Annotated in this window: 47 protein-coding genes and 2 pseudogenes; 31 read left to right on the forward strand and 18 right to left on the reverse strand. The window is 42.1% G+C overall.

The window, feature by feature from the left end; all coding sequences use genetic code 11:
• From L4D78_RS24760 to L4D78_RS24775, 4 genes are read left to right on the forward strand one after another with little or no spacing between them, the layout of a single operon-like run.
• Entirely contained in the window at positions 1-1,044 is a 1,044-nt protein-coding gene (locus tag L4D78_RS24760; RefSeq protein ID WP_428469398.1) for a radical SAM protein, read from the forward strand.
• A gap of 12 nt (positions 1,045-1,056) precedes the next feature.
• On the forward strand, positions 1,057-2,325 hold the full coding sequence (locus tag L4D78_RS24765; RefSeq protein WP_428469399.1) for an HlyD family secretion protein: 1,269 nt from the start codon (positions 1,057-1,059) through the stop codon (positions 2,323-2,325).
• Positions 2,326-2,328: 3 nt separating this feature from the next.
• Complete coding sequence (locus L4D78_RS24770; protein WP_428469400.1) at positions 2,329-4,461, forward strand: peptidase domain-containing ABC transporter; 2,133 nt, start codon at positions 2,329-2,331, stop codon at positions 4,459-4,461.
• A gap of 1 nt (position 4,462) precedes the next feature.
• On the forward strand, positions 4,463-5,119 hold the full coding sequence (locus L4D78_RS24775; protein WP_428469401.1) for a DapH/DapD/GlmU-related protein: 657 nt from the start codon (positions 4,463-4,465) through the stop codon (positions 5,117-5,119).
• 108 nt (positions 5,120-5,227) lie between these two features.
• On the opposite strand, the pseudogene L4D78_RS24780 reads toward L4D78_RS24775, so the two are convergent.
• The 8 genes and pseudogenes from L4D78_RS24780 to ovoA form a co-directional block, all read right to left on the reverse strand.
• Positions 5,228-5,374: pseudogene (locus L4D78_RS24780) on the reverse strand (transposase domain-containing protein); the annotation flags it as partial.
• A 32-nt stretch (positions 5,375-5,406) separates the two neighbouring features.
• Positions 5,407-5,712, reverse strand: a complete 306-nt coding sequence (tnpB, locus tag L4D78_RS24785; protein ID WP_428469402.1) for an IS66 family insertion sequence element accessory protein TnpB — start codon at positions 5,710-5,712, stop codon at positions 5,407-5,409.
• Between the two features lie 8 nt (positions 5,713-5,720).
• Positions 5,721-6,044: pseudogene (gene tnpA / locus L4D78_RS24790) on the reverse strand (IS66 family insertion sequence element accessory protein TnpA).
• 162 nt (positions 6,045-6,206) lie between these two features.
• Positions 6,207-7,244 (reverse strand): hypothetical protein, encoded by a 1,038-nt coding sequence (locus L4D78_RS24795; RefSeq protein WP_428469403.1) that lies wholly within the window; start codon positions 7,242-7,244, stop codon positions 6,207-6,209.
• 42 nt (positions 7,245-7,286) lie between these two features.
• The gene (locus L4D78_RS24800) at positions 7,287-7,742 is read right to left on the reverse strand and encodes an META domain-containing protein (RefSeq protein ID WP_428469404.1); all 456 of its coding nucleotides are present in this window, start codon (positions 7,740-7,742) and stop codon (positions 7,287-7,289) included.
• A 91-nt stretch (positions 7,743-7,833) separates the two neighbouring features.
• A complete protein-coding gene (locus L4D78_RS24805) occupies positions 7,834-8,163 on the reverse strand; it encodes a hypothetical protein (protein ID WP_428469405.1) in 330 nt (109 codons plus the stop codon).
• 11 nt (positions 8,164-8,174) lie between these two features.
• Positions 8,175-8,489, reverse strand: coding sequence for a cysteine-rich CWC family protein (locus L4D78_RS24810; protein ID WP_428469406.1), 315 nt, complete (start codon positions 8,487-8,489; stop codon positions 8,175-8,177).
• Positions 8,490-8,567: 78 nt separating this feature from the next.
• Entirely contained in the window at positions 8,568-10,682 is a 2,115-nt protein-coding gene (gene ovoA, locus L4D78_RS24815; RefSeq protein WP_428469407.1) for a 5-histidylcysteine sulfoxide synthase, read from the reverse strand.
• A 203-nt stretch (positions 10,683-10,885) separates the two neighbouring features.
• Between ovoA and L4D78_RS24820 the strand changes: the two genes are divergently transcribed.
• The gene (locus L4D78_RS24820) at positions 10,886-11,440 is read left to right on the forward strand and encodes a hypothetical protein (protein WP_428469408.1); all 555 of its coding nucleotides are present in this window, start codon (positions 10,886-10,888) and stop codon (positions 11,438-11,440) included.
• Positions 11,441-11,538: 98 nt separating this feature from the next.
• On the opposite strand, the gene L4D78_RS24825 is transcribed toward L4D78_RS24820, so the two are convergent.
• Positions 11,539-11,847, reverse strand: a complete 309-nt coding sequence (locus L4D78_RS24825; RefSeq protein ID WP_428469409.1) for a hypothetical protein — start codon at positions 11,845-11,847, stop codon at positions 11,539-11,541.
• Between the two features lie 565 nt (positions 11,848-12,412).
• On the opposite strand from L4D78_RS24825, the gene L4D78_RS24830 reads away from it, so the two are divergent.
• Positions 12,413-12,907 carry a GNAT family N-acetyltransferase gene (locus L4D78_RS24830; RefSeq protein WP_428469410.1) on the forward strand — a complete coding sequence of 165 codons (495 nt, stop codon included), beginning with the start codon at positions 12,413-12,415 and terminating at the stop codon, positions 12,905-12,907.
• Positions 12,908-12,960: 53 nt separating this feature from the next.
• Here L4D78_RS24830 and L4D78_RS24835 read toward each other — a convergent pair whose 3' ends face one another.
• From L4D78_RS24835 to L4D78_RS24845, 3 genes are all read right to left on the reverse strand, one after another.
• Positions 12,961-13,506 carry a GNAT family N-acetyltransferase gene (locus L4D78_RS24835; RefSeq protein ID WP_428469411.1) on the reverse strand — a complete coding sequence of 182 codons (546 nt, stop codon included), beginning with the start codon at positions 13,504-13,506 and terminating at the stop codon, positions 12,961-12,963.
• Between the two features lie 206 nt (positions 13,507-13,712).
• Positions 13,713-14,153: an SRPBCC family protein gene (locus L4D78_RS24840; RefSeq protein ID WP_428469412.1), complete on the reverse strand. Its 441-nt coding sequence runs from the start codon at positions 14,151-14,153 to the stop codon at positions 13,713-13,715.
• 901 nt (positions 14,154-15,054) lie between these two features.
• Entirely contained in the window at positions 15,055-15,654 is a 600-nt protein-coding gene (locus L4D78_RS24845) for a hypothetical protein (protein ID WP_428469413.1), read from the reverse strand.
• A 149-nt stretch (positions 15,655-15,803) separates the two neighbouring features.
• On the opposite strand from L4D78_RS24845, the gene L4D78_RS24850 reads away from it, so the two are divergent.
• The 4 genes from L4D78_RS24850 to L4D78_RS24865 all read left to right on the forward strand — a co-directional run bounded on the left by L4D78_RS24850 (position 15,804) and on the right by L4D78_RS24865 (position 20,504).
• Positions 15,804-16,166, forward strand: coding sequence for a hypothetical protein (locus L4D78_RS24850; RefSeq protein WP_428469414.1), 363 nt, complete (start codon positions 15,804-15,806; stop codon positions 16,164-16,166).
• Between the two features lie 59 nt (positions 16,167-16,225).
• Positions 16,226-16,849, forward strand: coding sequence for an NAD(P)H-dependent oxidoreductase (locus tag L4D78_RS24855; RefSeq protein WP_428469415.1), 624 nt, complete (start codon positions 16,226-16,228; stop codon positions 16,847-16,849).
• Positions 16,846-18,768, forward strand: coding sequence for a monovalent cation:proton antiporter-2 (CPA2) family protein (locus L4D78_RS24860; RefSeq protein WP_428469416.1), 1,923 nt, complete (start codon positions 16,846-16,848; stop codon positions 18,766-18,768). The genes L4D78_RS24855 and L4D78_RS24860 overlap by 4 nt, the downstream gene beginning before the upstream one ends.
• Positions 18,769-19,295: 527 nt before the next feature.
• Positions 19,296-20,504 carry a NupC/NupG family nucleoside CNT transporter gene (locus tag L4D78_RS24865; RefSeq protein ID WP_428469417.1) on the forward strand — a complete coding sequence of 403 codons (1,209 nt, stop codon included), beginning with the start codon at positions 19,296-19,298 and terminating at the stop codon, positions 20,502-20,504.
• A 142-nt stretch (positions 20,505-20,646) separates the two neighbouring features.
• Here L4D78_RS24865 and L4D78_RS24870 read toward each other — a convergent pair whose 3' ends face one another.
• On the reverse strand, positions 20,647-21,306 hold the full coding sequence (locus L4D78_RS24870; protein ID WP_428469418.1) for a hypothetical protein: 660 nt from the start codon (positions 21,304-21,306) through the stop codon (positions 20,647-20,649).
• A gap of 482 nt (positions 21,307-21,788) precedes the next feature.
• Between L4D78_RS24870 and L4D78_RS24875 the strand changes: the two genes are divergently transcribed.
• The 8 genes from L4D78_RS24875 (at position 21,789) to L4D78_RS24910 (ending at position 30,915) form a co-directional block, all read left to right on the forward strand.
• Positions 21,789-23,108 (forward strand): APC family permease, encoded by a 1,320-nt coding sequence (locus tag L4D78_RS24875; RefSeq protein WP_428469419.1) that lies wholly within the window; start codon positions 21,789-21,791, stop codon positions 23,106-23,108.
• A 16-nt stretch (positions 23,109-23,124) separates the two neighbouring features.
• The gene (locus L4D78_RS24880; RefSeq protein WP_428469420.1) at positions 23,125-24,294 is read left to right on the forward strand and encodes a M20 metallopeptidase family protein; all 1,170 of its coding nucleotides are present in this window, start codon (positions 23,125-23,127) and stop codon (positions 24,292-24,294) included.
• A gap of 174 nt (positions 24,295-24,468) precedes the next feature.
• A complete protein-coding gene (locus L4D78_RS24885) occupies positions 24,469-25,098 on the forward strand; it encodes a thioredoxin domain-containing protein (protein ID WP_428469421.1) in 630 nt (209 codons plus the stop codon).
• Between the two features lie 182 nt (positions 25,099-25,280).
• Entirely contained in the window at positions 25,281-27,113 is a 1,833-nt protein-coding gene (locus tag L4D78_RS24890) for an ABC transporter permease (RefSeq protein ID WP_428469422.1), read from the forward strand.
• Positions 27,113-28,249 carry an ABC transporter ATP-binding protein gene (locus L4D78_RS24895; RefSeq protein WP_428469423.1) on the forward strand — a complete coding sequence of 379 codons (1,137 nt, stop codon included), beginning with the start codon at positions 27,113-27,115 and terminating at the stop codon, positions 28,247-28,249. Before L4D78_RS24890 ends, L4D78_RS24895 begins: the two co-directional genes overlap by 1 nt.
• A gap of 23 nt (positions 28,250-28,272) precedes the next feature.
• Positions 28,273-29,397, forward strand: a complete 1,125-nt coding sequence (locus L4D78_RS24900) for an ABC transporter substrate-binding protein (RefSeq protein ID WP_428469424.1) — start codon at positions 28,273-28,275, stop codon at positions 29,395-29,397.
• Positions 29,398-29,473: 76 nt separating this feature from the next.
• A complete protein-coding gene (locus L4D78_RS24905) occupies positions 29,474-30,280 on the forward strand; it encodes an inositol monophosphatase family protein (protein ID WP_428469425.1) in 807 nt (268 codons plus the stop codon).
• 26 nt (positions 30,281-30,306) lie between these two features.
• Positions 30,307-30,915: a dual specificity protein phosphatase family protein gene (locus tag L4D78_RS24910; protein WP_428469426.1), complete on the forward strand. Its 609-nt coding sequence runs from the start codon at positions 30,307-30,309 to the stop codon at positions 30,913-30,915.
• Between the two features lie 113 nt (positions 30,916-31,028).
• Here L4D78_RS24910 and L4D78_RS24915 read toward each other — a convergent pair whose 3' ends face one another.
• Positions 31,029-32,033, reverse strand: a complete 1,005-nt coding sequence (locus L4D78_RS24915; RefSeq protein WP_428469427.1) for a LacI family DNA-binding transcriptional regulator — start codon at positions 32,031-32,033, stop codon at positions 31,029-31,031.
• 179 nt (positions 32,034-32,212) lie between these two features.
• On the opposite strand from L4D78_RS24915, the gene L4D78_RS24920 reads away from it, so the two are divergent.
• A complete protein-coding gene (locus L4D78_RS24920; RefSeq protein ID WP_428469428.1) occupies positions 32,213-32,695 on the forward strand; it encodes a hypothetical protein in 483 nt (160 codons plus the stop codon).
• A 72-nt stretch (positions 32,696-32,767) separates the two neighbouring features.
• Here the strand turns inward: L4D78_RS24920 and L4D78_RS24925 are convergent, their stop codons facing one another.
• A complete protein-coding gene (locus L4D78_RS24925; protein ID WP_428469429.1) occupies positions 32,768-33,670 on the reverse strand; it encodes an NAD(P)-dependent oxidoreductase in 903 nt (300 codons plus the stop codon).
• Between the two features lie 232 nt (positions 33,671-33,902).
• Between L4D78_RS24925 and L4D78_RS24930 the strand changes: the two genes are divergently transcribed.
• The 5 genes from L4D78_RS24930 to L4D78_RS24950 all read left to right on the forward strand — a co-directional run bounded on the left by L4D78_RS24930 (position 33,903) and on the right by L4D78_RS24950 (position 39,744).
• Positions 33,903-34,460 carry a hypothetical protein gene (locus L4D78_RS24930; RefSeq protein ID WP_428469430.1) on the forward strand — a complete coding sequence of 186 codons (558 nt, stop codon included), beginning with the start codon at positions 33,903-33,905 and terminating at the stop codon, positions 34,458-34,460.
• Between the two features lie 213 nt (positions 34,461-34,673).
• Entirely contained in the window at positions 34,674-36,497 is a 1,824-nt protein-coding gene (gene secD, locus L4D78_RS24935) for a protein translocase subunit SecD (protein ID WP_428469431.1), read from the forward strand.
• A 2-nt stretch (positions 36,498-36,499) separates the two neighbouring features.
• Positions 36,500-37,396 carry a protein translocase subunit SecF gene (secF, locus tag L4D78_RS24940; RefSeq protein ID WP_428469432.1) on the forward strand — a complete coding sequence of 299 codons (897 nt, stop codon included), beginning with the start codon at positions 36,500-36,502 and terminating at the stop codon, positions 37,394-37,396.
• Positions 37,397-37,704: 308 nt separating this feature from the next.
• Positions 37,705-38,433: a hypothetical protein gene (locus L4D78_RS24945; RefSeq protein WP_428469433.1), complete on the forward strand. Its 729-nt coding sequence runs from the start codon at positions 37,705-37,707 to the stop codon at positions 38,431-38,433.
• 120 nt (positions 38,434-38,553) lie between these two features.
• Positions 38,554-39,744, forward strand: a complete 1,191-nt coding sequence (locus tag L4D78_RS24950) for a cystathionine beta-lyase (protein ID WP_428469434.1) — start codon at positions 38,554-38,556, stop codon at positions 39,742-39,744.
• Positions 39,745-39,796: 52 nt separating this feature from the next.
• Here L4D78_RS24950 and L4D78_RS24955 read toward each other — a convergent pair whose 3' ends face one another.
• Positions 39,797-40,453 (reverse strand): HD domain-containing protein, encoded by a 657-nt coding sequence (locus tag L4D78_RS24955; RefSeq protein WP_428469435.1) that lies wholly within the window; start codon positions 40,451-40,453, stop codon positions 39,797-39,799.
• A gap of 65 nt (positions 40,454-40,518) precedes the next feature.
• Here L4D78_RS24955 and L4D78_RS24960 point away from each other — a divergent pair, with 65 nt between their 5' ends.
• Positions 40,519-40,848, forward strand: coding sequence for a hypothetical protein (locus L4D78_RS24960; RefSeq protein ID WP_428469436.1), 330 nt, complete (start codon positions 40,519-40,521; stop codon positions 40,846-40,848).
• 144 nt (positions 40,849-40,992) lie between these two features.
• On the opposite strand, the gene L4D78_RS24965 is transcribed toward L4D78_RS24960, so the two are convergent.
• Complete coding sequence (locus L4D78_RS24965) at positions 40,993-41,274, reverse strand: hypothetical protein (RefSeq protein ID WP_428469437.1); 282 nt, start codon at positions 41,272-41,274, stop codon at positions 40,993-40,995.
• A 419-nt stretch (positions 41,275-41,693) separates the two neighbouring features.
• On the opposite strand from L4D78_RS24965, the gene L4D78_RS24970 reads away from it, so the two are divergent.
• The 5 genes from L4D78_RS24970 (at position 41,694) to L4D78_RS24990 (ending at position 46,298) form a co-directional block, all read left to right on the forward strand.
• Positions 41,694-42,287 (forward strand): DNA-3-methyladenine glycosylase I, encoded by a 594-nt coding sequence (locus L4D78_RS24970; protein WP_428469438.1) that lies wholly within the window; start codon positions 41,694-41,696, stop codon positions 42,285-42,287.
• 209 nt (positions 42,288-42,496) lie between these two features.
• Positions 42,497-43,420 (forward strand): cation diffusion facilitator family transporter, encoded by a 924-nt coding sequence (locus tag L4D78_RS24975; RefSeq protein WP_428469439.1) that lies wholly within the window; start codon positions 42,497-42,499, stop codon positions 43,418-43,420.
• A 240-nt stretch (positions 43,421-43,660) separates the two neighbouring features.
• Complete coding sequence (locus L4D78_RS24980; RefSeq protein WP_428469440.1) at positions 43,661-44,047, forward strand: hypothetical protein; 387 nt, start codon at positions 43,661-43,663, stop codon at positions 44,045-44,047.
• Between the two features lie 264 nt (positions 44,048-44,311).
• Positions 44,312-45,649 carry an N-succinylarginine dihydrolase gene (gene astB / locus L4D78_RS24985; protein ID WP_428469441.1) on the forward strand — a complete coding sequence of 446 codons (1,338 nt, stop codon included), beginning with the start codon at positions 44,312-44,314 and terminating at the stop codon, positions 45,647-45,649.
• A 127-nt stretch (positions 45,650-45,776) separates the two neighbouring features.
• A complete protein-coding gene (locus tag L4D78_RS24990) occupies positions 45,777-46,298 on the forward strand; it encodes a DUF2058 domain-containing protein (RefSeq protein ID WP_428469442.1) in 522 nt (173 codons plus the stop codon).
• Positions 46,299-46,340: 42 nt separating this feature from the next.
• On the opposite strand, the gene L4D78_RS24995 is transcribed toward L4D78_RS24990, so the two are convergent.
• Positions 46,341-47,312 (reverse strand): LysR family transcriptional regulator, encoded by a 972-nt coding sequence (locus L4D78_RS24995; protein ID WP_428469443.1) that lies wholly within the window; start codon positions 47,310-47,312, stop codon positions 46,341-46,343.
• 269 nt (positions 47,313-47,581) lie between these two features.
• Here L4D78_RS24995 and fabG point away from each other — a divergent pair, with 269 nt between their 5' ends.
• Positions 47,582-48,316 (forward strand): 3-oxoacyl-ACP reductase FabG, encoded by a 735-nt coding sequence (gene fabG, locus L4D78_RS25000; RefSeq protein WP_428469444.1) that lies wholly within the window; start codon positions 47,582-47,584, stop codon positions 48,314-48,316.
• Positions 48,317-48,692: the final 376 nt, after the last annotated feature.

Raw genomic sequence — 48,692 nt, forward strand, 5'->3', positions numbered from 1 at the left:
GTGCTTATTTATATGTTATTATTTAAAATCGAGATGTTAATGAAAAAAGGTACGTCATTTCTTGTTGTTAAAGGTAAAAGCGCCTATATTTCAATTAATTGGGCTTTGATGAATAATTGTAACTATAAATGTAGTTATTGTCATTCGGATTTGAATAGCGGTTCGATTAAACCACCATCGTATGAAGTAGTAATTAAGTTCGTTGAAAAGATTATTGCTCATTCAAACAAGCTTGGATTAACACCCTATTTTGAGTTTGGAGGTGGTGAAATTACGATTCTTAGGTACTTTAGTGAACTCATCAAGTTTATTCATAAACAGAATGGTTTGGTTATTATTGTCTCAAATGGTTCAAAACCCTTACAGTGGTGGAGAGATAATACTGAATACTTAAATGGAGTTAGTCTTAGCTATCACATCAACGATATCAAAAATGAAGCTCATTTTGTTAATGTGGCAAAGATACTCGAATCTTCAAAAAATACCCGTTTACATATCAATGTAATGATGAATACACAGCGGTTTAATGATTGTTATTTATTTTCTGAACACTTAAAAGAGCAAGTTAAATGTTCGATTGCATTACAACCTCTCTATGAGGGGTTTGGTCATGGTGCTATCACAAAGAATTACAATTATACAGCCGAGCAAGAGTCGTTAATGCAAACTTTCCGAGGTAGATCAGATGACAAGGAGCTCCCTGAACCAAGAGATTTATTAGATATTGAATACCTCGATGGCTCAACAAAGACTCTATCAACTTTTGATTTGCTTATTAATGATAAAGTAAATTTCATTGGCTGGGATTGCTATGCTGGTGTAGAGAGTATGGTTATTACTTTTGCTGGTGAGATATACCGAGCGTGGTGTATGCAAGATGGCGCAATCGGCTCGATATACGATGACGAGATCACTTTACCTACAAATCCAACTCGCTGTCGCACAAAAATTTGTCAGTGTGGCGCAGATATATCTTCGACAAAGATAAATAGAAACGGAGTTCAACAACCAAACAGTCGTATTGTAATCAAAGAAGTGGATTAAGAGATAATTTGTATGGTAGCAAGGGCTAAACATTTATATCGACCAGAGTATTTTGAAGCGCAAAGAATAACCTGCGAGGGGCGTATTTTACTCAATACTTCATTTAATCAAAATATTTATCTTTGCCTTTCGATATTGATATTGATTGCGTTGGTCGCCTTTATCACGATAGGTGAATATACAAGAAGAGAAACATTGGTTGGCCTTATTAGCCCTTTAGGGGGAATGGTTAAGGTGCAAGCCAACGACTCTGGTTATGTGGAAAAATTATTCGTAAAAGAGGGAGACAAAGTTGAAAGCCTCACTCCACTTTATGAAATCAAAACTGAACGTTTTGACGAGTCGGGCATAGGTGTTAAGAAAAGAATTTTGGCTTCAATTGAGAATCAGTACCAATTAATCGTTGAAAGAAGACAACAAGAGACGGAAAAGACCGATTTCGAACGTCAAGCTTTAGTTGAAGATATTGTTCGCTTAGATTCTGAAATTAACATTTTAAAAAATGTTCTTAATTTATCAAAAGATGAGTTAGTGCTTACTAAAAAATTAGTTAATAAACAGGAAGCACTTTTAAAAAATAATTTCTTATCAGAACTCGACTATCAAAAACAACAATTAGATTTGATTTCTAAACAGTCTCAAGCAGAAACTCATAATTTGAACCTGCAAAGGCTACAACGAGAGAAGCAAAGTCTAATTACTAATTTAACAAACCTTGATATAAATCTAAATATTACTCTTAAAGATCTTGATAGACAGTTAGAAGCGATGACTCAGAGTAAAGTTGAATTTTTGTACCAGAGTGATAGCCAAGTGCGCTCCCCAATTAAAGGTATTGTTGCTTCAATACTTACGGAGGAGGGGCATTCTGTTATCAACGGTCAGCCGCTACTTATCATAGTTCCAGAAAGTGAACAAGCTTTTGTCGAATTATACGCACCTAGTCGTAGTATCGGTTTTATGAAGGTTGGACAAAACGTTAGATTGAGATTTGATGCATTCCCTTATGAAAAGTTTGGTGTCCAATCAGGCACGATTATTAGTGTCTCAAGATCTTCTGTTGCACCTGAAATGATTGCTAATCGGCGTTTAATTAAAAATACCGAAGTTGAGGGCTTATACCAAGTCAAAGTAGAGCTATCAAAGCCTACGATTACCGTTTATGGACGAGAAGAAAGTCTAGTTTCAGGTATGACCGTTGTTGGTGATATAGAACTTGATACACGTAAGATCTACGAATGGATATTCGAGCCATTATATACTATCAAAGGGAAGGTTTAGCTTGTGGAAATAAACAGTCAATTAGATTGGGGATGGGGTAAAAAACTAACGTTGGTGCGTCAAACAGAGAACGCAGAGTGCGGGGTTGCCTGTCTAACAATGATTGCTGATTGGCATGGGTATCAAATCAGTTTAAGGCACTTACGGGCGAAGTTTGGTATCACCCAGCATGGTATGTCATTTGCTCGACTTATCGAATGCGCTGAATTGATAAACCTCTCTGGTCGGGCAGTTCGGCTTGACCTTAATGAATTAGAACAATTAAGTACGCCTTGTATTCTCCATTGGAACTTAAACCATTTTGTTGTTCTGAAATCAGTGAAAGGAAACAAGGTTGTCATCCACGATCCAGCAAATGGTGTGGTTCATCCTACGTTGTCTGATGTGAACAAGCATTTTACAGGCATTGCTCTAGAATTATCACCAACACACGACTTTAAAAAGCGAGATGAAAAAGAAAAGACCAAGCTCTCGGAACTGATTGGCAAGACCGTAGGATTAAAATATTCGTTAATTAAAATATTTCTGTTTGCCTTGGTCTTGGAAGCCCTTGCTCTTTTATCACCAATGCTTAACCAGATTGTGATTGATGAAGTATTAGTCGGATATGATGAGAATTTACTTATACTGATAATATTTTCAATTCTTCTTATCACAGCGACACAAACGTTAATTGGCCTTGCAAAAGAGTGGGCGACCATTACGTTATCCGTTAATTTTAATATGCAATGGACAGCTAATGTTTTTCATCATTTGTTTCGCTTACCGATTGAGTGGTTCGAAAAACGTGATATTGGCAATATCAGCGCAAAATTTGCGGCAATCAATGTGATTCAAAACACACTGACTACCAGCGTAATACAAGCCCTGCTAGATCTTGTATTAGTAATTGGTACATTGATAGTAATGCTTTTATATAGCCCAACACTTTCAATCATAGCAATAATAGCCGCACTCATATACGTGGTATTACGTTTTTCTTGGTTTGGTGCGTTTAAACGAGCAGAAGAAAATACTTGGGAAACAAATACTAAGGAAGAAAGTTATTTCTTAGAAACCGTGAGAGGGGTTTTAAGTTTGCGAGTTAATGGAACGCTACCTTGGCGGGAGTCTTCTTGGCGTAATCTTAATATTAACAGAAGAAATGCCCAACTTTACGAACTTAAACTGGGAATGATTTATAACACGATAAACATCACCATTATCAGCTTAGTTTCTGCTTCAGTGCTTTGGTTTGGTGCAAATTTGGTGTTAAGTGGACAATTTACTATAGGGATGCTCGTTGCTTTTTTATCTTATCAAGGCCGCTTTTCAGGCAGTATAAGCTCACTGATTGACAAGTATTTCGAATATAAAATGCTGTCTGTTTATAACGAACGGTTAGCTGATATCGTACTTACTCAAAAAGAAACGAATAATGATTATGGATTTAAAGCTATCCAGTCAGGTACGGCAAATGAACATGAGGAGTTGATCGATTTTTCAGGTGTCTCTTTTTCTTACGGTACGAATGAACCCCTTTTACTGAACGATGCATCGTTCTGTATTAAACGAGGAGAAATAGTTGCCCTTGTAGGTCCCTCTGGATGCGGGAAGTCAACAATATCTAAACTATTACTTGGTATCTATAAACCAACTGCTGGATATATTGAATTTTTCGGCAGTTCTAATTTATCAATGAAAGAAGTTAGACAGCGTATCGGTGCTGTTCTTCAAGAAGATCAGTTGTTTAGTGGCTCAATTATTGAAAATATTGCTTTTTTCGGATCCGAGTTGGATGAGGAATGGTTGGTAGAGTGTGCTCAAAAGGCGGGGGTGCATGATGATATCGAGCGTTTAAATATGGGATACCATACTCTTGTTGGTGAAATGGGATCAAGTTTATCAGGGGGCCAGAAGCAGCGAATATTAATTGCACGGGCATTATATAAGAAGCCCGAACTGTTGATATTAGATGAGGCAACGAGCAGTTTAGATATACATACAGAATCGTTAGTTTGCCAGACATTTAGACAGATAGGACTTCCAATATTGATGATTGCTCATCGCCCTGAAACGATAGCGTCTGCGGATCGAGTGCTACTTTTGCAAGATGGACTGGTTAACGAAGTACCAAATTCATTCAAAGAGGGGTGAAATGATGTATCAATCAAAAAGAATACTCTGTCCTATGTCTGATGTCATGTTAACTGATGAGCAAATTATGGATCGATATGGACAATATTTTGGAATAGATCCTTGGGTTAGTTTTTCTGGTTGTCCTGTTGTTACCTTAACCAGAATTTCAGGAACTACGCCAAAATCACCATTAGCCACTGATAGTCAATGTATCAAAATTGGAGTTGGTTGCTATATTGAATCAACGGTACTTCCTGCCTTTCCGTCAGGTCCAACAAAGTTGACTTGTGTTGCCATTAAAGGTGCGAATTACGGGCAAATAATGATTGGAAATAACACCGTCTTACAAGGGACTTCGATTTGTTCATATCAATCAGTTTCTATAGGGGACCGAGTCATGTTTGGTCCAAACGTAGTGATCATGGACTGTAGTGGTCATGCGATTGAGAGGCGAGGTGAGCAAGACGAATTAGATCGTTTGAAAGTCGCTCCTGTTCATATCGGTGATGATGCATGGATTGGTTATGGCGTGATTGTGTTACCCGGGGTTTCAATAGGAAAAGGATCTGTAATCGGCGCAGGTAGTGTTGTCTGTAAGGATATCCCTGATGATTGTGTTGCAGTAGGTAATCCTTGTGCGGTCAAGTATGAAATAARAAATAATAAAGAAAGATAATATGAAATTCAGAGGTACTATCAGTATAGCTGTGGTTCTTACACTAGCAGGCTGTCAAAGCATTCCAACGATTTTTCCTCCGTAAGCGGTTATTAAACCAGTGGAGCCTTATTCAGCTTCACCGATTTCAACATTCCACGGCATCAGATCCGACATATCATCGGATGGGTTACGTCTCGGCAACTCTGTAAACAGATGTTGGAAGTAATAATCATTAGCGCGGCACGTTATGACCAAGCTATACAACTTAGCAGTTAACTCATTGTAAGTAGTGAATTTCAATGGGTTTATGGCCGAGAATAGTGATGCCTAATAACAGATGTTCTAATTCCATTTGGCTCAGGGTAACACCTAATTTTTCTCTCGATATGGCCACTGAAATTTGTCTTTTTCCAACCTTTTGCCCAAAGGGCAAAGCCAGTTTTATCCCAGTAGAGCACTTTCATCTTGTCGCACTGCTTGTTGGTAAACAGGAATAATTCACCTGAGTCCAGAGGCAAATCAGTTTCGGACTCGATCAGAGCCGCAAGACCGTTGATGGATTTTCGGAAGTCAACGAACTCGCGGTTCAAGTAGATAATAGGACGACTCATTAAGCCTTTCATGACTGAAGAGCACAGATAAGCTCGGCCAGGTAATCCGTAGGTGTGCCTCGTGGAATGGTTAGCTCAATATCATTGATGCTGAGCGTCATAGTTGCTTGCACTGGTTTAGTGAACTGGTAATGGGTTGTCTGCTCAATCATTTCGGCACGGACAAATCAGTTTTGACCGCTTTCAATGGAAAGTTGCAATGAACGTTGTTTGGCAAAGAAAGTTGAAGAGCTGAGGCTATTCTGTTTGCAAGACTCTCTTTGTGTCAGAGAGCTACTTTCGTATTGCTGAAATATAGCTAACCATTCTTGGTCGTTACGTCGTTTAGCCATGATTTTATAACCTAAGTGGATGGAGTTAGGAGCATAAATTTCTCGACAGCTTATTTGAGTGTGAAGTTTATGGGGCGGATACGATGATAGCAGCTAGCTACCAAGATGGATAATGCCTTTAAGTCTTCGCTGTGGGGCTTTTATAATAATCACATAATAGAATTAAGATTTATTATGGCTGAGTTGCCATAATTTCTCTGCGTGAGACCCAATAAGCCAGAAACTGAGTGCAAGAATAGCGAAGAAGACTGTTTTATGCATTGAATCCCAAAAATATTCAAAATATCGAGTATAGAGATTGATTAATAAAAAAGTGATACCAAAGCTGCGAGCAAGTTTGTCTTCTTGACTAATACCATAGTAAATAAGCCCTAGGCATATAACACAAGACAAAATACCCCAATGGAGCAATGTAACTTGTGGGACTTTAGACCAAGCAGCTGCGTCACCGTAATTACCTATAATCGATACCAGCCATAAGGCAAATAAGACATAGAGATAGCCAATGAAACGTGTAGGCTCTATAAATGGCTGATAACGTGCGTGTTGTGTAAATAGGCGTGAAATAATCAAGACAAATACACCGATAAAGACAAGGCGTAAAGGCTGATTTAATCCGAGGAAGTGGCCGCTGGGTGTTTCCCAAAGATGGCTTTGCTCCAGTCCCCACCAGGCAAAGCTGAATAGCGAAAATAGCCAAACCAAGGTACTTGGCAGTTTGAGGCCGAGTACAACATAGATCATCGTCAATAACAGAAGGAATGGTGCGGTTTCGGTCTGGAGAAACAATGACGTTTCTTGTAAAAATCCGAGAGATACAGCGGTAAACAATACACCAAAGAAATAAATGGCTTCATTACTAATTTGTTTTGCTGGGGCGACTTTTCGGCGTCGTTGTCCAGCCCAGAATGCGGCAGCTGCAATAAGCGCACTGAGAGCAGAAAGCAAGCTTGCAGGCGTATCAATCAGTTTGGCAAGTAATGCCATAAGGTAATCATCAGCAAGGAGTACGCCAATAGAAATGATGAAGCAGGTAATGGCAATCCAAAAGGAATAGACCGCGATAAGTTTCCAATCGAAACCAATCACGGTATAGCTATCACGTAAGGTTTTTGCCATTTCAGGAGGGATAGTTTGATCATCTTCCCAGTGCTGAATGGCTTGGCTGATTGTTTTTTCTTGGCGTTTACTGATGCGCATCATTTACCAGTGTATAGAAGATGTGAAATAGGTCGAAAATGATTATTGCTGTACTTCTTCATTATCTTCTGTGATTTCTTCAGGCATAAACGTCAGAATATGCTGTTCAGAGGTAAGAGTCAGAATGTTGTTTTCAAGTGCGGCGTTATTCCATGCTTGCAGGGACTGGGTCATAATTGCTTCCACAGTGGCTTGGTCATCTTGAATACAGATCATTTTGGTGGAACCCATGCCATTAAGGCGGAGTTTATTGCCGTCTGTGACCTCTAACTGGCCAAAAAAGCGGTTACAACCACTAAACCCAGACACTTTTAAATCGGCATCTATAGCCATTCCGGGAACGGTTCTAGGCTCTGCGATTAGAATGTTTTTTCCATCGACTTTAGTGAGTACCCAGCTTTGCTGGAGGTTTTTTTCAGAAAAACCTTGAGTAACGTCAGCTTCACAGCCCATTAAGATGAGAGGAATTGCTGATAATGCGATTAGCCACTTTTTCATAGACATCACCTAAATGATTAAAGACATAAATTTCTTTAAGATTGGTATAATAGTAGCACTTTTCGGTAGATATCAGAATCTTATCGAATAGTTATAAGAAGCTTCGTCCAAAGCGATTGACTTCGCCTTCTTGCAATCGTAATCCTGATACTTGCTTGTTTTGATAGGCTTGAAGAGCTCGTTGGGCATCGCAATAACTGTTATTTTCAGCGAAAGCCTCCCGAGTGAAATCAATGGTACGTTCAGCGTTTCGGCGAACCTCTTGACTCGACTGACTATCACTGAACAAAATTTGTTGTTTGCCGATGAGTTTTTCCATTTCTTTCAGACAAATCATTTCGTTATCAGGTAGAAAATTTGTTGCGTTAGCGTTCATCACCACAAAGGCGATAAGGGGAAATAATAAACGTAGATTTAGCATGGATTCTTATTTTATGAGCCATTTAATAAAGGTAATGTGGATAAACATTTACGGCACAGGCAATCACCCGCAGGAATACCCGTTGTATCTCTTTTCGTTAATTCAAAACACCAACACGTTGATTTACCAGCACTGATTTCACAAAAAGCGGGTTCGCCACATTGGTTGCAGATATGGGTGGATTGTTTACCTTGAATTTCGTCAATGGTATCTGATTGTTTTACTTCATCCATATGGCGCCACTCTGTAATTTCGCTCATGGTACGGAAACACCCACTGCACAATCCTTCATTATTCTTACACTTTCCAACACAAGGTGTTTTCACAATACTTCCTACTACGGGTACGGTACGACAATTTAGCCGTACCGTAACATATCGCGATTAGTGAGTCTTATGGTTTAATTATCGCTTACGCCAAATCGTCATTTCCGATATGGAATGCTGATACTTACGCTTGGTTTCTCGGATAATAAAAGGAATTTCCTTTACTGCGATAAGCTCAAAATTTTGGATAAGTGTTTCCGTTAACCCATCAAGCGTCGTAAAGTTTTCCCCATTTACTTTTATACCACCAAGCCAGTTTTCCTTTGTTGTGTAATCTTCAAGCCATGTATAAGGTGAGGTGATGACCAGATACCCTCCATCATTTAATCGGTGATGAATGGTTGTTAGAAAGTGTTTTGGATCACTGAGTCTATCAATAAGGTTTGAGGCATATATCAAATCATACCCAGTATATAAGGGCTTAAGGTTGCAGGCATCACCTTGACTGAAGTGGATCTTGTGGGTGAGATGCGCATAATTCAATTCAGACAATCTTACATTTTTAAATTCAACGAGATCACCCTCCGTTTTAATGGTGAAGCGTTTTTCACCTTGCTCGGATAATGAACAGGCTTGTTGAATGAAGCGTGCTGAAAAATCAATACCATCAACATGGTCAAAAATTTTGGCTAATTCAAATGATGCCCGTCCAACGGAACAACCGATATCAAGGGCTTTATAATATTGGTTTAATTGAATTTCTTGTAAGCATTGACTGACTCCATTAGTGCAAAAATTTGGCACTGAAAAGTATTCTTGCCCATAATGGAATTCAAGGTATTGCGAAATTAATTCATCGGTTTCATAAATATTGAGTGACCGCGTTGTATCTGGGTCTTGTGTTGATTCTACATAGCGAAATCCAGCATGTTGATAGAAGTGTCGGCGAAATGCGTAACGTGATGACTGAATAGCTTCGTTGCCGGTTGAAATCCATGATCCACCTTTTATCAAATTGTGCTTACCGTCAAACGTTGGAGTAGAGAAGTCATCATAGAGTTTATGTACGTTGAAACCTGGAAAACCGTCGATATAGCTTTCTGTCCACTGCCATACATTGCCAATAATGTCGCAAAAGCCTTCGTATTCAAAACGATCGATAGGGCATGAGGATGCATAATAACCGAGTTCTATATTACCCGGTGGCTCATGCCAGCTTGGTGAATCGCCTGGAATATTTTGTCGCAAAATATACCACTCTGCTTCGGTTAATAATCGAATAGTGCGTTGTTCGAGCTCTGCTTTCCAATTGCAAAATGCTTTGGCTTCAAGTTGGTTAACTTCTACTGGCCAATTTAATGGCAACGGAATCTCTGTTGTCAGGTTTCTTTGGTACCATTGTTCATTTTTGTAATGCCAAAATCGCGGCATAGTAGATTGGGTATAGGCTAACCAAGCTTTTCCTTCATCAGTCCAAAAGCGTAAATGGCGGTAGCCATCAGCACGAACAAACTCTAGGAATTCTTGATTAGAGGCAAGGTATTTTGAGGCTTTAAAATCAGATACCTCGAGCGTTTGTATTCCATATTCGTTATCCCAGCCATAAGTGGGATCATTGTCTTTTTTGCCGAGTGTAATTTTGCCGCCTGAAACAGAGAGTAAACGATTAGGGGGGGCAATGCCGGTATCTTGACATGGATGCCAACCTGAGGGGCATGAAAGCATGTTGAGTGGCAGTTGGCGAATAATCACTGATGATGTTTCAAGGTGAATACGTTCGTGCTCTATTCCCATTAAAATTACCCAAGCGGGATCATCGTGAGTGATGGGTAAGGAAATTGGTATCGAATCAATCGTTGCGCTTACAATGTGTTTTATTTGGTCACGGTAATCCTTAACGGCTTCCACACTTGGCCAATCATAATGGACATCATTTAGATCATCCCAAGACATCTCATCAACGCCAATCGCAAACATCGACTCGAAGGACTCATTTACACGACTATCAATATATTTGCCCAGCAATAATTTGTTGATATAGAAGGTTGCGGTGTGTCCAAAGTAGAAAATGAGTGGGTGGCGAAGTGGCTCAGGCTTACTGAAGTAGGCGTCATCATTCGTTATCACCGAAAATAGAGATTCATACAGTTCCCAAGTTTGATTAAACGCCCGATGTAGTTCATGGCGTTTTGTATCGACATTTTCCCCAGTCAAGCTAAGTGTTTTAGTTGCATATGACTTGTTGTTATCCATCTTATTGTATTTCCTTTTAAAATGGTTTTTTAAGCTTAGTAAGAAAAGTTTTGTCTGTTCAAGAAGGTTATGTTGCATTATATGGACGAGTACTTTTACGGATTAGCCAACCAGTTGGATGTTTTTTGCCATAATTAATAAGGGATATGATGCTTATTAATTTTTGACCATCAAAAAGTGTGCAGTTCGATTGGAAGCAGGATATGGCGAAGCGTAGAACACGGTGGTTTATACCAACATGGACATTGGTCGCGTTAGGACTATTACTTAATGTACTGTCTGCTGTTATGACCAATTTTTACATTGATGATGCAACACGCCAGGCCAATGAGTTGATTCAGCAGCAGCAGGGTAATGAAAAACTGATCACCTTAATTTGGCAGCAAACTGAAACGGTGGAGCGTAAAAGGGAGCATGTGCTTGAGTTAGTCGCAATGAGTGAGATGCAAGGTGTACCATTACCCGAAACTATTCAAAATCAAGTTATTCACGCGCTTTCTTATTGGCTACCAAATCAAACCGTTATGGTAACGGTTTCTGATATTCCAGAGTTAATGGAACAATTGAGTGTGGTTCAATTCGAGCTACGTGAAAATATCAATCAGTTATATTTAGATAATGTTGAATTAATTGAGATTTATTCTGATAAGATGAAATCAATTTCTCAACTTCGTAACTTAGCTTTATTTCTACAAATACTAGGATTAGCCTTGGTATTATCGAGGGATCTGAATCGTCGCGATTATAAATATAAATGAAACAGAGTGTATAGAGACGGGATGTGACAGGCATAAAATAACTCAGCCCCTTTTTTAAGTGGGGCTGAGTTTATTAATCTATATCAGTGATAAATATACTATTTATTTGTAGAGTGGAAAGCAAAGCGTGATGATTGTTTCCCGCCCTCAGTTGTTGCTTTATACTTAATTGATCGAGAATTTTCGAGTGTTAATGGAATAAATACTCGACCATTTTCGTCAGTTTTATAACTTTGACGTTGTTGTGGTACGTTAGCAACAGATACCGACGCATTTGCAGCAGGTTGACCATTTTCAGTAACCGTTATCCAAGCGCCGTTATGTGTGTCGGCAACGCGGATATCTGCGAAAGCTGAAGAAGACATTACAATCACAGCGGTAGCAGTTAGTACTTTTAAGCTAGACATAATCTTCACCTCATTTGAGTGGCTTTTGCCATTTTTGTTATATGTGTATAGTGTTCACATTCAAAATATAAGACCTAACATCGAAAATTATCTTTCAAAAAAAATACATATTTTTATATGTTCAAATAAATCATTGATTTAAGTCTTTTACTTAATTTGTGTAGAGTAGTAAACGTGAATCAAATGGAAAAAGATCACAAATAAGTAGATGCTTTGATCGAACATATATCATCTTTAGTATAGCTATAAGATCAAAATTCATGGCATTAATATTAAATGCTATTGTGCTAAGTATAAGAAACTAAAATAAAATACTTTATCTTTCTCATATCTTATTGATATTTATGTTACTGCCGCTTTGTGTTCCCCTGTTTGCACGTTTTATGAATATTTCGCGCTCTTTATTTTGACTTATAAAATAGTAATGTATTGGAGTGGTTTTATAAATTATCCGGTAATGTAAGCGTCAAGCCCTGATTGTCTATGTTGGTTTTGATTGCCGAACAACAGAAAAAGTGTTATCAGTTAATGCTTAACATATTGATTATAAAGGGATGGAGAGTGTATGGATATTACTATTAGACATGTTGAAAAATCGGATTTTGCAGCGCTTCGGGATATTTTAGCGAGTACTGAGAACTACAGTAGTACATTACAGTTACCTTATCCGTCTTTAGGAATGTGGGAAAAGAGATTAGAAGCTAAACCAGATAATGTGTATCGACTTGTCGCTGAGTTTAATAGTGAAGTTATCGGGGAGATTGGATTAAGTATACAAACTAACCCTAGGCGTAAGCATGTAGCAGATATCGGTATGGTCGTGAGAGATGATTGCCAAGGAAAAGGTGTGGGCTCTCAGTTGCTTTGCGCGGTAATTGATCTTGCTGAACAATGGTTAGCCGTTTCTCGTATTGAGCTATCGGTATACGCCGATAATAGCAAAGCCATAGCGCTATATGAAAAGCATGGCTTTAAAATAGAAGGCCACGCTAAAAATTATGCGTTTAGAAAAGGTGAGTATGTTGATGCCTATCATATGGCACGCTTAGTGAACCCGTAATTTAGCGTTGTGAACAATTAATTGGTAGCCTCATGTAGACACAAAAGAGGTTACTAAGCCTCTTCCATAGCAGGGCGTTTGAGTTCGTAATACTCCATATTTTCAGAAATCATATTGACACGAATAGCATCTGTTTTTGTCATTTTATGAATCATGCCTATTTTGGTCATTACTTTACCTGGGTTGCTTTCCCGACTTAAGTGCTGGCCATAGATAACATCAAGATTCAAGCGCTTGAAGCCATATTCAGTGATCCGTATAGCCGCTTCAGTGCAATAGCCTTTCCCCCAATATGGAACGCCAATCCAGTACCCAAGCTGGGATTTATCATCGATAATGTTATGTAAGCCAATGCAACCTATTAATTGATGGTTAGATTTTAACGTAATGGCATAAATCGCTGAGTGACCACTATTCCAACCTGCCAACAACTTGCCTATCCATTGGCCAGCCATTCCATCACCATAAGGGTGGGGAATGTTAATGGTGCCATCTGCAATATGCTTATCACCAGCCAAAGCTTTTACCTTTGGAGCGTCAGAAAGTTGGAAAGGACGAAGAATTAACCGAGGTGTCGTTAGCAACGGTTGATGTCTCATTTAGTTACCTCTACGAAATGTATTTGTCTTATTTTTATACAGTTAGTAGACGTAAATTACTAGATGAACATGACGGTTTTTGTAGAAAAAGATGAACAGTGTCAACTGCTTATTGCAAATAGGATATATCGCTAAGGCGGGGGTGTTAAAGGCGACAAACTGCTATTGGGGGCTTAAGAAGCAAACGCTAGGGAGTAACGACTACTTTAGCGATTCCACGATTGTTCGCTATAGTGTGCAATGCTGGTAAGTGCTCTTTTAACTTTTTTCTCAAAGAAGTACTTCATCAGCCATCCTGTACCTATGATTCTGGGTGAGAACTTAATTTGGTATAAAACCTGACTTTGGGTTGCATTTAGGTTTTGAAACTTTATCCACCCGCCGTACTCGCGAGCGGGTGAGCCTTGAAGCAATGTATACTGTAGATGCTCATTCTCCTTGTAATCAATGATTTGCTCTTGGAAGTGGAATGGACCTGTCGATATTTGTCTTACAGCACCAATGCCATTGATATCAGGCTTACCCGTTTTGACTAAACGGTAATTAGAACCGAAAAAGCGACCAAGATTATTGTGATCGGAGAGTAGTTGAAAAAGGACTTTTTTTGGCGCTTTTACTGTTTGTTTCAGCGTTATCGTATACATCATTATACCTACCTACGACAGGCTATTTACGATAGTTCTTATAGCAAACGGATGACATGGCCACACGCGCTGTGTATCGATAGTACCACTTGTTAGTCGTATGTCAAGATTGTGTTGACTTTTGGTTTTTTCTGAGGGTGCAAAAAAGAGTGGGTTGTGTTTTTTTTATACAACGTTGTGTTGCTCTAGCTAGGTTGATTATTTTAATAATCATTACTTAGCATCCATAATGTGAACTTGAACAAGGAGTTGCACGAAATGGTGACTAACATCACGTTTTTTCTTTAAGAATAGTGTTGCAAAAGGAATGATTGCCTCTTATATTGGAGTTTGTTGGTAACTACTGGGGTGAATGTATTAGTTAAAGATAGCCTTTAAATATATTTAGTAAGGTCACTTCAACTTCCCCGTTAGTTTATGCCACAGTTCTTTAACTCCTGAGCTTTTAACACAAAACCGATATGGTTATTTTTAATTGCTATTTTATCAGTGAGTAGTGAAGTTTTACTTTTACCAAACTGTCATAAGGATGTAACAGACGATTAGGTATAGTAAAGCTGTATTGAAGAGTAAGAACGGTATTAATTAAGAGAAATATCAACCTTACTCGTTTTGGAAAAATGAGAGGTGTATTATGGCTAATAGAAACCGCAGACAATGGTTCTACTACCAGTCACAAACGACTACAGTAAAAACCAAATCTAAGTAATCTTATAATAGCGTCATCACGCTAAGCTTATGATTTGTTGCAATTTAATTGCTAAGTAAAAACGCCAGAGGCACGTAGTGATCCAGTGTTTCTGGCTAAATACTTTTATTTCCCCATCCAAACCCTTCCTTTGCTTAATTTCTTTTTTAAATCACATTGCGCAAACGTTTCCGTCCTTTATTGTTATTACACTCATTAGCGATATATATTCCCACCAACATTAAGTTGTTCTGGAAATTTGTTAATTGATGCACCACCTAAATAAATGTGACCTCCAACCATTAGGTATTCTGGTAGTTCTGTAATGGCTGTATTCGCAAGGTAAAGGTTACCAGCGACATAAAGATAGGGAGGCAGTTCGGTCAATTGAGTCCCCATTAAACTTAAATCTCCATTTACTTGTAATCCATTATTTAAATACTGGATATTGGAGTGGGCTAAATTAATGTACCCCTCAACAACAAGCTGTGAAGGTAGCTGGGTGATCTTGCTGTAAGCAAGATTGAGGTTACCTTTTACTGTGAGCCGTTGTGGTAAGCGGGTTAAGTGGCTCTGCGATAGGTTCAGGTTACCATTCACTAGCAGTGGGTCGGGTAAAGGGATATTTCTTGCGTTTCTGAGATCAACATTGCCGTATGAGTCTTTATAGTTCAGTAGCTTACGCTCAGAAAGCGTGGTTGTTGCATGTGCGGCGAATGCACCGCTAAGTAAACTGACGGCAAACGCGTAGAGGAAAGCCTGAATGATAGGGCGAGGTTTACAGGGCTCTTTCGGGACAAAGAATGCGGTTGTCATCTGTTTGGCCTTTTGAGATCAGCGAGGTATATAACACCGTATTCTGATCTATTGTCTCTAAAATGTAACTCTGTTTTTTGGCGTGATCACAGTATTACTTTCTACACTTTTAGCATGATATACACTGATATCGTTGTAGGAGTACGGTTATGTTATCTGTGTCGAAGCCAATGAAGCTAGCGTTTGTGCTAGCGGGTTTAGGTGTCGTTCTGGCGGCTTCAAATGTCATCGCTGATTCAACCGATGCTCGTTGCGACATATACCCTAGAGGTGGCAGTGAGCCTACACATAAGTCATTGTGTGTGTTTTCCCAACGACAAGGTTACGTCACCATCGATCTTGGTGACGGTGTTTACTACGATTTCAAACTGCTGGGCGATAAGCCTGATCATTACTATGATAGTCATGGAGACACTGTTTACCGTAAAGCAGGATTGGGGGAAGCGGGGCTAATTTTTCAGTTACAAGCAGAATCCGTCTATATTTATTGGGATACTTCAGGATTGGAGTAGCTTGCTGCTTTATAAGCATCATAAATCTTTCGAGTAAGCTGTATTGTGTAAGGATGACCATGACAGACAATAAGAAGAACGTTTTAATCCTATTTGCTCACCCCTCGCCATCACGCTCTGAAGTCAATCAACCGTTATTTAAGTCTAGCCTTGGCATTGAGGGGGTGACGGTTGTTGATTTGTATCACGACTACCCAACGTTACGTATCAATATTGATATTGAGCAGCAGCGTTTGCTTGATCATGATGTCATTGTTTTTATGTTTCCATTTTATTGGTATTCAACACCGGCGATTTTAAAGGAGTGGCAAGATCTCGTACTGGAATATGGTTTTGCTTATGGCACCGATGGTACGGCTCTTCACGGTAAAACATTTTTATGTGCGCTAACGGCTGGAGGCACGGAATCGGCTTACCATTCTGAGGGCTATAACCACTATAGCTTGCGTGAATTGTTACACCCCTTAGAGCAGACGGCAAAACTAACAGGGATGTGCTATTTGGCGCCTTTTGCCCTGTTTGATTCACGTACTGCGGTGGAACAGAAACGGGTACAGCAACATATTCAGGATTGGTTGAGTCTGCTAGATGCACTAAAAAATGATGCAGTTGAAATGAATGCTGCTAGTCATGTTGAAACATTAAATAGTGATCTTACCGCTGTATTGAAGGTGGTTAAATGACGACGTATTTTATTCAGGCGTTCATTTATCTTTGCGCTGCAGTTATTGCAGTTCCGATTGCTAAACGGTTGGGGCTTGGTTCGGTATTAGGTTATCTCATTGCGGGGGTGGTGATTGGTCCTGTCGTTGGGTTAGTTGGAGAAGAAACGTTAGCGATTCAACATTTTGCTGAATTTGGTGTTGTGATGATGTTGTTCTTGGTTGGGTTAGAACTCGAACCGAGAATGCTATGGGATATGCGCCATCGTCTTATTGGTTTAGGTGGTCTACAGGTTAGCCTTACGACCGTTATCGTTATGACTATCGCTATGTTTTTCGGTCAAAGCTGGACTATCGCATTGGCTATTGGTTTGATTTTTGCCCTTTCTTCTACGGCGATTGTACTACAAACCTTCAATGAAAAAGGACTCGCAAAAACAGAAGGGGGCCGAAATGCCTTCTCTGTTCTGTTGTTTCAAGATATTGCTGTGATCCCTATGCTTGCGTTAATTCCTTTATTGGCCTTACCTGAATTGGTAGATCAAGCTCAGCAAGCGGTAGATCAACATGCTGAAGTCAGCTTGGTTGCTGGTTTACCTGGGTGGGGTTACGCCATTGTTGTCGTTATGGCAATCGCTGGTGTGGTTGTGGGCGGGCATTATTTAAGTCGACCACTTTTCCGGTTTGTTGCTGACTCTGGCTTGAGAGAGATTTTTACTGCGACCGCTTTGATGCTGGTAATTGGTATTGCAGCGTTAATGAGCCTTGTTGGCTTGTCTCCAGCGTTAGGCACATTTTTAGCTGGCGTTGTATTAGCAAACAGCGAATTTCGCCATGAGCTGGAATCGAATATAGAGCCCTTTAAAGGGTTACTACTGGGCTTGTTTTTTATTACCGTCGGTGCGGGCATCGACTTTTCTATATTGTCGGCTAATTCTTTGATTGTAATAGGGTTGACTCTCGGGGTTATGTTAATAAAAGCCCTCGTACTGTTTTCCTTGGCATTTATTTTCAAGGTGCGTGGCAGCGATCGCTATTTGCTAACATTGAGTTTGGCGCAAGCTGGTGAGTTTGGTTTTGTGTTACTGAGCTATTCTGCACAAAACCATGTTCTTCCTGCTGAGCTTACACAGCTATTATCATTGGTTGTTGCGATTTCGATGTTTTTGACCCCTGGGTTATTTATTTTTTTCGACAAGGTCATTCTGCCGCGCTTTGAAGAACAAACCAATGAACGTGAAGCAGATATTATTGACGAAAAAGGGACTGTGATAATTGCTGGTATCGGGCGCTTTGGTCAGATTGTTAACCGCTTACTGGTCGCAAATGGCGTCAAAACAGTCGTGCTTGATCACGAGGTAGGTCAAATAGAAAATATGCGATCCATTCGGATCAAAAGCTATTTTGGCGATGCCACTCGACCAGATCTTCTACATACGGCAGGGATAGATGAAGCCAAGCTGTTGATCGTGGCTATTGACGATACCGAGCGAGCTGTTGAGCTGGTGGAGTATATTAAGCATACATACCCGAGTGTAAGAATTTTAGCGCGTGCTTATGATCGGGGGCACCATTATGCATTACGGCACGCTGGCGCGGATTACGTTATCAGTGAAACATACCATTCAGCATTAACGCTAGGAACGGAAGCGCTAAAAGACCTAGGTTTTCATCCCTTTAGAGCTGAGCAGCTCAGACAAGCATTTATTGATACAGAAAGTAAAAGTAAAAAAGTGTTATATCAAGCATGGAAGGATAGCACCGAGGAGAATAAGTTTAATGCCGATTACCGAGAATTATTCATGCAGTTGGAAGATGCATTAGGCGATGTCATGAAGTCGGAACGTCATGACAAGCATGCAGCTTCCGAGCGCGGCTGGACGCCACCGCCAAAGGGATACAGTGATACGGTTGCACACCAACAGGATCATGAACCATAACTTTTGCGTTGTGAGAGATGAAAGATCAACCATTAGTTTAACGCAGCCTCATGGCTGCGTTTTTATTGGTGCTGGGTTTTGGTTATGTCTGTACATATTTACGGCGATTTGTATTACTCATCTTTACTCATAAAGCTAAGGTGTAGACATATTTACTTACATTTGGTTGAAATTTGTTCGATCGAATCAATATCACACAAAATACCGCTATCTTGGTTGTTAATGTGATCTACATCTCTATATACTCCACATCCGGCCAGAACGATAGAGTTCAGCCACCTTAGTTACAAGCTGTCACCACGGACATGTGAATGACCCACGGAGTTGGACCGGCATTACTTTAGCTTGTTAATTTAGGTGACTCGTATGTTGTACATTTGGGCGGATACCATCTTATTGCTGACGCGTACGCGTTTGGCTCCCTCCTATTTTGCTTTCTCCCCGGAAGTGATTTCCCCTTTGTTACAACAAGCAGTTGCACCTTCATTTTTCGACATTCCAAAAAATAGTCATAGCAGGACGAAATAATGCAGTTGTTAATTAGTTTGGCCGGTATTCTTGTACTGGTATTATGCGCATGTGCGCTTTCTGAAAACCGTAAAGCGATTAACTGGCGAACGGTTGGTGGTGCGTTGGCATTGCAGGCTGGTTTTGCTGCTCTGGTATTATATTTACCAGTTGGTCAATCTATGCTTGGGGCTATGAGTAATGGGGTTGCCAGCATATTGGGTTTTGCTGATGAAGGCATAAAATTCCTATTTGGTGATCTGGCTACTTCTGGTTTTATCTTCGCGGTTCGTGTTCTCCCTCTTGTTATCTTCATTAGTGCGCTTATCTCTCTTCTTTATTATCTTGGTGTGATGCAGTGGTTCATCAAAGTAATCGGTGGTGGTGTTCAAAAAGCACTAGGTACGAGCCGTGCTGAATCCATGGTTGCGACGGGTAATATCTTCTTATCTCAAGGTGAGTCACCATTATTGGTTAAACCTTTCCTTCCACAAATGACACGTTCAGAACTGTTTGCTGTTATGACGGGCGGCATGGCATCGGTAGCTGGCAGTGTACTTGGTGGTTATGCGGGGTTAGGTGTTGAGCTTAAGTACTTGATTGCAGCTAGCTTCATGGCGGCGCCAGGTAGTTTGTTGATGGCTAAGATTTTGGTGCCAGAGCAGAGCGTTGCCGTTGAGCAGTCTGATATCGAAATGGCGAAAAGTGAACACAGTAATGCCATTGATGCATTAGCGGCTGGTGCAATGAACGGTATGCGGGTAGCTGTTGCTATCGGTACTATGCTGATTGCTTTTGTTAGTGTTATTGCGATGGCGAATGCTGGCCTTGAAATGGTTGGTGAATGGTTTGGTATGCAAAACCTAACACTGCAGGGTGCATTAGGTTACTTATTCTCACCACTTGCTTTTATCATTGGTGTACCTGCGAGTGAGATGCTTCAAGCTGGTGCGTTCATCGGTCAGAAGATGATCTTGAATGAATTTGTTGCCTTCCTAGATTTTGTCAGCATTAAAGAAACACTATCTCAGCACAGCCAAATTATTATTACTTTTGCACTGTGTGGTTTTGCCAACATTGGTTCTATCGCCATTCAGATTGGTTCAATTGGTGTTATGGCACCAGAACGCCGTGGTGATGTTGCAAGCCTTGGCCTTAAGGCAGTATTGGGTGCAACCCTTGCTAACCTTATGAGTGCGGCTCTAGCAGGCATCTTTATTAGCCTATAAGCATATATCCAAACAGATAGCTGCCTATTCCTATGGTAGCTAACGATAGAAAGGCCTCAACTTAGTTGAGGCCTTTTTTTAAGTAAAAAGCATTATTCCCTTTACCTATAAAGATTACTATTTAGGTTAATTTTCAACGTATCTATTCTGTTTTATAAACCTTGTACTTTTTGCTTTGTTCATGTTGCACCGAACCTTCCAATCGCATCAGATTGTGCCCCTCGTTTAAAATGACTTTAGTTGGAATGCCATTTTGCAATGTAGCTACTCGCCACTGATGATTGGCATACTCTAATTCACCTATCGCAATTATTCGGTTTTGTGCGTCGAAGATACCAACTTCATCGTATTCGCAGATTTTGCTTATAGGGGTGAAAAATACAATTGTGCCTTTCTTATAACGAGTATCATAATTATCGATTTCGACAGTGACATAGCCTCGAACGAGAGCCATACGCGGCATAATGACAAAAGGTGTACTAACTTTTCCCTGTGATAATGTTTGATGAACCTCTGCCGAAAAAACGGTTCCTTCCATGCTATACCACTCTTTACCACCTTGCTCTAGCCGATGATGAAAGTAGGCGGAAGGTCGATTAACCATCTGGGCAAAACGAGAAATGAAATCTGAATTCAGGCTTATGTTGCCACATAAATACTGAGAAAAAGCGGACTGTTTTATTCCGAGTATCTCTGCGGCTTTCGCTTGAGTTAATTTATTCTCTTTTTTGTATGAGAACCAACACGCTCGTACCTTGCTCAATACATTTTCATCGTAAGCATTTGATTTAGAAGTTTTCATATCTGTTTCTTAGTGTTATTAACTCTACTGATAAGTCGTCAGCGGCTGATTTCATCACTATTCTTTATTATTCAATGGTTTATGGTTTATTTTTGTTTTTGTCTACCCTATAAAATATTACCATTGATAATATAAAGTGTATAGATCACATAATAATTATTAAAGCTAATATATCTCTGGTTTTCGATATGTCGACTGAGTAGAGTGCATGCAAACTTTAGGGGGGCTGTTAGAGAGTCACTATTATAGTGAGTTACTGGCAGTCGATAATTACCTCTGTATCAACCTTATGCTATTAAAGATCTACTTGGACCATACATAACGTGGTGGATTAGGCACGCCTAAATAATGCCAAGAAGTCATTTAAAATGAGGCTCAGAATTTAAATCTATTTTGAGTTTGATTCTAATGACGTTGATTGAAGAGGGATTTCCTGAACCTAAAGTTGCATTAAAAGTTTCTTTCAACTTAAGAATAATCCTATGACTGAAAATCAAAAAAAATTAGGCCTTTGGTCTATTGTACTCCTCGGATTCAACTCAATTATTGGGTCTGGTATTTTTTTACTCCCTGCATCGCTATATAAGTTTGCTGGCGATTGGTCTGTTGCTATCGTATTTATCACAGGTGCAGTCGTTGCCACCATTGCTTTATGTTTCGCTGAAGCTGCCGGTTATTTCAGTAAAAACGGCGCGGCCTATGTCTACACCAAAGAGGCTTTTGGTCGTTTTGCTGGGTTTGAAGTCGGCTTTTTAAAGTGGTTTATGCAGTGTATTGCTTGGGCTGTAATGGCCGTAGCGTTTAAAAATATCTTATCGGGCACGTTTGGCTTTGCAGATAACGACTTTCTGTGTAGCTCAATCGTCGCTGGTATCATCTTGTTACTGACAGGCGTTAACCTGCTTGGCGTGAGTGCTGCAAAGGCCGTAAATAACATATCGACAGTTGCTAAAATGTTACCTTTGGTCTTTTTGATCGTTGTTGGCGTTTGGTATATCAATCCAGTAAATATAATCCCTAACGCAAACTTAGAGCCAACATACGCGCTAAGCTCAGAGACTATCGTTTCAGCATTAATTCTGGCGTTCTATTCGTTCACTGGCTTTGAAACGTTTGGCACTGCTGCTGAAGATATGGAAAACCCAAAGAAAAACCTTCCTGTGGCTATCTGTTTATCGTTAGGCATTGTGATGATGTTTTATGGGCTAGTCATGGCGGTGACAGTTGGTGTCCTTGGTGAAGCTGTTGCCGATTCTAGTACGCCATTAGCTGATGCCGCGCGTGTTGTCTCTGGTAATTTTGGTTACTGGTTAATTACGATTGGTTCAATTGTTTCTATTGCTGGTATTAATGTAGCGGCTTCATTTCACATTCCGCGTGCATTGCTGCCACTCGCAGATGACAGGATGATCCCTTCTGTTTTTGGTAAGAAAACGATACGTGGTGTTCCAGCCGTTGCGATCATTGTCTCTGGCATTGTGACTGTTCCTATCGCGCTAAGTGGGTCATTTTCTGAACTTGCTATGCTTTCGGTCGTTGCTCGTTTTGCTCAGTACATTCCTACGTGTATCAGCGTACTTATTTTTCGCAAGCGCTTTGCTAATGACAAAGATGCTCAATCTTCATTTAAAGCACCTTTTGGTCCTGTACTTCCAGTTACGGCAGTGATTACCTGCATTGCTCTATTGTCAGATCAAGAGCTATCAAAAATTCTAATTGGCCTCGGGTTTATGGTTGTGATTTCACCGCTTTACTTCCTTACCAAAAAGAATGCCAACCAACCCAATAAAGCTGAAGCTTAAGATAGAGGAAATAACCATGCTTATATCGACACCGATAACTATGATTGATGACATATTAGTTAGTGATGCCGTAACTTGGCGAAGAGATTTACATCAAATCCCAGAACTACGTTTCGATTTGTACAAAACACAGCTGTACTTAACCAACTTGCTTGATACATGGAAGGTTCATTACGAGCTTGGTTATGGTACGACGGGAGTTGTTGTAACCATTAAAGGTAAAGCCCCTGGCAAAACAATCGCATTTCGTTGTGATATGGATGCGTTGCCGATGAATGATGACTCTGGTATGGCATGGGGCTCTAAACATCAAGGTATTGCTCACTCTTGCGGTCACGATGGCCATATGGCCATAACGCTTGCAGCGATATCGTATTTAGCGAAAAACAATGATTTTGATGGTGCGGTAAAGTTTATTTTCCAGCCTAACGAAGAAACAGGGCAGGGTGCTAAGGCCATGATGAAAGATGGCTTGTATGAGTCGCATTCTTACACTGAACTGTATGGCTTTCACAATATGCCGAGGCTAGAAGATAGAACGCTACAGGTTCGTTATGGTGCAACCACAGGTGCTGGCGAGTGTTACACGCTATCAATCGTGGGCCGGAGTGGTCACAGTTCAGTCCCTCACAAGTGCATTAACCCGATAAATGTAGCAAGTGAAATACTCACTGGGTGGGATACGATTACTCGCGAAATAGAGGGTAAAGAGTTGGCCGTGATAGCAACGTGTAAGCTCAATGCGGGCACGACAATGAACGGGATACCACAAATGGCATTGGCTGGTGGCACCATGCGTTACTTTGAGTCTCACATTGCAGATTACATGCGCGAGAGAATGCACTCAATAGCCAAAGAGGTATGTGATAAATACGCCGCTACCTACGATCTTCTATTTGAGGTTCTTTGCCCTGCGACAGTTAACACTGTCGAACATACCAACACAGTTATAGAGTGCGGTAAGCGTATTTACGGTGAAGGAAACGTCGTTGATGATGTGCCAGCCTCGCCTGGAGGTGAAGATATGCAATTTTTCGTCACTAATAAAGTGAAAGGCGTTTGTTGGTTCATGATCGGAACCAAAGGGACAAATCTTCATACTTCAAGTTTTGATTTTGACGATACAAGCATTCAAAGTGCAGCATCGATGCTTGTGAATATTACCTACCAACGACTTTCTTACTAATCGAAGTCCTCAATGATATTGAGAGGGCTCATATAGGGTTGACTGTTAACGGCGAATGTAACGCCTTTGCAAGAAAGATATTGCAGCCTCTGTGAGCCTTAAGAATCTTACGAATACTATTAATAATTTAGCTATTAAGACGGTTTGATAGTATTCACTGATCTGGATGATCCAATGACTTTTTCACGTACTACACCACTGATTCTATTCTTTGCTGTAATGATACTCCTAGCTCGTCATAGCTACGCTAGCTCAGTGCAGGAAGGCGTTCATTATAATACTCTACCGACACCGATTCATACAGGATCAGATAGCTCACGGATTGTTAAATATTTCTCTCTAAGCTGCCCACCTTGTAAGCAGATGAGTAAGTTTTTGCCGCCATTAGAAGACTCAACAGGAACAAGGGTTGATAAAAAACATGTTGTTTTTAATACCAGTACGAGGCAAGCGGCTTACTTATATTACAGTGCAAAAGAGCAAACTAGCTCACCAGTTAATTTGTCGTTCATGGCTGAATTATTCGATGCAGTACAAACGGAAAATACTGATGCAGAGAGGTTAACAACGCTATACAAAAGCTATGGGTTACAGGCACCTGGTAAGCTTAACAATACTCAAATGCAAAGTGTATCGAACCAGATTGAACAGATTGAATCAATTATGAAAGTGTCGAGTATTTCCGCCATACCGGCGTTTGTTGTCGATGGAAAGTACCTAATAAACTTAGAGGGACATGGTGGCCTTCAGGGGTTAGTGAATACAATGAACTACCTTCTAACGTTATCAGAACCGACAATCTAACCATTAGGGAATGTATCAACGACAGTCACCTATTTTGTTGGCTGTTGTTTGTTTGACTAATGGCACTTAACCTCTACCGCTGTCACTATTTCGTCATCTATATCCTATGAAAGTTACATAAACAATATTTATGATTCACCTCGAGTTGCACAGCTGTGCAAAAGAATATTACGAGGTGTATTTTGAACTCTTTGTCCAATGGGGCCATCGGCTCTTCGCCATCATCACGCTGGTTAGCCTTGAGATATAAGGTCCAGTTAGTCATCCAAACGCCAACCACACTGATAGGGTTGGTGCTAGCTGCTATCTTTGCCTATTTCATTGCCGTACCCGTTTTATCGCTACTGCTTGATGCTGTGCAGGTACAGTTTGGTGATGAACGCCGTATCGGTGAAATGACGGGGGAATGGACGGATTACTACCTGAATCGCACGTTGCTGTCGCCAATTTCACAATCTCTTTTTTGGCAGCCGCTATCTCATACTTTACGTGTCGCTGTGGGCGTTATTGTTATCTCTCTAACCCTTGGTAGTGTTCTTGCTTGGTTGGTCAGTCGCAGTGATATGTTTGGTAAAAAATGGTTTGCCACCGCATTGATTGTTCCTTACATGTTGCCAGCCTGGACGTTTGCTATGGCGTGGACAACCATATTTAAAAACCGCTCAACAGGTGGTCAGCAAGGTTGGTTGGAAAACCTTGGTATTCAACCGCCAGATTGGCTTGCCTATGGCGAAATGCCAATCATCATTATTCTATCCCTGAACTATATTCCGTTTGTTATTTTGCTACTGGGTAACGCACTGCGTTCGTTCGATTCCCAGCTTGAAGATTCTGCCCGCATTTTGGGGGCGAGAAGCCGGACGATTACTTTCAAAATCATTTTGCCACTTATGCTACCCGCTCTAGTGTCTGCGTGCGTGTTGATTTTTGCCAAGGTGCTGGGTGAGTTTGGTGTGTCTTATATTCTCGGTTTACCCGTGAATTACGAAGTACTTTCGACATCGCTATATCGAAGTCTTGAATCACGCCAATCGGGTGTTGCTGCAGTATTAGCAGGTGCCATTATGTTCTTTGGCATTATTTCGCTACTTATCGATGCATTACTGCTTAAAGAAGCAAAAAAGTTTGTCACAGTGGGCAGCAAAGGCGTTATGCATCGAAGCAGCCCGCTAGGAAAGTGGCGTTTACCTGCTTCGTCGCTTGCTGCTGTTGTATTTATCGTTTCTGTCGCGATGCCGATTTTGGTTCTCGCCCTATCAACGGTGATGCGTATTCCGGGCGATTTCTCTTTGAATAACTTTACGTTCGATTTCTGGATTGGTTCTGGTTTGGCAACCATTGCTGAAAGCAACGGTGTATTGCTGAGTAGCAACCTGTGGAGTGCGATGTGGAATACGTTATGGATTGTCGGTATTGCCTCAGTGTGCTCTGGTTTACTTGGCTTGATGGTTGGTTATGTTGTCGTACGTAGTCCATTGAAATTACTGGGTTCGATGCTACGTCATATTACCTTCTTCCCATACCTTGTCCCGGGAGTCGCGTTTGCTGCGGCTTACCTCTCGTTATTTGCCATTCCGCGCGGCCCTATGCCAGCACTCTATGGCACTGTCACTTTGCTAATACTAGCGTTGATTGCCGATGAGATGCCCTATGCCTCACGTGCTGGGATCTCAGCCATGATGCAGTTAGGTAAAGATCCGGAAGAAGCAGCACAAATGGCTGGTGCGGGGTGGTTTACTCGTATGCGTCATGTGGTGATGCCAATCCAGAAAGGATCGCTGGTGACGGGGATATTACTGCCGTTTATATCTGGCATTAACGGTTTAAGCCTGTTCGTTATCCTTGCCGTGCCATCAACCGATGTATTGACCACGTACGCGTTAAGGCTGATTGATTACAACTACACGCAAGCGGCCAATGCCGTCGTACTCATTATTTGTTTGATTGCCTTTGTTGGCACATATGTCACCCAAAAACTGACTAAGACTAACCTCGCAGAAGGACTAGGAAGCTAATGCCAAATATTCAACTACACGATGTCTGCAAACAATACGAAAAAAGTGAAGGGCAGGCGGTTAGCGGCCTAGATTTGGAGATTAATGAAGGGGAGTTCATGTGCCTGCTTGGGCCATCTGGTTGCGGTAAAACCACGACTTTACGCATGATTGCCGGATTAGAGAATGTTTCTGATGGCAAGATCATGCTGGGTGAAACCGTGGTTGACTCCCAGCAAGACGGTGTGTTTCTTCCGCCTGAAAAACGTAACTTGGGTTTAGTATTCCAAAGCTATGCATTGTGGCCGCACCTAACGGTTGAAAAGAATATCGACTTTGGTTTGAAGTTACGAAAAGTAAGCAAGGCCGAACGCGCGAAAACGATCCAGTCGGTGATGGAAACATTAGGGATTGATAAATATCGCTCTCGCTACCCATCACAGCTTTCTGGTGGTCAACAGCAGCGGGTCGCTCTGGCACGTATGCTGGCAGTGCAGCCCGACATCTTGCTGATGGATGAGCCGCTATCGAACCTTGATGCGCGTTTGCGCTTGGAAATGCGTACTGAACTTAAGCGTATCCATAGTACGTATAACACCACCATTGTATTTGTTACTCACGATCAATGGGAAGCCATGGCACTGGCGACCAAGATAGCAGTAATGAAAGATGGCGAACTACAGCAGGTTGGCACGCCGAATGATATTTATGAGCGGCCAGCGAACCGTTTTGTCGCTGAGTTTGTCGGCACACCACCGATCAATATCATTGAATTGGATGACCCCTCTCTCTGCAGCGAGATTGTAAAGCAATATGTCGAGAACTTGCTGGGTACCGTTAAACAAGGCTGGTCTATTGGTATACGACCAGAGCGAATGAAGGTTGCAGAAACACCAGAAAACGGTACAGGCGCTTGCTTGACCTTGCACTCTAGACTGGAAAGCATTTTGCCGACAGGTGGTAGCTGGATTTTGGAATTCAGTGTTGCTGATCAGCGTTTCCACGTAAATACCCAAGTGCCACCATGCTTCACAGAAGGTCAGTCTTTATCGTTAATGATTAAGCCAGAAGATCTACATATCTTTAACGGTGAAGGGCTGCGCGTTGATTCCGCAACATTAAACAACACCATACATAGTCAAACACAACATCTTTAATCTGATTCGTTAGGAGCAATATTGTGAAAAGGAATATGTTGAAGGCAACAACGTTGGCAGCCGTTATGGCGTTAACGTTATCTGGAGCCGCAATGGCGTCAACAACGGATGCATTTGATTTAGATGCGCTAATTGAAGCTGCGCGTAACGAAGCACCAATTACGGTGTATGCCCCTTCAGGAAAAATTGTACAAACTGCTGAGAACTTCACTGAAAAATACGGTGTTGAAGCTGTTGGTAACAAGGTAAGTGGCTCAGCTCAAGTCGAAATGATGATCCGTGAATATCGTGCAAGCAATATTCGTGGTGATGTTGTGATCACAGGGGATGCTTCAGCAACCATGGCACAGCTAATGCCGATGAATGTTGTCGAAACTTGGGTATCGCCAGTCATTGCTAATGACATACCTGAGATTGCGAAAGATCCACTGGTTGTATATGGCGATCCTGCGGTATGGACTTACAACTCCGAAGTTTATGACACATGCCCGGTGTCGAACATTTGGCAGCTGACCGATGATAATTGGAAGCGAAAAGTCGCACTTCCTGATCCGCTCAATAATGCGAGATTCTTAGATTGGTTCAACCAGATTGAAGCCCACCATGATGATGCAATGGCGGCAGCTTATGAAGCCCATTATGGTAAGCCACTTGTAAGTGAAGAACGTTCTGCAACTCACGCTTGGGTGAAGGCGTTGGCACAAAACTCACCGCTACCAACGGACTCAGGTTCAGCAGCAGGAGACGCAGTTGGTGCTCCAGGCCAAACAGACCCATTCATGGGTTTAATGTCGACGGCGAAATACCGTGATGTAGCAAGTGGCAAAGTACACTTAGGTATTTGTGAAGGCATGGTACCGTTTGCTGGTTGGTCAACACCAAGTTACGGCGTGATATCGACCAAAACGAAAAGCCCGAATGCTGCGAAGTTGTTCCTGCACTTCTTGATGACTGAAGAAGGGATCAGTAACCAAACTATCGACGGTAAAGTCTCTGGTAACCTAGCCATTTCCCCACACCCGAAAGAAGCCTCTGGCGTACAGAAAATCTACAAGCAGGTATTGCAGTACGATGCATCAACAGGCTTAGACGATTTTGACAACCGTCAAGACTGGGCTGATCTATGGCGTATCCACTTCACGCGCTAGTGTTATCACCGGAGTCATATTTTTATTTACTAATGCCAGCCATTGCTGGTGTTAGTTCACCTTATTGAAGAATGATATGTCCCAAGAATTAAAGTTATCACCACTAAATCTTAGTGAGCGTCTCGAAGCCGGGACCGCCATTATTAAAGACGTTGGCGCAATAGCGCGTGAGGCATTTATTGCTATGACGCCGGAAAAAATTGCGTTTAAAGGCCCGCAAGATTTTTTAACTGAARCTGATATTACCGTCGAAGCATTATTGCGTGATCGGCTAAATCAGGCTTTCCCTGATGACGCAGTATATGGAGAAGAAACAGGGGGCGAGATCAAAGCCAATACTTGGATTTTGGATCCAATTGATGGCACCGCAAATTTTGCCAGAGGGATACCTCATTTCTGTATTGTTATCGCGTTTGTTAGCGAGGGTGAGACTCAGCTCGGTCTGATTTTCGACCCGATTCATGATGAACTGTTTGTTGCGCAGAAAGGACAAGGGGCAACAATGAATGGCAGGGCCATAGGTGTGGCAAAAACCGATTCATTCGAGGCCGCCAATTTAGAGCTTGGTTGGAATCAACGAGCTTCTCAGGATAAGTATTTTTCAACACTGCAAGGGTTAATTGAGCTTGGCGGTAATGTTCGTAGAAGCGCATGCGGAGCATTGGCATTAGCGTATGTCGCCATTGGGCGAACCGACGGTTATGTTGAATTACATATGAACCCATGGGATTGCTTAGCGGGTTTGTTACTGGTTAATGAAGCTGGTGGCGTGGTGAATAATTTTACGGCTATGGATGATTGGCATAACGGTGGGCCAGTCTTGGCAGCGACGCCAGCATTATCGATAGCCATTGCAAGAAATGCATCCATTTCAATTGATTAATATCGTCTATAGTACAAGGATTTAAAATGAAAATAGCGCCAGTATACGAACGCGCCCCAGCACACTTGGTTGCCACTAATATCGGCCCTGAAGGCCAGAGCTTGTACCTTGGTGGATATGATTCAGCGCGAGATCGCGGGCTTCATCGTGAATTTGGGATCACCACTCTCGTGAATTGTGCAGTTAACCTCGATATTAATTATGTTAATGACCCATACCTAGAAGAAGAGGGCGAGAAACTAGCAGGCGGAAGCGGTGTGATTCGTACCTATAAAATGGGCTTAATTGATGGTCCGGGTAATCCGCATCAAATGATCCTTGCTGGGTATTATTTACTGCACGGCGCATTTACTCAACAGCTGCCGGATAAACCAAGTTATCCGCATCGCGAACGCGGTAATGTGTTGATTCATTGCCGTGGTGGTCGTAGCCGCTCTGTCGCGATAGCCTCGTTGTATATGCACCGTCAGCAACCACTACAATACCCCACCTTACAGTCGGCGATAGATGCAGTGCGTGAGCGCCGTGATCTAAGGCCTGACGAATGGTTTGAAACCCCGAAGCCAAGCTTAATTGAAGCAATTGAGAAGGCCAATACCATGTTAGATTTGCTTGAAGAGCACGGTTTTGCTTAAGCTACTAACTCGTACAAAATAGACTTGTCCCGTCCTAAAATACGTTGACGGTTTATTTTTAAGCCAGCATGTAACCCATGCTGGCTTTTTAGCACATCAACGTTAGTTGAGAATTAGCGTGTTGTTGCTCGTAAAATAGGTTCTAGGGTGTAGAGGTAGTCAGATTTAGATACTGTAGCCGCTGCCTGCAGCCGTCCTATAATGTGCTCTGTGATTTGGGTTATCGGCTGTTTAAATGTTGTAAGTTGATAACTGCTCCAGCTTGCCTGTTCAATATCATCAAAACCAATGACTACTATATCGTCAGGAATATGGATATCGCGCTTTTTGAGTCCATCGACAAAACCGCATGCTAACAGGTCAGTGACACAGAATACCCCGTCAGGCTGATTTTTTAATTGCTCCGCCATATAGCTTCCTGATTGGTAGGAAGTATCACCATGACGGATTACATCAACACTGAGACCAGCCTTGTTAGCCGCAGCAATAAAGCCTTGTTCTCGTGCCATCAAACCCGATGACCCAACATTAGAGTTCACGACGGCGACATGTTGGCAGCCTTGCTCAATCAATATATGCAGTGCCTGTTGCGCTGCGGTGAAGTTATCAAGCCGAATGTTGTCGGCGTTGGGGTGGGCATCGTGGCGGTTGACCAAAATTACCCGCTGTCCATTCGTTATGCATTTGTCTATCAATTCTTTCGGTGGTTGGCCTGACAGGATAATAGAGGCTTCGGCGCGGAAGTTTAGCGTTTGGTTTAAGGCGGCAGTGACGCTGTTTTTATCGCCTTTGGTGTTTATCACCATGGCGACCTTGTTTATCTGTTGGAGTTGGCGAGTCAGGGTGTCGATAAAACTCGCTTGGAACGGGGTGCTGATATCCGTTGTGATCAAGCTGACAATATTACTGGTGTCATGTAATCCACGTGCGAGATGGTTAACGTGATAACCGAGCTGCTTGGCTGCAGCCAGTACCTTTTCGCGAGTTTTGGGTGAGACACTTGCGCCCTCTGTGAAGGTACGTGAAACCGCAGAGCGAGAAACACCGGCAAGATCGGCGACCTGTTGAGCACTGACAAAACGCTTGTCCGAAGCTGTCATAACGGCTTGAGTATCCATGCAAAAACCAAACTAATTGATAGGCAATTATATGCCATTCAATCTACCGGTGCGATAAATTTCAAAGCCAGAGAGTGGTAAATTAATTAATGTAAATTAACGCGTTTTCACTTTAACCAGCCCATTTTTTGAGTATCTTGTTACCCATAAATGAACAGTGTTTTTAATGGAGTGGCAAGATGATTAAAAAGTGCTTAGCGATAACGATGGGATTAATGTTAGCAACCACAGCTTATGCGAATGAGATTGAACATTTCGTTGGCTTTGGTACAAGTGACGGTATGAGCCATAATGCCGATTTTCAATTCGAGCCTAACTTCCGTGCTGGTGCGGTGCTAAATGATAATCACCGAGTTACAGGTACTTATGCTTATGCAACCGACTCAAGAGTAACGAATTTCTTTGTGTCTTATGACTATATGGTGAACCTATCAGATACTAGTAACTGGCAGTGGTTAATTGGTGCCAGTGGTGGCCATGAATTTATTAGTCATGGTGATAACGACTGGACTTTGGGTGTTCAGACAGGAATGCGTTATGGCTTTAATGAGCGTTTTACGGGGGAGGTTGGTTACCGAGTCATAGATACATGGGATAACTGGCAAGAGCGTAATATGTCACAGCTAGACTCATTCTATATCGTGCTTGATTATAAGCTGTAGCGTAATTAGCGGTTTGATAAATAGAACAATGAAGCTCTAAGGCCTCATTGTTCTTTGTTGAAAGCTTATTGGTTAGCGCGATTCATCATCAAACTGCTTGATTAGTACTGATGTGTCAGCACGCTGGTAGCCGCGTTTTTGCAGCTCGGCGTATTTCGCATCGACTTGTTTAGCCAGTTGTAAATCAACACCTAGCTTATCGGCAGCATCAAAACAAATACCTAAATCTTTACGCATCCAGTCAATAGCAAAACCGAAATCAAATTCGTTTTTCGCCATCGTTGCAGCGCGATTTTCCAGCTGCCATGATCCAGCAGCACCGTGCTTAAGTACCTCTGTCATTTTTTCGATATCAAGGCCTGATGACTGCGCTAATGTGATCGCCTCTGAGAGACCTTGCAAGATACCGGCAATACAAACTTGGTTTGCCATCTTGGTAACTTGTCCATAGCCGACATCACCCATTAGGGTTGTCGCCTTAGCAAAGCAGTCAATGACAGGTTTTGCGAGGTCAAATACGGTCTGCTCGCCACCCACCATAACGGTTAAGCAACCATTTACAGCACCAGCTTCTCCACCAGATACTGGGGCATCAAGAAAATGAATGTTTTTTTCAGCTGCTATAGCTGCGATTTCTCGCGCAACCTCGGCAGAAGCGGTGGTGTTATCGATGAGGGTGGCACCAGATTTGGCGGTTGTAAGAATTCCATTATCACCGCAGTACACTTGGCGAAGGTCGTCATCATTACCCACACAGCTAAAAATAAAGTCAGCGTCTTTTGCGGCTTCTGCCGGTGTCAGGGCTACTTTACCTGTGTATGTCTCTGCCCATAGCTCTGCTTTTGCGGTCGTACGGTTATAAACGGTGACCTGATGCCCTGCATTGGCAAGGTGCCCAGCCATAGGGAAGCCCATTGTGCCAAGTCCAATAAATGCGATGTTTGTAGTAGTCATTTTGTTGCTTCCCTGTGTCATTTTGCTGAATAGGGGACTATATCGACCACGCTGATGATATACAACGGAAAATCTACAAATGTGAATATGAATAGATTTCATGTTTATAGATTGTTATCAAAAGTGTATTTGATTGGGTGGATATTGATTGGTGACAATAATCTCTTGTCTATGAATATTTTCAGCATTATTATGCTCAGGTTATCACTAATTGGCTGAGATTATATTGCTTTCATTTCTTCGGGTTTTACTAATGGTGTTGAGTGTCGGAATGGTGTGGTCGAGCCACGCTGCGACTGATCTCGCCCATAATAATCCCCATACAGATATAAAAGCAGCTGCGTATACTCAGTTTTCTCCTTCCGTGGTTTCACAACATATTGCTGAGTCGTCATCGTTTGATCGGTTCTTTAGTGCTTCCCACAATGGTGCACTAGAACGTCATAATACCGATGAAGAATTGCAGCGGGCGCTCTATGAAAGCTCTCTTGATCTGGACAGTCTTTCTCAGGTTGAAAAAAATACGAAACAGCACTCCAGTGATGGTCGCCACTTAGATCTAGGTCTAACGACGTCTTCACGTATGGCATACTTTGCTCGTACAGGCTCTGATGAACGTGAGCCGCTGTATCAGTTAGCTATAGAGTTGCCGATAGAGCCAGCACCAAGTCTGGTGAAAGGCTATCGTATCGACTTTGCACAAAGTCATGACTGGACCCTGCAAACCCCTGCATCTTCTAGCCGAATTAGCGGTTGGAAAGAAAGTAATCTCATCTATACCATCTACCATCACCGTTTATCTTTCGCATAACCCATTCGGGTAATTCACGATTTTAGCCAGCGCATGAATGCGTTTTGGCATATTAAATTCCTGTAGGTTGTACCGAGCCGATTTTTAGGTTTGTGCAAGCTATGGCCGAATTACTGAGTATACAACTTAAGCTATTGATTAATGATTGATAATCAAAGCTGTTAGTTAGTATGCCCTCACTTGCGGTTTGCGAGTGAATAAATGGCGAAAGATATGAAAAGACAAACTAACCAACGTTTAATAAACCACTATCCCGCGTGGAAATATGTGGTGCTTGCTGTCACTGTTATCGTAATGATGCTCAGTGCTATTCCAACGTGGTATGGCGAAAATGCAGCCGTACAAATTTCATCAAAACCATCAGAACAGCCTGATATTATTGCAATCCAAAAAGCATTAACGGCACAGGATATTGTAGTAAAGCGTATAGATCAGTCCGATAGCAATACAATTGTTGTGCTACAAAATGAAGCGCAACAAGCAAAAGCTAAGTCAGTACTTGCAAACTTAGATGGCGCTGATATCTCGGAATCTCAGATTGCCTTATCACTGTCACCGGCAGCACCACAATGGCTAACTAAAATGGGGTTTGAGCCAATCAAACTCGGGTTAGATTTACGCGGCGGAGTGCAGTTTTTACTCGATGTCGATGTCAATCAGGTCTACACCGCTCAAGGTGCACAACTTCAGGATAGTTTACGACAGCACTTCCGTGAGCAAGGCGTGCGAAGCGTACGTTTCACTGATGCACATGCTGGTGAAGTTTCGGTTCGACTACCAAACTCTGAAGCCAATAGCATTGCACGTAGTTTTCTTCGGAATGAATACCCACAATGGCAGGCAACCAATGGGAGTGGTAACGGGTTAGTTATTACTCTGAAGCAAGACGAGAAAGCGACCTTACGTAACCTGACTGTTCAGCAAAATCTACAGATCATGCGTAGCCGAATTGAAGAGCTTGGGATCACAGAGGCATTAGTTCAACGCCAAGGTGAGCATCGTATTCGTATCGAGTTACCAGGTGTCCAAGACCCTGCAGCAGCCAAAAATGTCATTGGTGCAACAGCGAGTCTTGCGTTTTACCCCGTAAAAGAGCTTGGCACGGGTAGTACAATGATTCTGCCTGATGAAGATGGGCGAGAAGTACGCGTTGCTCGCAAGCCTATTCTTGGCGGTGATCATATTGTCGATGCCCGTGCTAGCTTTGGTGAAATGGGAACTCCAGAGGTTAACATTACACTCGACAGCGCTGGTGGCCGAGTAATGTCAGATTTCTCTCGCCAGAATATTGGTAAGCCAATGGCAACGGCTTTCAGCGAATATAGCCGAGATGAACAAGGTAATTCAGTTCAAGACAGTAAAATTATCAGTGTTGCCACTATTCAGAGCCAGTTGGGTAATCGCTTTAGGATCACAGGGGCGGGATCGCTTCAGGATGCCCAAGAGTTAGCACTGTTACTACGTGCAGGTTCATTGACCGCGCCAGTGACGATTGTTGAAGAGCGAACGATTGGTCCAACGTTAGGGGCTGAGAATATTCAAAATGGCTTTGCGGCACTGGCATTGGGCTTAGGTATGACGCTGGTCTTTATGGCACTGTGGTATCGCCGCTTAGGTTGGGTTGCAAACATCGCTTTGGTGACCAATATGGTCATGCTGTTTGGCTTATTAGCGATGATCCCTGGTGCCGTGCTCACGTTGCCGGGTATTGCCGGATTGGTTTTGACGGTCGGTATGGCTGTTGATACGAATGTACTAATTTTTGAACGTATCCGCGACAAACTTAAAGAAGGACGAAGCTTAGCTCAGGCCATTGATCGCGGCTTCAGCAGTGCTTTTAGTACTATTTTTGATGCGAACTTCACCACTATGATCACCGCTGTTGTTCTTTATGCCATTGGTAACGGCCCGATCCAAGGGTTTGCTATGACATTAGGATTAGGGCTGTTAACGAGTATGTTTACCGGTATTTTTGCCTCTCGCGCCATTATCAATTTGGTGTGGGGACGTGATGCACGACGTGAAGTGAGGATTTAAGTATGTTGATTACAATGAAAAACGCGACTAAATGGCGTCACGGCACCAGCATTATTTCGGTGATTGTGTTATTGCTTTCGATTTTTACCATAGGCTTTAAGGGCCTAAACTGGGGGCTTGATTTCACCGGTGGTATTGTTACAGAAGTTCAGCTCGATAGCTCGATAAACGCTCAAACCCTCGAGAATGTGCTTGATGAAGCAATGGGACAAGATGTTAATGTCATAACAGCAGGTGAGTCTGGACGTTGGGTCTTGCGTTATGCTATTCCAGAGCAAGGTGAAGCACCAAACGTAGGGGATATTCTTCATACAGTGTCACCCGATGTGCAAGTGCTGAATACGAGTATAGTAGGACCTCAAGTCGGCCAAGAGTTAGCAGAGCAAGGTGGCTTGGCGCTACTTATCGCTATTCTGTGTATTTTGGGTTATCTCAGCTTTCGATTTGAATGGCGGCTGGCCTCTGGCTCGGTATTTGCCTTAGCGCATGATGTTATTTTTGTGTTGGGGTTCTTTGCCGCTACACAGATGGAGTTTAACCTGACAGTGCTTGCTGCGGTGTTGGCTGTTTTGGGTTATTCACTCAATGACTCAATCATTATCGCCGATCGTATTCGTGAGGTATTAATATCAAATCCGAATAAGCCAATTGACCAAGTAAACAATGAAGCAATTGCAGCGACGATTTCTCGTACTTTAGTGACCTCGGGTACAACGCTAATGACTGTTGGCGCGTTATGGTGGTTAGGAGGCGGTGCGTTGGCAGGTTTCGCGATTGCGTTATTTATCGGGATTTTAGCCGGCACTTGGTCATCGGTGTCTGTGGGAACGGCGCTGCCGGAGTTGTTTGGGTTAAAAGCTGAACATTATATGAAAGCCCCTGTTACCGACGAGCCGTAATTGAAATGTGAGAAAGGAAAGGTCGCTTAGGCGGCCTTTTTTGCTTCTGAGCTTAGATTTGAGTTTTGCAACAAGTGCAGAATAGTTTGCGAAATGCGAATAATAAAGCATAAAGGTAAGCGTTTAGATGACAAATCAGTTGCTATGCTAGTGAGTGCATTTGTTATTGATAGATAAGTTATCGAAAATAGGACAGTTTTATTTATGTCCTTTTTTGTTTGTAGGTTTAGGCATTGATATTGCTTTTATTAGTCATAGGTTGGCCATGCATCTGGTTAACTCATTGACCAATAAAAAGAGGCGGCATTATGTATGACACAGAAATGAAGCTAAACCAACAAATTGTACAATTTATCGATAATCAACTTCACGCACTTACGCCGTCTGAAACAGTGCCTGAAGAGCGGTCTGTATTATCCGGTGTGAGTAATCGTTCTGCATTATTGCTCGCTATGCTGACGTCTCTCAACCAGTACCTTTCAGGTTTGAAGGCGATAAACTGTTTATTACAACGTGGTTTTGTTTCTCAGACTCGTGGGCTTTTCCAAACATTAGGCGATGATTACGAAGACATCATTTTTCTTAGTTTGCCTATGGAAGATGGTAAAATGAGTACCTTACACCGTCATTACTTGGCGGATAGCCAAACAGGAGAGTGCCCTACTTGTTACAGCCCATTGTCACGATGTGAAATGCGCAGCATGATCCGTAATGCGAAACACATAAATCATAATGTCTTTCAGCTTTTTCCGAAAAAACAGGCTTTGCAAGTCTTGCGCCCACACGGTGGTAAATCATGCTCGATTGAAGTGGTTATTGAATTGCATAAACACTTCGCCCATAAAGCCATCTTGCTTACCGTGCTGACAGCGAAAGTGGCACAGAAAGAAAACATAATGCGTGCGTGTTTGAATTACCGAGCCCATTTAGAAATGATTGACCCAACTGCGGCAGAATCTTCACATTTGCTATCTTCTCATCATAGCCGAATTAAAAACTATCCAAATATTGCCACAAAAGTTGCTGTATCACTTTAATGATATCGTCCATTTTCAGTTTTGAATAACTGTGTTAACGTCTAAGAAAACCAACCAAATCTAACAGATGTGCTTTTCTTATAGGTCAGCACGTTAGTTCAAAAGGATGTTAGGACGAGCATGGGCAAGAAAGCACTAGATACTAAAATAGTCACCGCAGGTCGTGGAAAAAAATGGACTCAATCATTGGTTAACCCGCCAGTGAGTAGGGCGTCTACCATTGTATTTGATTCGGTTGAAGAGATGAAACACGCCACCGCCAATCGTGCCAACAAGGCATTATTTTATGGGCGCCGTGGTACTAATACGCATTTTGCATTCCAAGATGCCATGGTTGAGCTAGAAGGCGGTGTAGGCTGTGCACTGTATCCTTGTGGAACGGCAGCTATTAGCAATGCGATTTTGTCATTTGTCAAAACAGGCGACCACGTCTTAATGGTAGACGCAGCTTATGAGCCAACCCGTGATTTTTGTGACAAAATCCTTGTTAATATGGGCGTTGAAACGACCTATTACGACCCAATGATCGGTGAAGGTATTCGCGATCTTATTCGCCCTAATACGACGGTACTGTTTCTAGAGTCACCATGCTCAATTACTATGGAAGTACAAGACGTTCCGACATTATCTCGTATTGCCCATGAGCACGATCTTGTGGTGATGCTAGATAATACTTGGGCTTCCCCTGTTAATTTCCAACCCTTTGAACACGGCGTTGATATCTCGATTCAAGCCGCGACGAAATATATCGTAGGCCACTCTGATGTCATGCTCGGTACTGCAGTGGCTAATGAACGCTGCTGGGATCAGCTGCGTGAAAATAGTTATCTTATGGGGCAATGTACGTCGCCAGATGATGTTTTCCTTGCAATGCGTGGGCTTCGCACGTTAGGTGTCCGTCTGAAACAGCATGAAAAAAATAGCCTAAAAGTAGCTGAGTGGTTAATGGGTCGAGAAGAAGTTGATCATGTTCGCCACCCTGCGTTTGAAACGTGCGAAGGGCATGAATTCTATAAACGTGATTTTAAAGGTTGTAATGGTTTATTTTCAGTTGTTTTAAATTGCGGAAATACCGAAGCACTAACAGCGTTACTTGATGGTATGGAGCATTTCAGCATGGGGTATTCATGGGGCGGCTTTGAAAGCTTGATCCTTGCGAATGAAAATATTAACTCAATACGAACAGCGAAAAAGAAAGATTTTGCTGGGCCCTTGCTCCGTTTACACATAGGGCTAGAAGATACCGATGATCTGATCCGTGATTTGGAACAAGGCTTTGCCCGCTTTAATGCAGTGCTTGCCAGTAGTTAGAGATAGTCAGGGCAATCAATACTGGTTGCCCTTTTTTATAACCTAGCAGTGGTTATGTTTGGTTCACTTCACCGATTTCATGGCCTAGCTGATTCAAGAACCCTTTCATATACTCGGTACGTTGACGAGCCTCTTGCTTTGCCGCTTCTGTATTCATGGTTTTCTCTAATTGAAATAATTTGATATAGAAGTGATCGAGGCAAAATGCTTTGTCATTACGCTCCCGAGAATGACCAAAAGGGTCGGCTGTGCTGTATAGCGCGGAGTTAAAACTGGTGCTGACTTGTATGCAGCGTGCAATGCCGATAGCACCCAACGCATCTATACGGTCGGCATCTTGAACGATGGCCGCTTCGAGGGTACGTACCGGAATATTTGCGCTGAAGCTGTGGGCTTCAATGGCGTGGACAATACCAGCATAGTATTGCACCGGATAATCGATTGATGAAAGAAATGCCAGTGCTTTTTCTGCCGCGAGCGAAGACGCTTTATGTCGGTTTGGGTGGTTCTTGGCCAGGGTGACGCAATCATGTAACCATGCAGCCGGAATGATAACCGCTAATTCGGCTTTTTCATGATGAGCGAACTGCTTAGCGGCGGTAACAACCCGCTTGATATGTGAGAGGTCATGAGCTGGATCGGTAATCGACAGTTCACTGATAAACGTCTGTAGTTGGTTTTCTAATTGAGATAATACTAACTCTGTCATCATTTGCTTCGTATGAAATCACGTCATTGACTATTCTTTAGGTAAACAATACTAAAGGGTATACGATGAGAAAGACATGGTATTGGGCTGGAATGATTATCTTTCCTATAGCCTTAACGGGCTGTACAAGTAGTAATATTGAAAATTATCAGCTATTTCCTGATGAATACGTCAGTGATGTTAAATATGACAGTATCTATCATTATGGTTATAACCAAGGTTGCGAGAGTGCTTTAAATCTTCTGGGTCTTGCGGATATGGATTATCGTAAAGACGATACATTAGATATGAGTGATACGCGTTTTAATGAAGGGTGGGAAGCGGGTAATCAAGCTTGTACGTCTGGACGAACGATTATGCCTACGTCGAAGATACTCGCATCACAACAAAATTGAAGTATCGTTGAGCTCGCATTGTTTACCTATAAAAAAACAGACCCTGAGGTCTGTTTTTGATTGCAAATTTGAATGCTGATAAAAAATAACCTAGCCTAGATTGTTTCTTAATCGTTCTTGTTAGCGTTCTACATTTGCTGCAATTTACGCATTTGGTCGAGTCAGAGAATGTACTTTTCCATCCTGAAATGAAACAGGCACAACGGCGTGAACTTCAGGTAGCAAGAGAAAAGCATCATCTTTGCTACTGTCCATTTCAACAACAACTTGAAGATAATCACCGAGCGCTTTTTTAAGGCTTGGTGTACGAACTTTCTTACCTTGTTTGCCAAACTGACTATATTGACCTTTACTGGAGTAAACCCAAACCTTGAACGGGTCGCCTCCATTTTCTAACTGCTCGATAAAATCGGCTATGTGTCTCATAAAAGTCCTTTTATGTAAAATCAATATCTTTGTATTGATTAATCCATTATGGAAGGAAGACGATAATTTTCAATTTGAATCACCGTTCCTTCTGTTAGTAATGTGACATGTGTTGCAAATACTTGCAATTTAAATACGAAAATTTGCCCAAAAAAGTAGGCAAAGGAAAAGTAGCGTTCGTTACCAATTCCCTTTGTACAAACGACTCATACTAGCGTTAATAGCACACTAATTTGTCTGAGGAATAAATTCAAGTATCGGTACGTGTTCAGAGTATATTATGAGAGGCTGATCGTGAAATTTCATTATATAATTCCATGGTTTAGGGTTCTGCCATTATAAAACTTCAATATGAGCGGTGTTGCTATGTGTCATGGTTGCTATTGGGTGTCCATAATATTAAATAAAGGGTGAAATAGATGGAAAAGAGTGAATGCGCGTGGGCGATGAAGCAGCCGCTGGAGCGTGAATATCATGACCGTGAGTGGGGACGAGTACAAAAATCGGATGCCTACTTATTTGAGTTCTTAACACTTGAAGGCGCGCAAGCGGGGCTAAGTTGGTACACCATTCTAAAGCGACGAGAGGCATATCGAATTGCATTTGATCATTATGATTTAGATATGCTTGCTGCTCGAGATGACAATTATGCTGATGAAGTGATTAGCGAGTACGACGTAGTTAAACACCGCGGTAAGATCTGCTCCGTATTCAATAATGCTCGGGCAGCGAAGCAGCTTATTGAGGAGTATGGCAGTTTGGAGAGGGCACTCTGGCAGTTTGTTGACCACCAAGTTGTGATCAATCATTGGTACTCACCGGATGAAATACCGACATCAACGGGTGCTTCTAAAGCGATGAGTCAATTTCTAAAGAAAAAAGGTTTCAAATTTGTTGGTGAAACTATTTGTTATGCTTTTATGCAAGCTGTCGGAATGGTAAATGATCATCTTGTATCGTGCTCTTTTCACCAAGCTGTCTTACTGGACTGTAATAATAGTGAAGACTTGTAAGCGTGTAGCAAGATGTACCCGTTTGATGGTTTTTTCCGATTGTAGTCATTGATTAAAGTCGCTGGTTAGATAGCCATTGGGCGCGTATTATTCCATTGTAATAGGCACCTTTACATGCTGTAACGAGCACTTAGAGGCTCCTCTTGATGATTTTAACTTTACTATGCGATTCAACGCTTAGTGCTATGTAATGGATTTAAATAGAAAACATGACAGAAACACCAGTAAAAGTTATACAAAAAGCAACATGGGTTGGGTCAATTGCCAACGTAGCCTTGGCCATTGTGAAAATAACAGTCGGTAAATTTACGGGTAGTCAGGCGTTGGTCGCTGATGGTGTACATAGTTTTTCCGACCTAGTTACCGATACGGCTATTTTGATTGGCTCTCGCTACTGGACTGCACCGGCTGATAAAGGTCACCCCTATGGGCATGGCCGTTTTGAAACCCTAACTAATATTTTTATCGGGGTCGTATTAGCACTGGTGGGTATCGGCATTGGCTGGGATTCAATCAGTCAAATTGGCCATGAAACGACAGCACAGCCTGGTATGCTGGCATTTTGGGCCGCGATAGCTTCAATTGTAGTGAAAGAAGTTTTGTACCGCTGGACGGTGATTCAGGCGAAAAAAATTAATAGTCGCTCCCTTCATGCTAACGCATGGCATCATCGTTCAGATGCTTTAAGTTCATTACCCGTTGCGATTGCGGTTATTGCTAACTATTTTGTACCTGATCTGCATTATCTTGATCAAATAGCCGCTTTATTGGTTACTGCAATGATCTTAAAGGCAGCCTTTGAAATACTATGGCCTGCTATTTTAGAGCTGACAGAAGCAGAAGCTGACACAGATGTAGAAACTCAAATATTACAATATGCTAATGACATGCCACTTATCAGAGAAGTGCATGCCATTCGTAGCCGTCGGACAGGCAGTACGGTTTTACTCGACTTTCACCTTTTGGTTGACCCTGAGATGAGCGTTGATGAGGCCCATACCATCAGTGAAAATTTCAAGGCGCATATTTTGGCTCAAATTGATGAGGTTGTTGATGTGATAATTCACATTGAACCTTACACTTGCGCTGAGCGGGTCGTTAACCCTTGTTGTGAAGATAAAAGCTGCGACTAAATAAAATTACGCAAACAAAGAGAGGAGTGGTAGTTAAGCTATCACTCCTCTTTTTTTATGGTACTTTTTTGTGAATGTCTCAATCATGAGATAGCTGAAGCCAGTCTCTTTTAACTATCTTCAAATAATCAGATATACATTGAACTGCTCGCTATCGAAGTCAGGAAACTGAGAATATCTTCTTTCTGTGATGGCATTGAATACGTACCTTGAGCCATTGTGGGTGCAAAGGAGAGAGCCATGCCTTTAGTTAGAATAAAATCGCTGCCATTTGCGCAAGAAGTCCATATTCCAACTGTACTTAATATGCTGTCGAAAGTGATCTCAGAATCGAGTGGCATTGAACTTAACCACGTGATGGCGACATGGGATTACCTAACCCCGCATCATTATGCGCATAATGGCCATGTAGTCGATTGCCAACCCGTAAACTCACACCCTTTGCTTGTTCATCTTGTTGCGCCAAACTTCAACACGGAAGAGCAAATTGCCCATATGCTTGAACTCATCGCTGACAGCATTGCAAAGCAATTGCCTGTCGCAAAAAGTAATATCTTCATCAATTACTCACCAGCATACAGCGATGGTGTATATGATGAAGGGCATGTTGTTGAGTGGGATATGTAGTCTTTAGAGTACGTTTAGCCAGCTCATAAGCTGATCAACAACACAAAATCAAAATTAGCCAACGTCCTTTTCGTTGGTTTTTTGTTTCTTATAGATGAGTAATTATGTGCGGCGTTATGGCCTAATCCAGCAGACTTGAATAATCATGCGATAGGGAGTGATTTCTATCTTTATGGTTGCTTTATATGGCCATATGTATTGCACTTGTTGTTATTGTAAGGGGTTTGTTATTGTTTGGTAGTGATAATTAAACATGGAATGTCTATGAAAGCATATGAAGCAAACTTTGATGGCTTAGTTGGACCGACGCATAATTATAGCGGGCTATCATTTGGTAATGTCGCCTCAGAAAAAAATCAGGCTGATCCTTCAAATCCAAAGCTCGCAGCCAAGCAGGGTTTGGCGAAAATGAAGGCGTTATCCGAGATGGGACTTGTGCAAGGCGTGTTAGCCCCGCAAGAGCGTCCCGATATTGCCACGTTACGACAATTAGGCTTCACTGGCAGTGATCAAACTGTTATTACGGCTGCAGCCAAACAAGCCCCGAAAGTGTTAGCGGCATGTTGCTCTGCATCAAGTATGTGGACCGCCAATGCAGCCACAGTGTCTCCCTCGGCTGATACTGCCGATAAAAAAGTGCATTTTACACCAGCGAATTTAACCAATAAATTCCATCGTTCGATTGAACATGAAGTGACAGGACGTATTCTACAAGCCACGTTTGCCGATACTAACCATTTTGTTCACCATTCAGCATTACCCAGCGTTGAGCATTTTGGTGATGAAGGGGCTGCTAACCATACCCGCTTCTGCCATGAGTATAACGAGCAAGGCGTCGAGTTTTTTGTTTTTGGCCGACATGCTTTTGATAGCCGTTTACCCGCACCAAGTAAATACCCTGCGCGCCATACCTATGAGGCCTGTGAGGCCGTGGCTCGATTACATCTGCTAGATAAGGACAAGCTGGTGATTGCGCAACAAAACCCTGCAGTGATCGATCAAGGCGTCTTTCACAATGATGTGATTGCTGTTGGTAATAAGAATATCTTATTTTGTCATGAGCAAGCTTTCTTAAACCAGCATGCAGTTTATGATGAATTGTCGCTCAAAATGGGAGGGGGCTTTAAGGTCATTGAAGTGCCGAGCAGTGCAGTGTCTGTCGATGATGCGATAACCAGCTACTTATTTAATTCACAATTGTTAGCCATGCCTAATGGAGAGCATGTGCTGGTGTTGCCGGATGAGTGCCGAGATAACCCACGTGTCTGGGCGTATATCGAGCAATTGTTAGCCAGTAAGCAAGGAATCGACAGCGTTAAGGTATTTGATTTAAAACAGAGTATGGCGAACGGTGGTGGGCCAGCGTGTTTACGTTTGCGTGTGGTACTAACAGAAGCTGAACATGCGGCAGTTAACCCAAAAACGTTGATGTCAGACACTTTGTTTAAACAGCTGAATAACTGGGTTGAGAGCCACTACCGTGATCGTATGGCTGAAGCTGATTTAGCTGATCCTGCATTGCTAACAGAATCCAGAACAGCATTAGATGAGTTGACGCAAATTCTATCTTTAGGTGCGGTATACCCATTTCAGCGAGTTTAAAGCGATAAAAATGAAGATAACGCCGCTAAATTATTGAAGAAGACCGTGATTACTTTCGGTACGGGTATGGAATTTGGTATAATTTTGCTAACTGATTTTATCGAACTGTGCCCGTGACGGAGACAACATGGCGAAGCTATCACTACAAGAGCAGATGCTAAAAGCTGGTCTTATTGATAAAAAGAAACTGAAAAAAGCGGGGAAGTCATCTAAAAAATCCCGTACGTTAAGAAAAGAAGCGCAAGCCGCTGTAGAAGAGAATAAAGCAAGTCAGCTTGCCCAAGATCAAGAGTTAAATCGCCAGAAGCAAGCAGATGCTGATAAAAAAGCGGTTGCTTCTCAGGTTAAACAATTGATTGAAATGAACAAGATTGACACCAAAGATGGCGATATCGGCTACAACTTTACTGACGGAACGCTAGTGAAGAAGTTGTATGTTAATAAGCAGACTCAGGATCAACTCGTCAGTGGCCGTTTAGCTATTGTACGCCTCCTTGAAGGGTACGCGATTGTTCCAGGTGTGGTGGCTGATAAAATTAGTCAGCGTGATGATGAAAGCATTGTCGTTAACAACACGGTTTCTGCAGAAGAAATTGATGAAGACGATCCGTATGCAGAATTCCAGATCCCTGATGATCTAATGTGGTAAGTCATCAACTATGAAGAAAGCCGAAGCTCAGCTTCGGCTTTTTTATTTATCGGGCACTGTCGATTCACTCGTGAGTGGTATATGTGCACGACGTTCTCTTTTAAGCTGGTTAGCATGTTCGATCTCCGGCACGCGTGATATCAGGTAGTCTTTGAAGTTTACACACCGCGCTGGCATGTATTTTCGAGGTTTAAAATACAGGTTTAACTCAAACTCACTGCTGACATAGTTTTCAAGTACAGGCACGAGAGTCCCTTTTCGAATTTCATTGGCGATTAAGCTTATGGGCAAATAAGCGATGCCACCGCCAGCTATCGCGATATTTTTGAGTATTTCACTATCATCAGCCTCTACCGTTTGGGCGATCTCCACTGAGCTATGTTCGCCATTTAGCTCGAAAATCCACCGGTTCCCTCCCACTAATGTTGTGGCGTAAAGGCATAAATGATTTTTAAGATCGTCAGGAACCAGAGGTTTACTGTAATCTTGAATGTAGCTGGGTGAGCAACAAGCCATTAATGGTTCTTTTAGCAACGAGCGCTTAACCAATAAGCTGTCTTTGTCTTGAAAGCCGCGATAGGTAGCATTTGCCCTGATGGAGAAGTCGACATCATGGACATGATCAACTTCGAAGGCGGTTTCCAGTACCACGAAATTAATGGATGGGTGGAGCTGAATATACTCACCAATAATTTGGCTTAAATAATGCTTAGCAAACAATGGGGTACTGGCTATTTTGATTGTTCCCTTATCTTCACTGCTCATGTTTTGGATTTCATTGAATGTATCATCAATTTGAGCATGGATAAGGCTGAATTGTTCGTATAAACGTTTGCCAGCTTGGGTTGGGGTAATTTTGCGGGTGGTACGTTTAAGTAAGCTAACCCCCATGTTTTCTTCTAGCTCATTAAGCCAGCGGCTAGCAGCTGAAGCTGACATATTGTTTTGCTTCGCGGCTTCACTGATTGAGCCGGTACGTACAACATGCAGAAAGAAGACGACCTTGTCTAACATTATCTACCCTGATTAAACCATTATCCTTTCCCAGTTATAGCAAACAAAGTCATTGATATCCAAGAAAGAAAAATGACAGTCATAGAGCATGATCATTCTGCAAAGGTGATTTGCATCAATGTTGGTAATCATCTTGCATGATTATTCTAAACTAGGGAGTTATAACGTGAGTAATGATGGTGAGTGTGACCCGCACTAAAATCGAAGTTCACGCCAGTACCATCTTTGAAGCTCTGTATTTTGGTATTTATATTTAAGGGGAAAAAATGATGCTAGATAATAAGGTTTGTATCGTTACTGGAGGTGCTCAGGGAATTGGGCGTTGTATTGTTGAAACCTTTGCAAACCGCGATGCGTTACAGGTTTATGCTTGCGATATGAACGCCGCCGCGATGGCTGATCTTGAGACAAAGTATCCTAACGTTACTGCGATTGAGTTGAATGTTTGTGATCGAGCCTCTATTGCTGCTTTTGTTGAGCGAGTAAAAGCAGATTTTGGCAAAATTGATGTGTTGGTAAACAATGCTGGGGTAACCCGCGATAATTTGATTGAAAAAATGACTGAAGAAGACTGGGACTTTGTTTCTGATGTTAACCTCAAAGGTGTCTTTAATATGACTCAAGCGGTTGCACCTGTCATGGTTGAAGGCGGCTCGGGTTCAATTGTTACAATGTCATCGGTGGTAGGGACAGATGGTAACATCGGACAGAGTAACTATGCCGCAACGAAAGGCGGTGTTATTGCGATGACCAAAGGTTGGGCGAAAGAGTTCTCACGTAAAGGCGCCCAAGTACGTGCTAACTGTATTGCCCCAGGTTTTGTTGAAACCCCAATGACGGTTGATTTACCAGAAAAAGTGTTGAGTTATATGCGTACGAAAACGCCACTAGGCCGTATGGGGAAACCTGAAGATATTGCCAATGGTGTACTGTTTCTTGCGAGCGATAACGCTTCATTCATTACTGGGCAAACACTTAAAATTGATGGTGGGTTGGTTATTTAAGCCAGCCTGATTCGGCATAAACTAACGTAAGTATGCTTACTTCCTCCCCATGGTGGCCAGAGGCCATCAAGGGGAGGGGATATTTAGCGTATACTGCCAATGTTCATCCTACCTCTCAGTCATCGACGACTTGAGAAATGTGCCAGCCTTTCATTGTTCAGGTTGTATCTGTTCTACTTGAATATCGGTAACAACTATTCTCCTAGTAGTCTTATTTCTTTAAGTAGTTATTGCTGAATATTTATTCTTGATAATATCAAATCGATATATTACTTAAATTAAATATTTAAGACGCGTGTCACTAATAAACGATGCTAACAACGATAACATAGATGCTAAATATTGCCGCTATATAATGTTTAAGGATGAATATGGA

It is taken from the genome of Photobacterium minamisatsumaniensis (assembly GCF_050336695.1).
Taxonomy (GTDB): domain Bacteria; phylum Pseudomonadota; class Gammaproteobacteria; order Enterobacterales; family Vibrionaceae; genus Photobacterium; species Photobacterium minamisatsumaniensis.

What these genes read in the sequence shown, in the direction of transcription:
- L4D78_RS24765 (WP_428469399.1), top strand. Translation starts at nt 1,057, where the DNA reads ATGGTAGCAAGGGCTAAACATTTATATCGACCAGAGTATTTTGAAGCG.
- tnpB (WP_428469402.1), bottom strand. Translation starts at nt 5,712, where the DNA reads ATGAGTCGTCCTATTATCTACTTGAACCGCGAGTTCGTTGACTTCCGA.
- L4D78_RS24795 (WP_428469403.1), bottom strand. Translation starts at nt 7,244, where the DNA reads ATGCGCATCAGTAAACGCCAAGAAAAAACAATCAGCCAAGCCATTCAG.
- L4D78_RS24800 (WP_428469404.1), bottom strand. Translation starts at nt 7,742, where the DNA reads ATGAAAAAGTGGCTAATCGCATTATCAGCAATTCCTCTCATCTTAATG.
- L4D78_RS24805 (WP_428469405.1), bottom strand. Translation starts at nt 8,163, where the DNA reads ATGCTAAATCTACGTTTATTATTTCCCCTTATCGCCTTTGTGGTGATG.
- ovoA (WP_428469407.1), bottom strand. Translation starts at nt 10,682, where the DNA reads ATGGATAACAACAAGTCATATGCAACTAAAACACTTAGCTTGACTGGG.
- L4D78_RS24820 (WP_428469408.1), top strand. Translation starts at nt 10,886, where the DNA reads ATGGCGAAGCGTAGAACACGGTGGTTTATACCAACATGGACATTGGTC.
- L4D78_RS24825 (WP_428469409.1), bottom strand. Translation starts at nt 11,847, where the DNA reads ATGTCTAGCTTAAAAGTACTAACTGCTACCGCTGTGATTGTAATGTCT.
- L4D78_RS24830 (WP_428469410.1), top strand. Translation starts at nt 12,413, where the DNA reads ATGGATATTACTATTAGACATGTTGAAAAATCGGATTTTGCAGCGCTT.
- L4D78_RS24835 (WP_428469411.1), bottom strand. Translation starts at nt 13,506, where the DNA reads ATGAGACATCAACCGTTGCTAACGACACCTCGGTTAATTCTTCGTCCT.
- L4D78_RS24840 (WP_428469412.1), bottom strand. Translation starts at nt 14,153, where the DNA reads ATGATGTATACGATAACGCTGAAACAAACAGTAAAAGCGCCAAAAAAA.
- L4D78_RS24845 (WP_428469413.1), bottom strand. Translation starts at nt 15,654, where the DNA reads ATGACAACCGCATTCTTTGTCCCGAAAGAGCCCTGTAAACCTCGCCCT.
- L4D78_RS24850 (WP_428469414.1), top strand. Translation starts at nt 15,804, where the DNA reads ATGTTATCTGTGTCGAAGCCAATGAAGCTAGCGTTTGTGCTAGCGGGT.
- L4D78_RS24855 (WP_428469415.1), top strand. Translation starts at nt 16,226, where the DNA reads ATGACAGACAATAAGAAGAACGTTTTAATCCTATTTGCTCACCCCTCG.
- L4D78_RS24860 (WP_428469416.1), top strand. Translation starts at nt 16,846, where the DNA reads ATGACGACGTATTTTATTCAGGCGTTCATTTATCTTTGCGCTGCAGTT.
- L4D78_RS24865 (WP_428469417.1), top strand. Translation starts at nt 19,296, where the DNA reads ATGCAGTTGTTAATTAGTTTGGCCGGTATTCTTGTACTGGTATTATGC.
- L4D78_RS24870 (WP_428469418.1), bottom strand. Translation starts at nt 21,306, where the DNA reads ATGAAAACTTCTAAATCAAATGCTTACGATGAAAATGTATTGAGCAAG.
- L4D78_RS24875 (WP_428469419.1), top strand. Translation starts at nt 21,789, where the DNA reads ATGACTGAAAATCAAAAAAAATTAGGCCTTTGGTCTATTGTACTCCTC.
- L4D78_RS24880 (WP_428469420.1), top strand. Translation starts at nt 23,125, where the DNA reads ATGCTTATATCGACACCGATAACTATGATTGATGACATATTAGTTAGT.
- L4D78_RS24885 (WP_428469421.1), top strand. Translation starts at nt 24,469, where the DNA reads ATGACTTTTTCACGTACTACACCACTGATTCTATTCTTTGCTGTAATG.
- L4D78_RS24895 (WP_428469423.1), top strand. Translation starts at nt 27,113, where the DNA reads ATGCCAAATATTCAACTACACGATGTCTGCAAACAATACGAAAAAAGT.
- L4D78_RS24910 (WP_428469426.1), top strand. Translation starts at nt 30,307, where the DNA reads ATGAAAATAGCGCCAGTATACGAACGCGCCCCAGCACACTTGGTTGCC.
- L4D78_RS24915 (WP_428469427.1), bottom strand. Translation starts at nt 32,033, where the DNA reads ATGGATACTCAAGCCGTTATGACAGCTTCGGACAAGCGTTTTGTCAGT.
- L4D78_RS24920 (WP_428469428.1), top strand. Translation starts at nt 32,213, where the DNA reads ATGATTAAAAAGTGCTTAGCGATAACGATGGGATTAATGTTAGCAACC.
- L4D78_RS24925 (WP_428469429.1), bottom strand. Translation starts at nt 33,670, where the DNA reads ATGACACAGGGAAGCAACAAAATGACTACTACAAACATCGCATTTATT.
- L4D78_RS24930 (WP_428469430.1), top strand. Translation starts at nt 33,903, where the DNA reads ATGGTGTTGAGTGTCGGAATGGTGTGGTCGAGCCACGCTGCGACTGAT.
- secD (WP_428469431.1), top strand. Translation starts at nt 34,674, where the DNA reads ATGAAAAGACAAACTAACCAACGTTTAATAAACCACTATCCCGCGTGG.
- secF (WP_428469432.1), top strand. Translation starts at nt 36,500, where the DNA reads ATGTTGATTACAATGAAAAACGCGACTAAATGGCGTCACGGCACCAGC.
- L4D78_RS24945 (WP_428469433.1), top strand. Translation starts at nt 37,705, where the DNA reads ATGTATGACACAGAAATGAAGCTAAACCAACAAATTGTACAATTTATC.
- L4D78_RS24950 (WP_428469434.1), top strand. Translation starts at nt 38,554, where the DNA reads ATGGGCAAGAAAGCACTAGATACTAAAATAGTCACCGCAGGTCGTGGA.
- L4D78_RS24955 (WP_428469435.1), bottom strand. Translation starts at nt 40,453, where the DNA reads ATGACAGAGTTAGTATTATCTCAATTAGAAAACCAACTACAGACGTTT.
- L4D78_RS24960 (WP_428469436.1), top strand. Translation starts at nt 40,519, where the DNA reads ATGAGAAAGACATGGTATTGGGCTGGAATGATTATCTTTCCTATAGCC.
- L4D78_RS24965 (WP_428469437.1), bottom strand. Translation starts at nt 41,274, where the DNA reads ATGAGACACATAGCCGATTTTATCGAGCAGTTAGAAAATGGAGGCGAC.
- L4D78_RS24970 (WP_428469438.1), top strand. Translation starts at nt 41,694, where the DNA reads ATGGAAAAGAGTGAATGCGCGTGGGCGATGAAGCAGCCGCTGGAGCGT.
- L4D78_RS24975 (WP_428469439.1), top strand. Translation starts at nt 42,497, where the DNA reads ATGACAGAAACACCAGTAAAAGTTATACAAAAAGCAACATGGGTTGGG.
- L4D78_RS24980 (WP_428469440.1), top strand. Translation starts at nt 43,661, where the DNA reads ATGCCTTTAGTTAGAATAAAATCGCTGCCATTTGCGCAAGAAGTCCAT.
- astB (WP_428469441.1), top strand. Translation starts at nt 44,312, where the DNA reads ATGAAAGCATATGAAGCAAACTTTGATGGCTTAGTTGGACCGACGCAT.
- L4D78_RS24990 (WP_428469442.1), top strand. Translation starts at nt 45,777, where the DNA reads ATGGCGAAGCTATCACTACAAGAGCAGATGCTAAAAGCTGGTCTTATT.
- L4D78_RS24995 (WP_428469443.1), bottom strand. Translation starts at nt 47,312, where the DNA reads ATGTTAGACAAGGTCGTCTTCTTTCTGCATGTTGTACGTACCGGCTCA.
- fabG (WP_428469444.1), top strand. Translation starts at nt 47,582, where the DNA reads ATGCTAGATAATAAGGTTTGTATCGTTACTGGAGGTGCTCAGGGAATT.